General features: G+C 69.3%; 43 protein-coding genes and 6 pseudogenes (2 of these 49 cut by a window edge). 29 read left to right on the top strand and 20 right to left on the bottom strand.

All coding sequences use genetic code 11. From position 1 onward, the window contains the following. The 3 genes and pseudogenes from NON19_RS15055 to NON19_RS15065 all read left to right on the top strand — a co-directional run. A pseudogene (locus tag NON19_RS15055) lies at window positions 1-1,042 on the top strand (NAD(P)/FAD-dependent oxidoreductase); it begins 4 nt to the left of the window's first position. 689 nt (window positions 1,043-1,731) lie between these two features. Beyond that, window positions 1,732-1,926 carry a hypothetical protein gene (locus NON19_RS33420; RefSeq protein WP_308213693.1) on the top strand — a complete coding sequence of 65 codons (195 nt, stop codon included), beginning with the start codon at window positions 1,732-1,734 and terminating at the stop codon, window positions 1,924-1,926. 304 nt (window positions 1,927-2,230) lie between these two features. Further along, window positions 2,231-2,734 (top strand): hypothetical protein, encoded by a 504-nt coding sequence (locus tag NON19_RS15065; protein WP_255928265.1) that lies wholly within the window; start codon window positions 2,231-2,233, stop codon window positions 2,732-2,734. Window positions 2,735-3,022: 288 nt separating this feature from the next. Here the strand turns inward: NON19_RS15065 and NON19_RS15070 are convergent, their stop codons facing one another. From NON19_RS15070 to NON19_RS15080, 3 genes and pseudogenes are all read right to left on the bottom strand, one after another. Further along, on the bottom strand, window positions 3,023-3,682 hold the full coding sequence (locus NON19_RS15070; RefSeq protein ID WP_255928384.1) for a TIGR04282 family arsenosugar biosynthesis glycosyltransferase: 660 nt from the start codon (window positions 3,680-3,682) through the stop codon (window positions 3,023-3,025). 11 nt (window positions 3,683-3,693) lie between these two features. Beyond that, complete coding sequence (locus NON19_RS15075) at window positions 3,694-4,392, bottom strand: glycosyltransferase family 2 protein (protein WP_308213694.1); 699 nt, start codon at window positions 4,390-4,392, stop codon at window positions 3,694-3,696. A gap of 197 nt (window positions 4,393-4,589) precedes the next feature. Further along, window positions 4,590-4,986 (bottom strand): annotated as a pseudogene (locus tag NON19_RS15080) (NAD-dependent dehydratase); the annotation flags it as partial. Window positions 4,987-5,532: 546 nt separating this feature from the next. Between NON19_RS15080 and NON19_RS15085 the strand changes: the two are divergent. From NON19_RS15085 to NON19_RS15095, 3 genes are read left to right on the top strand one after another with little or no spacing between them, the layout of a single operon-like run. Next, window positions 5,533-6,726 carry a molybdopterin-dependent oxidoreductase gene (locus NON19_RS15085; protein WP_372514138.1) on the top strand — a complete coding sequence of 398 codons (1,194 nt, stop codon included), beginning with the start codon at window positions 5,533-5,535 and terminating at the stop codon, window positions 6,724-6,726. Window positions 6,727-6,728: 2 nt separating this feature from the next. Next, window positions 6,729-7,232, top strand: a complete 504-nt coding sequence (locus NON19_RS15090) for a hypothetical protein (RefSeq protein ID WP_255928268.1) — start codon at window positions 6,729-6,731, stop codon at window positions 7,230-7,232. Further along, on the top strand, window positions 7,229-7,906 hold the full coding sequence (locus tag NON19_RS15095; protein ID WP_255928270.1) for a class I SAM-dependent methyltransferase: 678 nt from the start codon (window positions 7,229-7,231) through the stop codon (window positions 7,904-7,906). The genes NON19_RS15090 and NON19_RS15095 overlap by 4 nt, the downstream gene beginning before the upstream one ends. 975 nt (window positions 7,907-8,881) lie before the next feature. Here NON19_RS15095 and NON19_RS15100 read toward each other — a convergent pair. The 4 genes and pseudogenes from NON19_RS15100 to NON19_RS15115 form a co-directional block, all read right to left on the bottom strand. Continuing rightward, window positions 8,882-9,553: a diguanylate cyclase gene (locus NON19_RS15100; RefSeq protein ID WP_255928272.1), complete on the bottom strand. Its 672-nt coding sequence runs from the start codon at window positions 9,551-9,553 to the stop codon at window positions 8,882-8,884. Between the two features lie 127 nt (window positions 9,554-9,680). Then, window positions 9,681-9,857: a hypothetical protein gene (locus tag NON19_RS15105; protein WP_255928274.1), complete on the bottom strand. Its 177-nt coding sequence runs from the start codon at window positions 9,855-9,857 to the stop codon at window positions 9,681-9,683. 535 nt (window positions 9,858-10,392) lie between these two features. Further along, window positions 10,393-10,608 (bottom strand): annotated as a pseudogene (locus NON19_RS15110) (transposase); the annotation flags it as partial. 255 nt (window positions 10,609-10,863) lie between these two features. Then, window positions 10,864-11,313: pseudogene (locus NON19_RS15115) on the bottom strand (VOC family protein). 848 nt (window positions 11,314-12,161) lie between these two features. On the opposite strand from NON19_RS15115, the gene NON19_RS15120 reads away from it, so the two are divergent. Together NON19_RS15120 and NON19_RS15125 are read left to right on the top strand one after the other, a co-directional pair. Continuing rightward, complete coding sequence (locus NON19_RS15120; RefSeq protein ID WP_255928278.1) at window positions 12,162-13,454, top strand: glycosyltransferase; 1,293 nt, start codon at window positions 12,162-12,164, stop codon at window positions 13,452-13,454. Between the two features lie 490 nt (window positions 13,455-13,944). Continuing rightward, window positions 13,945-14,520 (top strand): nitroreductase family protein, encoded by a 576-nt coding sequence (locus tag NON19_RS15125; RefSeq protein WP_255928280.1) that lies wholly within the window; start codon window positions 13,945-13,947, stop codon window positions 14,518-14,520. Between the two features lie 12 nt (window positions 14,521-14,532). Here NON19_RS15125 and NON19_RS15130 read toward each other — a convergent pair whose 3' ends face one another. Next, window positions 14,533-16,017, bottom strand: a complete 1,485-nt coding sequence (locus NON19_RS15130) for a helicase domain-containing protein (protein ID WP_380607610.1) — start codon at window positions 16,015-16,017, stop codon at window positions 14,533-14,535. Between the two features lie 157 nt (window positions 16,018-16,174). Here NON19_RS15130 and NON19_RS15135 point away from each other — a divergent pair, with 157 nt between their 5' ends. The 6 genes and pseudogenes from NON19_RS15135 to NON19_RS15160 all read left to right on the top strand — a co-directional run bounded on the left by NON19_RS15135 (window position 16,175) and on the right by NON19_RS15160 (window position 22,284). After that, entirely contained in the window at window positions 16,175-16,681 is a 507-nt protein-coding gene (locus NON19_RS15135; RefSeq protein WP_255928282.1) for an ester cyclase, read from the top strand. Window positions 16,682-16,876: 195 nt separating this feature from the next. After that, a complete protein-coding gene (locus NON19_RS15140; protein WP_255928284.1) occupies window positions 16,877-17,323 on the top strand; it encodes a hypothetical protein in 447 nt (148 codons plus the stop codon). A 790-nt stretch (window positions 17,324-18,113) separates the two neighbouring features. Then, the gene (locus NON19_RS15145) at window positions 18,114-20,267 is read left to right on the top strand and encodes an alkaline phosphatase family protein (protein ID WP_255928286.1); all 2,154 of its coding nucleotides are present in this window, start codon (window positions 18,114-18,116) and stop codon (window positions 20,265-20,267) included. Between the two features lie 156 nt (window positions 20,268-20,423). Next, window positions 20,424-21,302: an alkaline phosphatase family protein gene (locus NON19_RS15150; RefSeq protein ID WP_255928288.1), complete on the top strand. Its 879-nt coding sequence runs from the start codon at window positions 20,424-20,426 to the stop codon at window positions 21,300-21,302. A gap of 140 nt (window positions 21,303-21,442) precedes the next feature. Continuing rightward, window positions 21,443-21,568 (top strand): annotated as a pseudogene (locus NON19_RS15155) (IS5/IS1182 family transposase); the annotation flags it as partial. Between the two features lie 197 nt (window positions 21,569-21,765). Then, window positions 21,766-22,284, top strand: coding sequence for a hypothetical protein (locus tag NON19_RS15160; protein ID WP_255928290.1), 519 nt, complete (start codon window positions 21,766-21,768; stop codon window positions 22,282-22,284). Window positions 22,285-23,352: 1,068 nt separating this feature from the next. On the opposite strand, the gene NON19_RS15165 is transcribed toward NON19_RS15160, so the two are convergent. Beyond that, window positions 23,353-23,868, bottom strand: a complete 516-nt coding sequence (locus NON19_RS15165) for a hypothetical protein (protein WP_255928292.1) — start codon at window positions 23,866-23,868, stop codon at window positions 23,353-23,355. 417 nt (window positions 23,869-24,285) lie between these two features. Between NON19_RS15165 and NON19_RS15170 the strand changes: the two genes are divergently transcribed. Continuing rightward, complete coding sequence (locus tag NON19_RS15170; protein ID WP_255928294.1) at window positions 24,286-27,207, top strand: AfsR/SARP family transcriptional regulator; 2,922 nt, start codon at window positions 24,286-24,288, stop codon at window positions 27,205-27,207. A 352-nt stretch (window positions 27,208-27,559) separates the two neighbouring features. Then, window positions 27,560-28,597, top strand: coding sequence for a helix-turn-helix domain-containing protein (locus NON19_RS15175; RefSeq protein ID WP_255928296.1), 1,038 nt, complete (start codon window positions 27,560-27,562; stop codon window positions 28,595-28,597). A gap of 21 nt (window positions 28,598-28,618) precedes the next feature. Here the strand turns inward: NON19_RS15175 and NON19_RS15180 are convergent, their stop codons facing one another. Next, window positions 28,619-29,095, bottom strand: a complete 477-nt coding sequence (locus NON19_RS15180) for a hypothetical protein (protein ID WP_255928298.1) — start codon at window positions 29,093-29,095, stop codon at window positions 28,619-28,621. Window positions 29,096-29,147: 52 nt separating this feature from the next. Here NON19_RS15180 and NON19_RS15185 point away from each other — a divergent pair, with 52 nt between their 5' ends. After that, window positions 29,148-29,303, top strand: coding sequence for a hypothetical protein (locus NON19_RS15185; RefSeq protein WP_255928300.1), 156 nt, complete (start codon window positions 29,148-29,150; stop codon window positions 29,301-29,303). Between the two features lie 70 nt (window positions 29,304-29,373). On the opposite strand, the gene NON19_RS15190 is transcribed toward NON19_RS15185, so the two are convergent. The 3 genes from NON19_RS15190 to NON19_RS15200 all read right to left on the bottom strand — a co-directional run bounded on the left by NON19_RS15190 (window position 29,374) and on the right by NON19_RS15200 (window position 33,575). Next, window positions 29,374-32,199, bottom strand: coding sequence for a TIR domain-containing protein (locus NON19_RS15190; RefSeq protein WP_255928302.1), 2,826 nt, complete (start codon window positions 32,197-32,199; stop codon window positions 29,374-29,376). A gap of 57 nt (window positions 32,200-32,256) precedes the next feature. After that, on the bottom strand, window positions 32,257-32,889 hold the full coding sequence (locus NON19_RS15195; RefSeq protein WP_255928304.1) for a hypothetical protein: 633 nt from the start codon (window positions 32,887-32,889) through the stop codon (window positions 32,257-32,259). 131 nt (window positions 32,890-33,020) lie between these two features. Beyond that, window positions 33,021-33,575 (bottom strand): NUDIX domain-containing protein, encoded by a 555-nt coding sequence (locus NON19_RS15200; RefSeq protein WP_255928306.1) that lies wholly within the window; start codon window positions 33,573-33,575, stop codon window positions 33,021-33,023. Between the two features lie 314 nt (window positions 33,576-33,889). Here NON19_RS15200 and NON19_RS15205 point away from each other — a divergent pair, with 314 nt between their 5' ends. The 3 genes and pseudogenes from NON19_RS15205 to NON19_RS15215 all read left to right on the top strand — a co-directional run bounded on the left by NON19_RS15205 (window position 33,890) and on the right by NON19_RS15215 (window position 36,630). Further along, the gene (locus NON19_RS15205) at window positions 33,890-35,329 is read left to right on the top strand and encodes a glycoside hydrolase family protein (RefSeq protein WP_255928324.1); all 1,440 of its coding nucleotides are present in this window, start codon (window positions 33,890-33,892) and stop codon (window positions 35,327-35,329) included. Window positions 35,330-35,446: 117 nt separating this feature from the next. Then, window positions 35,447-35,593 (top strand): annotated as a pseudogene (locus NON19_RS15210) (helix-turn-helix domain-containing protein); the annotation flags it as partial. Between the two features lie 263 nt (window positions 35,594-35,856). Further along, complete coding sequence (locus NON19_RS15215) at window positions 35,857-36,630, top strand: Crp/Fnr family transcriptional regulator (protein ID WP_255928326.1); 774 nt, start codon at window positions 35,857-35,859, stop codon at window positions 36,628-36,630. Here NON19_RS15215 and NON19_RS15220 read toward each other — a convergent pair. Genes NON19_RS15220 through NON19_RS15240 form a run of 5 tightly spaced genes read right to left on the bottom strand, consistent with a single transcriptional unit; the run spans window position 36,584 to window position 44,173 of the window. Beyond that, window positions 36,584-37,072, bottom strand: coding sequence for a Pycsar system effector family protein (locus NON19_RS15220; protein WP_255928328.1), 489 nt, complete (start codon window positions 37,070-37,072; stop codon window positions 36,584-36,586). The genes NON19_RS15215 and NON19_RS15220 overlap by 47 nt on opposite strands. Further along, on the bottom strand, window positions 37,072-38,250 hold the full coding sequence (locus NON19_RS15225) for a hypothetical protein (RefSeq protein WP_255928330.1): 1,179 nt from the start codon (window positions 38,248-38,250) through the stop codon (window positions 37,072-37,074). The genes NON19_RS15220 and NON19_RS15225 overlap by 1 nt, the downstream gene beginning before the upstream one ends. Beyond that, on the bottom strand, window positions 38,250-40,202 hold the full coding sequence (locus tag NON19_RS15230) for a dynamin family protein (protein WP_255928332.1): 1,953 nt from the start codon (window positions 40,200-40,202) through the stop codon (window positions 38,250-38,252). Before NON19_RS15230 ends, NON19_RS15225 begins: the two co-directional genes overlap by 1 nt. Window positions 40,203-40,226: 24 nt before the next feature. Continuing rightward, window positions 40,227-42,212, bottom strand: a complete 1,986-nt coding sequence (locus NON19_RS15235; RefSeq protein ID WP_255928334.1) for a dynamin family protein — start codon at window positions 42,210-42,212, stop codon at window positions 40,227-40,229. Window positions 42,213-42,217: 5 nt separating this feature from the next. After that, complete coding sequence (locus NON19_RS15240; protein ID WP_255928336.1) at window positions 42,218-44,173, bottom strand: dynamin family protein; 1,956 nt, start codon at window positions 44,171-44,173, stop codon at window positions 42,218-42,220. A 358-nt stretch (window positions 44,174-44,531) separates the two neighbouring features. Between NON19_RS15240 and NON19_RS15245 the strand changes: the two genes are divergently transcribed. Together NON19_RS15245 and NON19_RS15250 are read left to right on the top strand one after the other, a co-directional pair. Next, a complete protein-coding gene (locus NON19_RS15245; protein WP_255928388.1) occupies window positions 44,532-45,653 on the top strand; it encodes a cytochrome P450 in 1,122 nt (373 codons plus the stop codon). 244 nt (window positions 45,654-45,897) lie between these two features. Continuing rightward, window positions 45,898-46,584 carry a ribonuclease H family protein gene (locus tag NON19_RS15250; protein ID WP_255928338.1) on the top strand — a complete coding sequence of 229 codons (687 nt, stop codon included), beginning with the start codon at window positions 45,898-45,900 and terminating at the stop codon, window positions 46,582-46,584. Between the two features lie 93 nt (window positions 46,585-46,677). Here NON19_RS15250 and NON19_RS15255 read toward each other — a convergent pair whose 3' ends face one another. Beyond that, window positions 46,678-48,279, bottom strand: a complete 1,602-nt coding sequence (locus tag NON19_RS15255; protein WP_255928340.1) for an amino acid permease — start codon at window positions 48,277-48,279, stop codon at window positions 46,678-46,680. 394 nt (window positions 48,280-48,673) lie between these two features. Here NON19_RS15255 and NON19_RS15260 point away from each other — a divergent pair, with 394 nt between their 5' ends. The 5 genes from NON19_RS15260 (at window position 48,674) to NON19_RS15280 (ending at window position 53,600) form a co-directional block, all read left to right on the top strand. Next, window positions 48,674-49,759: an S-(hydroxymethyl)mycothiol dehydrogenase gene (locus tag NON19_RS15260; protein ID WP_255928342.1), complete on the top strand. Its 1,086-nt coding sequence runs from the start codon at window positions 48,674-48,676 to the stop codon at window positions 49,757-49,759. After that, on the top strand, window positions 49,759-50,394 hold the full coding sequence (locus NON19_RS15265; RefSeq protein ID WP_255928344.1) for an MBL fold metallo-hydrolase: 636 nt from the start codon (window positions 49,759-49,761) through the stop codon (window positions 50,392-50,394). The genes NON19_RS15260 and NON19_RS15265 overlap by 1 nt, the downstream gene beginning before the upstream one ends. Before the next feature lie 305 nt (window positions 50,395-50,699). Beyond that, complete coding sequence (locus tag NON19_RS15270; protein WP_255928346.1) at window positions 50,700-51,062, top strand: bifunctional 3-phenylpropionate/cinnamic acid dioxygenase ferredoxin subunit; 363 nt, start codon at window positions 50,700-50,702, stop codon at window positions 51,060-51,062. Continuing rightward, window positions 51,059-52,237, top strand: a complete 1,179-nt coding sequence (locus tag NON19_RS15275; RefSeq protein WP_255928348.1) for an NAD(P)/FAD-dependent oxidoreductase — start codon at window positions 51,059-51,061, stop codon at window positions 52,235-52,237. Before NON19_RS15270 ends, NON19_RS15275 begins: the two co-directional genes overlap by 4 nt. Window positions 52,238-52,466: 229 nt before the next feature. Further along, window positions 52,467-53,600: an aromatic ring-hydroxylating oxygenase subunit alpha gene (locus NON19_RS15280; RefSeq protein ID WP_255928350.1), complete on the top strand. Its 1,134-nt coding sequence runs from the start codon at window positions 52,467-52,469 to the stop codon at window positions 53,598-53,600. 25 nt (window positions 53,601-53,625) lie between these two features. Here NON19_RS15280 and NON19_RS15285 read toward each other — a convergent pair whose 3' ends face one another. Next, the gene (locus NON19_RS15285; RefSeq protein ID WP_255928352.1) at window positions 53,626-54,423 is read right to left on the bottom strand and encodes an IclR family transcriptional regulator; all 798 of its coding nucleotides are present in this window, start codon (window positions 54,421-54,423) and stop codon (window positions 53,626-53,628) included. Window positions 54,424-54,585: 162 nt separating this feature from the next. Here NON19_RS15285 and betA point away from each other — a divergent pair, with 162 nt between their 5' ends. Further along, window positions 54,586-56,262, top strand: a complete 1,677-nt coding sequence (gene betA / locus NON19_RS15290) for a choline dehydrogenase (RefSeq protein ID WP_255928354.1) — start codon at window positions 54,586-54,588, stop codon at window positions 56,260-56,262. Then, window positions 56,259-57,671, top strand: the 5' portion of a protein-coding gene (locus NON19_RS15295) for an aldehyde dehydrogenase family protein (protein WP_255928356.1). Its footprint extends 54 nt past the window's final position; 1,413 of the gene's 1,467 nt are visible here — the first part of the coding sequence; it begins with the start codon at window positions 56,259-56,261; its stop codon lies beyond the right edge, outside the window. The genes betA and NON19_RS15295 overlap by 4 nt, the downstream gene beginning before the upstream one ends.

Genomic DNA, 57,671 nt, shown 5'->3' on the forward strand with positions numbered 1-57,671 from the left:
ACCTGAAACTCGGCTGCCGCGCGATCCACCTGGACCCGACAGTACGCACCGTTACGCTGGCCGACGGCGACCGGCTGGACTACGACGGCCTGATCATCGCCACCGGACTACGCCCCCGTCACCTGCCCCTCGGCCGCGACCTGGCCTGCGTGCACGTGCTGCGCACCCTCGACGACGCGCTGACGCTGCGCGTCCAGTTGCTGGCCGGGCCGCGCGTCGTGGTGATCGGCGCCGGATTCCTCGGCAGTGAGATCGCCGCCACCACACGCGGCCTCGGCCTGGATGTGACCTCGTCGACGTCGAACCCACCCCACTGGCCAGGCAACTCGGCACGCAGGTGGGCGAGTTGGTGGCAGACGTGCACCAGGAGAAGGCAGTCCGCCTGTGCACGGGCCGCAGCGTCACCGACCTGCTCGGTTGGGAGGGCCGGGTCACCGCGGTGCTACTTGACGACGACACCCTGCTCCACGCGGATGTGGTCGTGGTCGCCATCGGCTCGGTACCGGCCGTCGACTGGCTGGCCGACTCCGGGCTCCGCTCGGTGACGGGGTGCTCTGCGACAGCACCTGCCAGGTCGCACCGGGATCTACGCGGCAGGCGACGTCGCCAACTGGCCGCATCCCCTCACCGGCAACGGACCCGGCCGGAACAGCGCACCAACGCCACCCAACAAGCCATCACCGCCGCCAGAAACCTCCTGGCCGGACCCGCCGGTGCGACGCCCTACACGCCGGTCCCGTTCGGCTGGACCGACCAGTACGACGCCAGGATCCAGTTCCACGGCTGGGCCCCCGCCCACGCCCGCATCGAATACGTCGACGGCGACCCACGGGCAGGCAAGTCGTCGCGCTCTACCGCGCCAGCGACGGCCGCGTCGTCGGCCCCCTCGGCTGGAACAGCGCACGTACCCTGCGGGAATACCGCGGCCACATCACCGCGCACGCTGCCGCCTGACCGTTCGCCTTCTCCTACGGAGCGGTGGGAGACGGATGACCACCACGTCATGAAGCCGGGCGGCCGAATCCGTCGCCCGGCTTCATGATGTCAACTGTGGAGACACACGCCGAACTCGCCGGATACCACGGCAGGCGGCTACGGCGCCCTGCACTGCGATCGTGACAAAACCCAGCCCCAAGCCGCCTAACCCGCCCACCGGTTGGCCCGGCCGTACAGCCGGAACGTTGAGAAAGCTACTGCCCGCGGGCTGCTCGTTTGGCTTCCCTTTTCGCCCGTTGCCGCGCTTCTACCTCGGGGTGCCGGTCTAGCCATATCGCCCATCCCGTGATGAGCGCGCTGAGAAGTAGCAGGAGGCCGCCGACCGTAAGGGAGGTGCTCCATGGGTGGTGGCCGCCGAAGCGCCATTGGAACACGGCGGCTAATGCGAGGAAGAGCCCGGACAGGGCACTTCGTATCGATCTACCAGATATGTATTGCACCGTAGCCGCGTTGGCGGCTTGAACCGATCAAGGAGATGGAACCATGGTCAACGGACCTTCTACGGAGCAAACCACCGCCGTCGGAGTCGTGCCGTCCGGCGCGGCCAACTCGGCCCGCCGACCAACTCACCGCCCTGCGGGCCTGGTTGATCGTCCGCACTGAACAGGTGCGGCACGCTGGCGGGCACCACGCTGACGCGGAGGTGCAGCAGGCGCTGTCCGGTTGTGCGCCCGGCTACGAGTCAACGCAACTGATCGTCGATCGGCTGATCGCCAAAGTCGGCGGCCAAGGCTCTTGGGCGGCTGGCGCCTGGCGACAGAGGCGGCCCTCGGCGCCCTCGATGGCACTCACACCCCGGAGGTCCTGATCGACGCCGTCTGGCTGGCCGAGCACACCTCGACCTTCGGACACGTCATCGTCGGCGAGGTCCAGGAGTTGTCGCCGATGACCTGCCGCCTGCTGGTGCGGCGTTGCCCGACCAATCCATGACCATCGCGGGCGACACGGCACAGACCGGAGAGCTGGCGGGCACCACGACGTGGGCACAGACGCTTGGCCCCTATGTCGGTGGCCACTGGAAGCTTGAGCGGCTCAGCCAGAACTACCGAGTGCCCGCGGAGACTTCTTCGCCGCGGGTAGACCGGTGCAGCAACGCCAGCGGTGCGAAGGGCCGCGTTGTCATCGGGCAGGTCCCATCCGTAAGAACGGGGCGACGGTTCCATGCCATCCCGGGGACGACGCCCAGGTCGGCAGCTGTGAAGCAGTTTGAAGCGCTACGGGGCATCATGAGCGCATGCACATGCTGACCGCACTGGCGGAATTCGGCGTATCTGGTGCAATTGCCGGTATCCGCCCGCTAGACGCGTTCCCGAACGTGACGGACCGCCTCGGGCGGCCCGAGAAATCGGGCCGTATCTCGGACGATCGGCCCTGGCCGCAGTGGTTCGCCTACGGCGATGTGGTGGCCGAGACCTGCGCCTGCCACGTCATCAACAAGGTCTCCATCCGTACTTGGTACGACACCGTGAGAATCCCAGCAGGCCGCCCCGGGGACTTCCACACGCTCGCCCCCGCCACCACCTTTCAGGAACTGCGCTTGGCGTTCTCCGGTGCGGGTGTGAAGTGGCACCTCGTGGCGCAGGAGCACAGACTGCCGCAGTTCACCGTCGAAACCGAACCGACCGGCCTCCCGGACGTGGTGGTTCATTTCACCTTCGCCACCGGCGAAGCACCGGTCACTGATGACGCCGAGTTGCACAGTGTCTTCGCGATCGAGTCCGTCCACATGTGCCCGTGAACATCCCTGGCCCCGTACCAATGGCCAGCCCTACGGCAGCCCGGCATCGCGCCAGCAACGCAATCCACCCCAAGACCTTCAGGAAGGTCAGGCACAGCAGTCGTAGAGTCATGCGTGGCCGAGTTTCGGGCATTCACAGCTCGAGTAGGAACCGCGCAGAGCGTGCAGTTTGGTGTCCCATGATGTGACAGTCGTGGGTGCAGGTCGAATCACAGTGGGGGCGGAATCGGTAGCAGCGGCCTGCTCATCGGGGCTGCGCGGTAGCGAGACCAACGACGAATCTCCGGCTCAGGAGACCAGGCCGTGAGAGTAGCGCTTCAAGAGGGTGGCGAACCTAGATCCCGGCGCCCTGGCCGCCACCTCGGCCGCGTCGGGTGCTGTGTCCACGTCGCGCAGGATTGGCAGGTCGCGTACCCGAAGGCCCGCCCTGGTGAGGCGGTGGCGCTGGGCGGCGCCGGTGTACGCGGTGGACATCGGGATGTCTCGCAGCAGCGCTGGGTTGGGTACAGCCAGGCCGAGCGCCCAGAATCCGCCGTCCTCCGCAGGGCCGAACCACGCGTCGCACTCCCGCCACGCGCCGGGGGCCAGTACGGGGGCGAGGAGCTTCGGGGTGAGCTGTGGGGTGTCCATGCCGACCAGCAGGGCGGGGCCGTCGGCTACGGCGGCGAAGGCGGCGGCCAGCCGCTCGTCCAGGCCGCCGGATGCCTGCGGGACCACCTCGATACCGGGCGGCAGCCAGCGTCCGGGCGCGCCGTCCAGGAAGAGCACTCGGCGGCGGGCCGGGCAGCGCTGCACGGTCTCGAGGGTGTCGGCGAGCGCTGCCTCCGCCAGAGCGGCCGCCTGTACAGGGGTGAACGGCGGGGTGAGCCTGGTCTTGACGTGCCCAGGCCGCGGCTCCTTGGCGATCACCAACAGCGCGGTCAGTCCGTCCGCGCTGTCGGGCGTCATCCCGGCCGCGCTCACCGGAGTGCTCCCGCCGGGCTCCGTGGCGGCTCGCTGAGCACCGCGCGCATGTCGCGCACCGCGTACCAGGTCCCACGCCAGGTACCCGTGACCTTGGAACGGCCGGCGCGCGGGTAGTACGGCACGTCGACCTCGCGCACCCGCCATCCGGCGTCGGCGGCGCGGACGACCATCTGCAGAGGGTAGCCCGACCTGCGGTCGGTCAGGTCCAGGTCAAGCAGGGCCTCCCGGCGGGCTACCCGCATTGGGCCGAGGTCGTGCAGGCGCAAGCCGGTGCGGCGGCGGATCAGCCGGGCCAGCTCGCGGTTGGCGAGCCGGGCGTGCATCGGCCAGGCGCCGTGCGTCGTCGGCCTGCGCCGCCCGAGCACCAGGTCCGCCTCACCGTCAAAGACGGGCTGGGCGAGGGACGGCAGCAGCCCCGGGTCGAGGGAGGCATCGCAGTCGCAGAAACAGGCCAGGGGCGCGGTGGCGGCGCGCAGCCCGGCCGCGCAGGCGGCGCCGAAGCCGCGCACCGGTTGGCCGACGACGTGCGCGCCCAGCGACGCTGCGAGCTCGGCGGAGCTGTCGGTCGAGCCGTTGTCGACGACAATGGCTCGCCAGCCGGGCGGGATCCGCTCTAGCACCCAGGGAAGGGCGGCCGCTTCGTTCAGGCACGGGAGCACGACGTCCGCGAGGGGCCGATGCCTATCGGTCACGTCTTTCAGCGTACGAAGAGAAATGGGATGGCGCGCCCGGATCTCACCCGATGCGCGCCGCCGCGCCGTCTTCGATGCCCGCTGGCGCGGTTCGGATGCCGGGCGCTTCCGTCCGACGAGGCCCCCCAACGTCTCCGGCGGCTGCGGGCTCGAGGCCGTCTCCCGCACGGGCCTTACCGAGGCGCCGATGCCTGGCCGCGCAGGGCCGCCCAGCCGCCGGTGGCCCGGGCCCAGGCGGCGGTCAGGTGCTCTTGGGCGACTTTCGTCGCCGCGTAGACATTGCGTGGGTCGGGCGGAGCGTCCTGCGGCACCAGGCTGGGGTTGAGCGGATCGCCGCAGCGCGGGCAGGCGGGCTCGAACCGTCCGGTGTCCAGGTCGGCCACCAGGCGCGGGCCAGGCCGGACGGTCCCGTGGCGGGCGCAGTCGTAGGGGCCCTCGCCGTAGTAGACCATCGATCCGGCCAGGACGAGTTCGCTCACCCGCAGCCGGTCCATGACCGCGAGCAGGACGGCGGTGCCCAGGTCGTTGCACCCCCACGTAGGCGGGCGCGTAGTCGAAGTCCCGGCCCAGGCCGACCATCGCCGCCTGGTGGCACGCTGTCGGGGGGTGCTGGGCCGGGGCGTGGTCCCGCGTGCCCGGTTGCGGGAGACAGCGAGCGTGATGCTCGCCGCCGTCGGTGTTGTGGCGCTCGCCTATCTCCCGTACCTGCTGGCGGCCGGTTCCGCGAGCCGTGCGGAGCACCGGTTCGACCGTTCGGCTGGCGGCGGACACACGCATGCACGCCAGACACGGAAAGCCGACCGACCCATGCCAGTTTGTAGCTGACGACTTGACAGACACTGACGGCATGGTGGGGTTCGATCCCCCTGGGAGTTGGCCCGAGGACGGAGGCGGCAGCCGATGGACGGTGGTGGACGGGCGTCGGCCCCGGGCTCCGGCCGGCCGCAGCGCCCGAGATCGGACGAGGGGCATGCGCAGGGGCGCCTCGAACGCGTTCGCGCCGCCGCGGCGGCGCGGGTCACCAAGGGGGCCGCTCGTGCCCGGGCCCTGGTGCGGCGGGTCGAGCAGACTCCTCCGCCCCCGGGGCCGTTCCGTCCCGGCTTCTGGCGCAGTCCCCTCCGTGGGCCCTGGCTGACGTCTGTGTTCGGCCTGGTGCTGTTGATCGGCATTTCACTGATCTTCGTCACCGGGATGCTCTCCTACGCCTCCTACAACCCAGGACTCGGCCGCATCAACGACCAGACCCCGGACAAGGGCCTGTTGGGCTTCTACCTCTTCGCCTGGCCCACACGTCCTTACTGGCTGTACCGGCTGACCCAGGGCGTGCACGTGACGCTCGGCGTGGTCCTCGTGCCCGTCCTGCTGGCCAAGTTGTGGTCAGTGATCCCGAAGCTGTTCGAATGGCTGCCGGTCCGCAGCATCGCCCACGGACTGGAGCGGTTGTCCCTGCTCATGCTGGTCGGCGGAGTGATCTTCGAATTCGTCACCGGCATCATCAACATCCAGCTGTACTACGTCTTTCCCGGCTCCTTCTACACCCTGCACTTCTACGGCGCCTGGGTATTCATCGCCGCCTTCGTCGTCCACGTGGGCCTCAGACTCCGCCGGATGACCCGCGCCCTGCGCTCCCGCAGCCTGGCCGCGGAACTGCGCACCGACCTCGCCCACACACGGCCCGAACCCCCCGACCCCGACGGCCTGGTCCCGACCGCTCCCGCGCCGCCGACGATGACCCGGCGCGGCGCGCTCGCCATGGTGGGGGGCGGATCGCTGCTCCTCTTCGCAGTCACCGCGGGACAGAGCATCGGCGGCTGGCTGCGCAGCACCGCCCTTCTCGCTCCGCACAACCGTACGCCGGACAGCGGCCCGAACGGCTTCCAGATCAACAAGACGGCAGCTTCCGTCGGCGTCACCCCCGCGCACGTCGGCCCCGCCTGGCGGCTGGAGATCCACGGCCCCGGTCCGACACTCGTCTTCACCCGCGCCCAACTCCTCGCGATGCCCCAGCACACCGCCGCACTTCCGATCGCCTGCGTGGAGGGATGGTCCACCCCCAACCAGCAGTGGAGCGGCCTTCGCCTGGCCGACTTCGCCGCCCTGGCGGGCCTCCCCGCTGCCGGAAGCGTCCTGGTGCAATCCGTCCAACCACCCGGCCCCTACAGCTCGGTGGTACTGCGAGGCAACCAGATCCACGACCCACGATCGCTGCTCGCCCTGCGCGTCAACGGCGCGGACCTCTCACTCGACCACGGCTACCCAGCCCGCGTCATCGTCCCGGCCAACCCCGGCGTGAACAACACCAAGTGGGTACACCGGCTCACCTTCAGGACCTGACCATGGCACGCTTCGCCCGCTGGTACGGCTCCGGCCCCCTCCACCTGCTCGTCCTGATCGCCTCGTTCGCCGTCACCGGCTACGCCCTGGTGCGCCTGTTCGCCGTCCGCCCGCTCGAGGTCGCGATCTGGTTCGTCGGCGCGGCGATCCTCCACGACCTGATCCTGCTGCCCCTGTACTCACTCGCCGACCTGTCGGCACACGCCGTCCTGCGGCATCGCGCCACCCGCATGCCACAACCACCGTGGATCAACTACCTGCGCGTGCCCACCTTTCTCTCCGGTGTGCTCCTGCTCGTCTGGTTCCCCCTCATCTTCGCCCTGCCGACCCCCTACCCGGGGGCCACCGGGTTGTCCATGGACGTCTACCTCGGCCGGTGGCTGGCCATCACCGCCGTTCTCTTCGTCGCCTCCGCCGTGGCCTTCGCCCTCAAGCTCCGCCGCGTCCGGCGGGCCGCCCACGCCGACGAGGAACGACCTGCACCAGGTCACGACGCTGCATCGTGACGACCGACGAGGACGGCTCGCCCTGCGCTGGGGAAGACCCCTATGCGCTCGCCCTACGGGCCGGCCACGGGCCGGTGTTCCTGCGACTGGCGGACGGGTGCCGGATCCGGATGCCGGTGCATCGCTGGTACGCGCATCCCACCCGGGCCGACGAATCAGTGCTCCATCGCTGTGTCGGCCCCGTTCTCGACGTCGGCTGCGGACCGGGCCGACTGTGCAGGGCACTCCTGGGCCGCGGAGTCTTCGCACTCGGCGTCGACGTGACCCCCCGCGCGGCGGCCCATACCGCCGCTCTCGGCGGGATCGCACTGTGCCGATCGGTGTTCGACCGGCTACCGGCCGAGGGAGGCTGGCAGACCGTCCTGCTCATCGACGGCAACATCGGCATCGGCGGCGACCCCCGCGCCCTGCTGTACCGCTGTATCCAGCTCACCGCCCTGACCGGGCTTCTCCTCGTCGAGGTCGATCCCGACGATGTCGAGGAGCGCTGCACCGCCCGATTCGAAGACATCCATAGCCACGAGGGCCCGCCGTTTCCCTGGGCACGTCTGGGAGCACCAGCGCTCCACAGGATCGCCGAGGAACTTGCCCTCAGCGTCACCGACCAGTGGAGACACGGCCACCGACGCTTCCTCGCCCTTCGCCGCCAGGCCTGGGCCTCGGGCCCTCGCTGATGACCGCCTCGCCACGCAGCAGCGGGGAGACACGGTACGCCCACCGGTCGGGGCAAGTGTCGGCAACCGGCACGTGCGATGCGCCGATTGTGCTGTGCCTACCCCGGTTCGACAGCCCGGCGATCTTCGCCCGGCTCCTCGACGATCAGCGCGGCGAGGTACGCGCGGTCAGCCCAGTCGAAGCGTGGTTTGGGGTTCGTGCGGCGCAGTACCGCGACCTTGTGCCGCAGGACCAGCGTTTCGATGTCCCTGGACCCTGAGGAACGGCAGCGAAGTGCCAGTCAGCCGAGCAGCCGGGCGAAGAGCAGGTAGAGCAGACGTAGCGACACCGGTGCCGTATCGCGGCGCTCGTGTCAGTCGCTCGGGTCGGCTACTGGGCTTTCCTTGGTGTCTGTGGCGTCAGTACGCGGTTCGGTAGCCGTTCGCGGCACCAGCGCACTGCACGGGCCCCGGTCTTCGCCAGAGCTCGAAGGCTCGCGGGCAACGAGGGGTCGCCATGCGGCGGACTCACACCACGACGATCAATGTCCAGCACAGGCCGGTGAGTTTCGCGGCGGCCCGAAGACACCGGGCGCCACCGTTCTCTCTGGAGGCCTCACGGGCCGGGAACCAACAGGAGTCAGCCCGGTGCCCATGTGACCACCACGAACCCCGCCACAACACCAGTCCAGCAAACCCCTGATGGGACGAGCCGGAACCACTTACTCAAGGATTAGGAACCAGGGACCACTCGCGGGCCACGGTACTTGAGGCGTTGCAGGAGTTTCGACGCCGGGGCGACGTGGTGTTCGGCCCTCCGGGCCACAAGCAGGGCCGTGGGGTGGCGGCTCTCCGTCGGTTGACAGCGTGGTTCGTGAGTGGTCAGGCCCTCACGCGGATCGCCACGAGGGCCTGACACATCTCGCCACCGGCGACGCGCGCCGGCGGTTTGCCCGGCGGACGCGGTGGCTTCTCCGCGATCTGGCAACGGCCCGATCAACTGTGCCGTGCAGGGCCGTCCAACTCGCGGCAGCACTCGGGCGTCACCCGTCGGGCCCGCAGGCAGCGCAGCAGTTCCTCGCCGTACGGCAGCGCTACGAACGTGACGACCGCGGCTCCCACCCCGGCCAGGTACCGCGCTGGCAGTGGATTGTCCTTGGGCAGCAGTTTCCAGCCGTCGGCCCGCGTTCCGCCGCACACCATCGAGCGTGCCTGGTCCCAGTGCAGGCAGGTGGCGAACGCCGCCGCGGTGAGCGGCAGAACCTCCAGGAAGCTGTGGATGTGCTGCTCCAGCGGTCGCACCTCGCGTTCTCCCGTGGCGACGGTGACGTCCCACATCGCGGTGGCACCGTGGGCCACCGCGGCTGCGCCCATCACCGAGAGCACCAGCGGGTTGATGCGCGCCAACAGTCCCAGCGCGACGGGCGTCCCCGTCTCGGCCATCATCAACAGGTGGATGAGCGACTCGCGGGTCCCACTCGTCTTCTCGATCCGGGTACGCCGGTGCATCACCCAGTCGGCCACGCCGGGGACGAACCACAGCGGCAGCACGCCGTAGAGCAGGAACCTGCGGTTGGCACTCTCCACGTCGGTGGCGGACGGCGGGATCCGCAGCGCGGGCCGCCCGCGCCAGGACCGCCACCTTCGGACAGCGGAGTTTCGCGGCATGAACAAGGCTCTTCCTCGCTCTCCGGTAGCTGTTTCGGAACCCTGGTTCGATCCGTCTTCTCCGGCACTGTTACCACGGAGCTCCCGTTTAAAAAGTTCTCGATGGGCAGGCATTGACGTAGAGCACCTAGGAAGCACGCGCCGGACCGCGGAAGGAGCTTTGCCCACTCAGCCGCTCCTTCAACACGGTGCTCTGATGACGCAGCGTCAGAATCGCCACGCTCTTGTCGCGGTCGCGCATCGGCAGCAGCCGTAGCATCGTGAACGCGTTGGTCACACTCAGGTACGCCAGGCGCAGCAGCACGACCGATCACCATGCCGAGGTGATCGCCCGCCTCCCTAGAGCGCCAACCTGGTGACGCGGTCGACATCCCCCGAATCATTACTCACCGGCTCTCACCAGGGCGGATGAGGTCATCGGCAAGGGCAACGGCAAGGCCACGAGGGCCTTGCGCCGTCGGTCGAGCATGACGCACGCCCCATCACTCGAGCCAACAGCCCTGAAACGCCGAGTAGTTGAAAAAAGACGACTAGAACCGCGTCCACGCACGCGAAGCGGACGGCGGGTACGCCGCACCGCACCTGCGCCGCACTGCGCACCGCACGCTGCGCCTGGTGCGGTCCGGAGATCAATCTGAGGGGTCGGCCCTCTGCCGTTCCCGGCCCAGTCAGGGGGGCGGCAGGTACGCCGTGGATCGGCGAGTACGCCACTTGCGGGCTGCGGGCAGGAGCTCTTCTAACAGGTCATCTCATTTGGCGAGTCGGCGGTAGCAGATGAGGGAGGGTGCAGGCGATGCTGGTGAAGGCGAGGAAGTGCTCGGGTTTGCGTTCGTATGGACACCAGCCTTGGCGGTCAGCAGGCGCTCACGGTGGCCGTTGCGCCACGTCGTGCGCTGCTCGCCGTGTTCGCCCGGGACGGCGCCGATGGCCTCGGTGGCCTCCGCTTCGCTGAGTTCATGCAGGATGCGCTCGCAGAGCATCCTGATCGTCTCAACTGCGTCGGCCCTACGTAATGACTGCAACAGCCGCATCAGGTCTAACTGGGAAAGGGCCATCGTGCACTCGCTCCTCCGGTTGAACTGCCCGTTCACCGAGGAGACTCGCGCGATGGCTGCCTTCGCTCAGGAAGCAGTCACCGCCGACTGATGTACGCCCCGGCCGGACACCCGCGCGTTCGCCGAATGGTCTAGCAGCGATCCCCTCTCATGGCCCACGGGCGCCAAGCCGCCGAACAGCGGGGGTATCAAGCGCGTCCGCGCCGGTACACCGCTCTGCGGGACCGGACCGAAGGAGGGGATGTTCGCGGCCCCTTAGCCGAGGCAGAACTCGCTGCCTCGATGCCCGGCATCGGGATGCACGCGTCATCCTCATTGCCGTCATACAGCGTTCGCATGTGTACCGCACCGAGCGGGACCAGCCGTGCGCACTCGGCCTCAAGTGCGGCGAGGCGCTCCTCACCGAGGCGCTCTTCACTCAGGAGTCCCGTGCCGACCCCTACGCCAAGATGCAGCCGGTTCTTGGCGGCCTTCTCTTCGGGGACACACTGGAAGTACACCCGCGGACCCACCCCTGAAGGGTCAATGCAGGAAAGCCACGCGTCCTGCTGCTCCGGTGGCTGCGAGCGCTTGAAATCACCGCACGTGGCAAACCGCTCCGGTGGCGGCGGTACGGCATAACCCGACACCCTCGCACCAGAAACGGGCGGGGCGCCCAGGTTCTGCGCCGTCGAAGGTGACTTGGAACGTCTTGATCGACATCATCGAGCCACCGTATTGGCGCGTTTTCTTCAGCGAAACCCCTAGGTGCCATTGCCGCGCAGGGCGAGCTCAGCCGTTGGCCCCTTAATTCATAACAGGCTGTCCGCCAGTTTCTGCCAGATGCGCTGCCGCCTACCATGCCGCAAGGATGAGCGCGCGGCCGACTCGTGTCGGCGTCCCATCCCGCTTCTTTCAACTCGTGGTAGAACCACTCGATGCCACGTCAAAAGTGTCCCGCAGCCGGTGGCTGACGCCTTGGGACGTGACCGAAACTCGCGGGTCGAGTGCCGGACGGTGATAGTTTCTGACCTTCGACTCGGTGGCGCCCTGGTGGTGCCTTGATACAGCCGCACTGAATAGAGGGAGACGATGTCTTCGTGTAGCGACACCGCCACCCGCCTGCTGCCCGCAGCCCACGGCGACGTCGACAAACTCACAGCGTTCGGCGACTCGCGAAGCACCACGAGCGAACCGGAGCGACCGCACCGCGAAGGCGAAACGCCTACCTGGGCTCATCAGGCTGCCCCTCGCCAAGGCACGGTCAGCGTCGGTGACCGCACGAGCCGAGGAGCCGGGTCGGGGGCCGTCGGCAGCCGGAGCCGTTGCAGGTGCCACGAACGTCGAGCGCATCGTCCGTGGCACATGCAATGGCTCCGGCCAAGCACCGAAGTGTTGGCGCGCGCCGTCGACCGTGCGCGGAGACGCCCGTCCGGCGCGGTGGTCGTAGTCGACCGATACCGCAGCGCAGATTTCACCGCGGTCGTCAATCCAGGAAGCGGGCACGCTCAGTGACTTCATCAGGCCGTCCTATACTATTTGCTTGCGACTTTCAGACGGGTCAGCTCAATTCGTTGCTCGCCATAGTGGCGGAACTGTCACGCCGTGGTGTGCCCGACTTGTGGTTCGTGGCAAGTTCGAGATATCAAGCTGATATTGAGGCGGCGGCAACCAACTCTAAGATCAACTTCCTTCCCCTTGACGAACCTGGAGAACGGCGGGTCGAAGTTGTTGATGGCGAGCTCTTGGCTCTGCTGCAACGCGGGCAGATGAGGACCGACGGCCTCGTGGAATTTACCCGACGGCACATCGACTTTACACGCAGTGTCGACGGGTACCAACGGACGCTCGATATCATCGATTCGCTGGATCCGGCCTGTATGGTTATCGATGTTCTCACCTACCCGGCGATCGACGCGGCGATGACCCGCGGCACGCCGTTCGCGCTCACGGTGCCCGCGATGCCGAGCACGGCCGCCAGGACTCCGTGGGATTACCCGAGCCCGATGTCGGACCTGCCGAGGCGCATGAGCATCATCCAGTTCGCCTCGAACGTTCTCTTCAAACTGCGAACCGCGATGGCCGTCGCCACGCAAACGCCGATCATCGAGTTCACCAAGAAACGTAAGGCGATGGGTATCAAGAACCCCGGCGGCGCACCGGCCAACTACGTCGACGCGGCAACGCTCGTGCTCACATCGTCCGTTTTTGGGGTTGAGTACGAGTTCCCTGTGCCGCCTCAGGTCAATTTGGTCGGAGCGTTCGTGTCGGAAGCCTCAATCGGTCGGCTCGAGGACTCGAGCCTGTCGCAATGGCTTGACGACAACGCGTCGGTCATTTATATGGGTTTCGGCACTATGATGCAGTTGTCGCCCAGTCAAATCTCGGCACTTCTTGGCCTGATCGAGCAACTCGGTCCGAAACACAAATTCCTGTGGAAGGTCTCAGCGGCTCAACAGAAGCTGCTACCCGCCGCTTCGGAGCTGCCCAGTAATCTTCGTATCGAAAACTGGGTTCCCTCGCAGCTCGATGTGCTCGCCCATCCGCACGTGCGAGCGTTCGTCACTCATGGTGGGTCCAACGGCTTCCATGAGTCGATCTACTTCGGCAAGCCTGTACTGGTCATGCCGGCGTGGCTCGATTGCTATGGGATCGCTCGGCGTGCTGTCGACAGTGGCGTTGGGTTGGCTGTCCGTCGGCCGGCCGACGTGACGAGCGAAGAACTGGTCGGCATGCTCACCCGACTGCTGACCGAGGACGCGTTCAAGGAGCGCGCCGAATACTGGTCCGCACGTGTGCGAGAGGCAGGTGGAGCCAGCCGTGCCGCTGACCTAGTGCTGAAAATGGCCACGCCATCCCACCAGTGATTCGTGCAGCCGGAAGGTCGAACTCCTCTCGACGACGAGCGTGGTCGAGGCCTGGGTGCGCATGCACAGAGCCCACACCAGCAAGAACAGCGTGCCGCGCGACAGTACGATCTCGGGGGATGCACAAGGACTTGGCGCTCCGGTCGCGTTCGGTGTGTCCTTCAGGAACAGCTAGCCCATCGCCAGCGTGACGATGCGGACAGGCACGTTGATGTAGTTGATGTAGAGGCATGACTCCCAGCTGAGCGATGGTGGCGCCGCGGCACGAAGCCAAGGTCGCAGAGGCCTCCGGCGGTTGGCCATGAACGTCGGACTGGCCACCCCGATTTCGGGCAGGCCGACCTGCGCCTGGACGCACCGCTGCGGGCCGGGAGCACCCGCCGTTGTGTGAACCGTGTGAACCGGCAACGGCTTTGCGACGTACCTGGGACACGTCCGATCCAGGCAGCGGCCCCTCAACGACTCGGTAACGGAGGCTGAAGTGGACGTCATGACGGCGATACTGACTCGTCGCAGTGAACAGGTGCTTCGCGAACCCGCCCCCGGTGACGCGGAGTTCACCTACCTGCTCCAGGGCGCGAGTACCGCGCCCGACCACGGCAGGCTCCGGCCGTGGCGTTGGGTCCTGCTACGAGGGGAGGACCGCGACACCCTTGGGACCTGCCTCGCCGCCGAGGCCGCGGCGCAAGCCGACGACATCCCCGGCGAGACGCTCAGGGAGAAGTGCCGACGGGCGCCGCTGGTCGCAGCGCTGGTCTTCACACCGTGTCCGGAGCACAAAGTCCCCGAGTGGGAGCAGCTGGCAGCGACCAGTTGCATGGTCCACGCCCTGATGCTGCTACTACACGCGCGCAACTACGGCAGCATCTGGCGCACCGGACGGCTCAGCTCCAGCCCGGCAGCCCGCAGGCTGCTGGGTCTGGCGGACCCCGAACGGCTGCTGGGCTCCCTGGACATCGGAACACCCGAGGCGACGGCCCTCCACAGTCGCCGCCCTCTGGGCGATGTAGCTCACCACGTCACGCGGTTCAGTGCGATCCGCTCGCGAGTGGCCGACCCCGTCTGATGCGGTCACCCATCAAGAGGTCTGGTGTCCTGGCTCCATGGCGTGCATGCCCAGCGGTGGTGCGGGATGGGGCTTTCGATGGCGGTGACGCGACCTTCGCTGAGCAGCAGGGGTCGGGTGCTGCGAGCTGGCGCGCGCCTCTGGAATGTGCGGACCCGGTAACCAACCCAGCGAGTTCCTCCGCGGTGTCTGGATGCCGGTGGTGAGGAGCTTCAGTCCGGCGTCGGTAAGCAAGGCGTCGAAGGCCGCGGTCAACTTCAAGCCCCGGTCGTGGGTGGGGAGTTGGGCCCTGCTGCTGGCGTCCTCTAAGCGTTCTCGGCGGGTGCGGTAGGCGCCGCCACCGCCTTGTACCTGGTCGAGGAGGGCGTGGAGTTCGGAGCGGGGGATGCGCAGGGTCGTCCTGCCGGCGGTGACGGTGAGTTCCGCCTCGCCGCCCTCGTAGGAGGGGGGCGTGGTGAGGTCGTCGATGGCCTCGGGGCGGTGTTCGTTCTCGACGCGCCGTCGCAGGACGGCCGCCATACGATCGTCGGACTTGACCAGCCGTGCCCGCGGGGTGTCCTCGCCGAGGATCTCGCCGTCCCACAGGCGAGTTAGCTGTACGGCGTTGACGTTGCGGACGCCGAGGGCGGGCAGGACCTGTCCGACGTAGTCGAGGAACCTCTGGTGGGGGGCGATGACGAGCACATCCTGAGCTGGGAAGTGCTTGTTGTGGACGAGCCAGGTCACCCGGTGCAGGCCGACGGCAGACTTGCCGGTGCCGGGGCCGCCTTGCACGATGAGGATGTCGGAGGGCGAATCGGTGACCAGGGCCATCTGATCCCGCCGGATGGTCTCGACGATGTCCCGCATCCTGCCGCCGCGCGAGCGCTGGAGTTCGCGCAGCAGGAAGTCGTCGGGCCCAACGGCCTCTTTCTTCCGCCGCTGGCTGGCCATCTGTGCGGGGGTGGGCACCGGCGCGCGTCTTCCTCCCCGCTGCCGTGGGACGGTCGCTGGGGGCGCAGTCTCGGTCGCAGGCTGACCGGCGGCCTTCGAAGCCGGTTGTGGCGCGGAGATGGTGGTGGCGATCTCGTCGAAGTAGTCCTGGACGGTCCGCTGTGTGCAGCGCAGCTTCCGTCGTAAGAGCACCTCGCCCGGGGCGGTGGGCAGTGCCTCGGCCCACTTCTTCGCCTGCGGGCTGGTCCAGAGAAGGACCACAGGGTCGCCGGTCGTGGCGTCGCGGACGCCACGGCGGCCGATGTACCAGGTCTCCGGCTCGTCGCCGGGCTTCTCCTGTACGTCGACCCGGCTGATGACCAGCGATTCCTTGCCGAGGCCGCCGTAGGCATCGGCCCGCCTCTCGCCGTCGATCCGGTTGGCGACGCTGTCCTTGCCGCTTGCGGAGGCCAAGGCGAGCGAATTGCTCGTCAGTTCGGCCAGCCTCGCGGCGTAGCAGTCGTAGGCGCGGTCCACTGCCTTCTGTTCGATGGCGATGATGTGCTCGCGCGTGGTGGTGCCCATGTACATCCCCTCCCTTGCGGCGCCCCGAGGACGCCGCGCCGGGCATCTCCCCATGCCCGGGCAGAAGGACTATCAGAGACCTGCTGGTAACAAGGGGTAAAGCGGTCAGCATCTGAACCAGTTCACCGACTTCGGTGCGCCAGGTGCGGACCTGGTCGTGGGTGGGCGCCTGACCGGTTGGCTCACCGACTTCCAGGTCTCGGTCGGCCACTACGCCAAGAACATCGTGGAGCCGTGGAAGGACCTGGAGATGCACGAGGACGTGGTGGTGGAGGGCGCTGACGCCGTCACGATCCGCTTCCGTGTCGAGGCCACACACATCGGCGAGTTCCTCGGCGTCGAGCCCACCGGCCGTCGGATTTCCTTCGACGCCATCCGCATCGTGAAGGCGCGCGACGGCAAGGTCACCAGGGGGTGGGCGCAACTGGACCTGCGGGGTGCCCACCGGCAACTGACGGACGGACGAACACGGAACACGGAACGCGGGACACGGAATGCGGGAACAGCCACGGGGCCGAGGCGCGAAGCGGTCGGCCCGCGACCGAGCTGGGGCAGGCGCTCCGGCCCCACCAGGCCCCGGGACCCGTCTGTTTCGTCGGCGGACCTCCAGATGCCCCATCTGCGCTGGGCCGAAGAGGGCGGGGTCCGCGAGACGAGTGTGTGACGCATGCCTGCGGGTGGAGAAGTTGAACGGTCACATTCTGGCAACAGGCTGCACACTGTCTCCCTGACGCTGCCACAGTTCCCTCACCTCGCCTCGACGCAAATAGGGGGAGCCGTGCGCCGTACCGTTCCGGCTGTCGTCCTACTCGCAGTCTGCGTACCCCTCGCCGCCTGCTCTGGTACGACGGTCGCATCCTTGCCCGTGCCGACCGTCACAGTGACGCGCTCCGCACCCGTCTCGATGTCACCAAGTCCGATGGTTGCGTCCGCCACTTCGTCTGCTTCTCCGACGGCCGCTGTCCCGGCCGCCACGACGCCAGCGCCGCCGCTTGCGCCGCGACCACACCTGACGAATGCCTCGGCCGTCGTCTCGCAGTACTACCAGGACATCACCGATCACAACTATGCGGCCGCGTGGGCGCTCGGCGGCTCCAACATCGCCGGGACGACCTACGACCGATGGGTAGCCGGATTCGGCACCACGGAGAGCATCACACTGGGCAGTGTGAGTGGCTTCGGATCATCCCAGGTGCAAGCGGCGCTGTACGCCACTCAGACCGACGGCACCGTCAAGGTGTACGACGGCACATATGTCGTGTCCGACGGCGTCCTCGTCGGCGCGTCGATCCGCCAGGTGAATTAGGGCCCGATGAACTCGACGAAACATGTGGGGCGTTCACTCCGGGGAAGTTGAGTCGTCACCGTCCCGCAACGACGGCCCCCGATCGGTACACGGCTGCCACAGTTGCCCCACTTCATCTCCATCAAGGGCGGCGCTGTGACCGCACCGGCCGTGGCAAAGGCGAACCCGTTGTCGTCGTCGGCGGATAAGTCCCCGCCCACCCGGGACGTCCTTGTCTGGATGAAAGTCCCCGGCGTACCCGACAGCGCACAGGAGTTGGGGGACTTCCAGGCGGCGGTGCCCCCGCAGAATCGTGTCGGCGTGACCAGACGTTGCCGTCGCAGTGCCCTGGGCGGCGGTCGGATCAGCGCGGCGAGGTACGCGTGGTCGGCCCAGTCGAAGCGTGGTTTGGGGTTCGTGCGGCGCAGTGCCGCGACCTCGTGCCGCAGGACCAACTGCGGCTCGATGTCCCTGGACGCTGAGGAACGGCAGAGGAGTGCCAATCAGCCGAGCAGCCGGGCGAAGACAACGTAGACAGACGTAGCGGCACAGTCCGAGATCCTTCCCGGAGCGTGGTGCTCTCTCCATAGCCGCTGATCACTGGGCCAGGCCGAGTTCTGGAACCCGACAGGGTTCTCAGTGTGATCGGTGGTAACTGGCCCGCGGTCCACGCTTCTTCGGATGTTCAGAAGGCGGGATCTGGTCCGTTTCCCCACTTCTCGTGATGCTTGACGACCGTTGCGTCGTGCTTCCTCCGGACAGCGCGAACCCCCACCGCACGCGTCAGAGTTCCTTCCGTCATGGAGGTTCGATGAAGCGTCTGCTCGCAGCGATCGCCGCGCTTACCGCGGCGTTGCTGTTCCTTCCGACGACCGGCGCCGCCACAGCGGCCGCGTCGTCCTTCCCACAGTACGACCACGTCTTCATGCTGGTCGACGAGAACCACAACTACCAGCAGATCATCGGCAACCCGGCTGCGCCCGAGATCAACGCTCTGGCTGCCGACTACGGTTCGGCCACCCGCTACACCGGCGTCGGCGACCCGAGCGAGCCCAACTACGTTGCCATGCTCGGCGGCAGCACCTTCGGTATCAGCAGCGACGACCCGTATTTCTTCCCCGGCCACACGGTCAACCAGCCCAACCTGATGTCCCAGCTCGAAGCAGCCGGGAAGACCTGGAAGGGCTACTACCAGGGCATGCCGTACGCCGGTTACCGCGGCTACTGCTTCCCCGCGAAGTGCAACGGCATTCCGGACAGCGACACCCAGTACGTGGCCAAGCACAACGGCGTTGACAACTTCGCCAACATGCAAACGCCCGCGGAGTTCGCCAAGCAGAATCCGCTCTCACAGCTGAGCACCGACCTGGCCTCCGGACAGGTGCCGAACTTCTCCTACATCATCCCGGACGAGTGCAACGACATGCACGGCGCTCCGCCGTGGTGTGTGGACTCTGGCAAGCCCGGGGACGTGGACGACAACTGGCTCGTCGCCAACGGCGACAAGTTCGTGGGCAACACGGTCAACCAGATCACCTCCTCGCCCGTGTGGCAGTCCGGGAACAACGCCATCGTGGTCACCTTCGACGAGGGCAACACGGCGAACGACAAGGTCGTCAACGCCGTCATCACCAACCACGGCCCCCGCGGTGTGCAGGACAGCACCTCCTACAACCACTACAGCCTGCTCGCCAGCCTGGAGGACGCCTTCGGACTCGGCTGCCTGCAAAACTCCTGCGGCGCCACCCCGATGACCCCGCTCTTCCAGACCACCGGCTCGACGACCAGACCCACCCTGCCCGCGCCCTACACCCCGCCGAACAACGGTAACGACGCCATCTCGCCGACGGGCAGCCCGGTCAAGGGCACCGGTACGACGCTGACCTGTCCGGCCAGCGGCTGGAGCCAGGTGCCTAGCCCCAACGTCGGCAATTTGGACAACAACCTCGACGCGGTCTCGGCCGCATCGGCCACCGACGCCTGGGCGGTCGGCGACTACTACAACTCCAACAACCCCAACGTACTGACCAACCAGGCCGAACACTGGAACGGTTCGAACTGGACCGAGTATCCGCTGCCCAACGTCGGATCCAACGAGAACAGCCTGCTGGGCGTCTCCGAACTGCCGACCGGCAGCACCTGGGCGGTCGGCTACTACATCGACGCCGACTGGACCCAGCACACCCTCGTCGAGCACTACAACGGCAGCACGTGGTCCGTCGTCTCCAGCCAGAACCCGGGCAGCGAACGGAACATCCTCTACGGCGTCGCCGCGCTCTCGGACAACGACGTGTGGGCGATCGGCGCCCAGCAGGACGCGAACGGCGTCATGCACCCGCTGACCGAGCACTACAACGGCAGCACCTGGTCCGTCGTCCCGTCGGTGGACCCGAACGGCGGCGGCAGCCTGCTCTACGCCATCAAGGCCGTCTCCAGCGGCAGTGTCTACGCGGTCGGCCAGAGCGGCGCCGCCTTCCCCAGCCAGGCGCTGGTAGAGCATTGGGACGGCAGCAAGTGGTCGCAGCTCAACTCGCCGACTGACTCCGCGGATAGCCTGACCACCCTGGGTGTCACCGGCTCGGACTCCGCGCTGAGCATCGTCGGCGACCGGGAGAACAGCACCGCCCCCTACACCACGGAGGTCGCCTCCGGCGCCCCGTCCAGCCTGTCCCTGGTCAACAGTCCCAACAACGGCACCGGCGAGAACGACCTGTTCTCCGCCACCACCGCCGCCGACGGCTCGACCTACGCGGCTGGCTGGTACATCGACCCCTCCTCCGGCAACCACGAGACGCTGATCGAGCACGGCGTCGGCGGCCAGTGGTCAATCGACACCACCCCCAACCCCGGCACCGGCGACAACGGCTTCGCCGGTATGACCGCCATCCCCGGCGGCGGCCTGTGGGCCGTCGGCGTCACCGCCAACAACGGCAACTACTCCACCCTCATCGCCCACCACTGCTGACCCCAACAGCCTGCCCTGCCCCGCGCGGTACCGCGCGGGGCAGGGCAGGGCAGCGGGGTGCAGCGGTCGTGAGCAGTTGAGGTACACCGCTCAGCACCGCGCACAGCCCTCGTACGTCACTGACGGACATTGGATCCAAACAGACGGAGGTCAACCGTGCCCAGCACCACCAGTTCACGAGTCCGCCGCTCCCTGATCGCCCTCGCGTCCACCCTTGGCCTCGCAGCCGCGTGGACCGGCGTCGGCGCAGCCCCGGCCCACGCCGCAGCCGGGCTGCCGACACCCAGCCACATCGTCGTCGTGGTCGAGGAGAACCACTCCTACGGCCAGATCATCGGCAGCAAGAACGCCCCATACATCAACTCTCTCGCGAAGGGCGGCGCGAACCTGACGCAGATGTACGCCGAGACCCACCCCAGCCAGCCGAACTACTACGACCTGTTCTCCGGGGCGACGCAGGGCATCACTGATGACTCCTGCATCACGCCGGGCTTCAGCTCCGCGGCGAACCTCGGCTCGGAACTGATCGCGGCGGGCAAGCCGTGGGTGAGCTACAACGAGTCGCTGCCCTACCAGGGCGACACCGTCTGCACCAGCGGCGCCACATACGCACAGAAACACAACCCCTGGTTCGGCTTCAGCAACGTGCCGTACTCCACCGCCGACACCTTCACGCAGTTCCCGACCGACTACACCACCCTGCCGCCGGTCACGTTCATCACCCCGAACCTGGATGACGACATGCACGACGGCACGGTCAAGCAGGGCGACAGCTGGCTGCAGACCAACCTCGGCGCCTACGCGACCTGGGCCAAGTCCAACAACAGTCTGCTCGTGGTGACTTGGGACGAGGACGACGGCACCTCGGGCAACCACGTCGCAACCGTCCTGTACGGGCAGCCGGTCACATCTGGTAGCAGCTCGTCTGCCACGTACAACCACTTCAGTCTGCTGCGCACTATCGAGGACATGGAGGGCCTGCCCTACGCCGGCAGTTCCGCCACCGCCTCCGACATCACCGGGATCTGGAACTAGTAGCTCTCCATGGCACCAAGGCGGGGCTCGCGAGAACGAACCGCGGTCCCCGCCCATGCCGACCGGATGACGATCGCGAACGTGCGGGCTCACGCCGTGGATCGCCCGCAAGGGCATCGAGTCCTCGACCCGGCTGCACGGCCTGGCTGGGCGGCTGTCGTCGCCTGGACCGTCGCTACGAACGCAAGGCCGAGCACTTCCTGGTCTTCGCAGCGCTGGCCCGCACCTTCATCTGCTGTCGCCGCCTAACAGCGCCGAAGCCGTAAACCGCTTTTCCCGCCAGTAGTGATGGGAGAAACTCTCCACGGGACAACGAGATCGCCGGTCATCGCGCATGCCGCACCGGCGCTGGCGGAGGAAGGTCATGGCGAGACCCGCGGTCGGGGCGGCTTTACGCCGCTGTGCAGAATGCGGCGGATACGAGTACAGCGGCGCGCCGGCGTGTACCTCCTGCCGCGAACTGGTGGACGGCATCGTGGAAGAGCAGTGGTCTGTCTTCCTGCGCCACTGGGACGTCAGCCGCGACCAGGAAGTCGCGCTTGCCGAGATGGTGACGGCCGAACCTGACCGTCATGACTGGCGGGTGGTGGACGCCGCGTTTGACAGACTGGTCTGCTCCGAATGCGGTGACCGGCTCAGCCGCGGCCCTGTCGCCTGCTCCGCCTGCGACCTGGCCCACGGCTTCCGCTATGCCGCGATTGAGACAGACCGGCCAGGTGTCCGGCTCGGTAATGAACACGCCATCCGGGTCAACGTCTCGGTCGTGCGTCGGCCGCAGGTCACCTCCGACAACGAAGTCCTTGTCCGGCGCCTGTTGCTACCAGTGCTCCTGGTGGGGCACCTACCGAGCATCGAAGAGGCCCAGCGGATGAGCGCTCTGGTCAAGAGGAGCCCCCAGGCACAGAAGCACATCCTCATTGAGCAGGCCATCGAGGAAATAGCCCGGCATCAACGACGCGCCAAGCGTCGCTCTTCCAAATGAGATGGCCTCTACGCACTGCCCCTCCTCCGAGCACGCGGCGATCGCATGGGGCAAGCCGACGCCCTATACCGCATGGGGGACCGCTTTGCGACTGACCGGCGACAACTCGGCGCGGCACATGTCCTGCCGAACACGCGGCCGAACACCGACAGCGGTGGCCGTACTCTGCTCCCAACGTGTCGGGTACGGCGCCGACCCCCGTGTAAGCCCGCACCGTCCCCGCACACACCGTCAGCCGGGAAGGAAGCTGACAGAGCACTTGCCCTCGAAGTCACGGGTATGGAACCCGTAAGGGTTGGGGGGCAGGACAGCCGAGCCGAAACCACAGGTAACAGTCGCCGTGTCAGCCGAGAAGTTCACGAACGTCGTCCTCCCCGACACGTTCACAATTCCGCCCGGAGGCGTGACACACTCGGTGCCCGAGGCACCAAGAACGCTGACGCCCTGACACGACTCGGCCTGCGCCGGAACGGCAGCACCCGCAATCAATCCTCCGGCCCCCAGCATCAAGGCCGCCACACCGCCGGCCACATGCTTCCGGCACCTCATCCCACGGCTGTTCATCGACCATCATTTCCTCTCGCTCGGCAGGCAACGCCTTGCAACGGAACTCACCCACGGCGCCAAGGGCACGAATCCAAACCCCGGCCCACATGAGGACGACTGGACCGAGCCCTGCCCGGCCATCAAGGAAAGCCACCCCGCATGAGCGCGGCACTCTGCGGGCTGACGCGGAACTCCTGCTCAACGGGGCCGGACAACGCATGCTGACGGAACTGAGCGGAGTCGGCCTGCCAGACAATCAGCGAAGAACCAGGTCAGGACGAGCGCCCCTGCGCAGATTCACTGGCCGCCGACACCACCAAGGACAGCGGGCGCTTCTCGGCGACGTCGGCCTTGTGCGCGGCACCCCGACGCAGGCGGCGCAATGGGAACGCCACGAACGCGCCCGGCAGGCTACCCGGCAACCGAACCCGGAGAGAGTGGGCGGGCAGCCGAACCCGGAGGGAGAGAGTGGGCGGCCACCGGTCTTGTGCCTCGGACCGGCAGCCGCTCGGCCCTGATGGGCTAGTGCGCTCCGATGGTGGTCCTCGGGCTCTGTACGTCACCGTAGTAGTGGCCGTTCAGCCAGAACCCGGTGGAGACCACGTAGGTGCCCGCCGGCGCATCCCAGTATTCGCTGTACCCGTTGCCCCCTCCACCCGTTCCCGCCTTGGTGGAGCCCTGGCCGGTGGAGATCCCGGAACCGCAGCCGAAGTCGTGAGCCCAGCGGCCTGTGTTGACGTCGATCGCGTGCGCGCAGTACCACACGCCGGTGCCGGAGTAATTCTGGAACGGGATCGTGGCGGAGATGGTGTATCCGTTGTCCTCGACCCAGTAACAGGAGTCGATCGAGATGTTGTCGGTGACGTATGCGTAGTTGCCTGTAGTCCATGACCGGCACGCGTATGCGCTGTACGCCGGGCGGACGACGTGGCTGCCGGACGACGGGGTGGCCGCATGCGCGCCGGACGCCGTGAGCAGGCTGCCGGCCAGGGAGGCCGCAACGGCCGCCGAGACGGTGAGTGCCTTCTTGAGACTCATAAGTGCCTTCCAATGTCGACGATTTCGCGTAGTGCGCGAGACGAATGAGCATGAGCCTCGTTCCTCATCCGGCGCTTTCCTGCGTCGGTGACGAATTTCGGCTCAGATCGACCGTGCTGCCTCGGCTGGGGTGGCCGCTTGGCCGGTGAGAAACCGCGGTCCTACCAACCCCTCGGTCAGCCATGGGCCTGGGCCACTCCGGCAGAGGTACAGCGGCGACGGCCATCGTCGCCGCCACCACTACTGCCTTGACCGAACGTTTCCTTGCTGTTCCTTCCGTTGCTCGGGAACGGCTGCGTGCCCCACGGTGACGCTATGGACACGGGTCCGTCGCCCGTCCTAGATTCGTCCTAGTGCGAGGTCAGCCGGGGGAATCGGCGCTGGTCTTCACGTGCCGGGGGGAACATGAGATTCGGCGTGCTGGGGCCGTTACACGCCCAGATCACCGGACGCGCGGTCCGGTTCGACGGACCGCGGCAGGCCAAGATGCTGGCTGCGCTCCTGATCGACGCCAACAACATCGTCGCCATGGATCGGCTCGTCGCCGTGATGTGGGACGGGAAAGCGCCCAACACCGCGGTGCGGCAGGTCCAGGACGCTGTCTCCGGGCTGCGCCGCAACCTCGTGGCGTGCGGAGCGCCCGGCTCCTTGATCAGCACGCGGCGTGGCGGCTACCAGATCCACCTGGCCCCGGATCAGCTCGACCTGCTGGAGTTCGACCACGAGCGGTACCTCGCCGAACGGCACACGGCCCCGTTCGAGACAGCTGTCGCGTTGCGGCGGGCGCTGGCCTGCTGGCGCGGTAACGCCCTGGTCGACATCTCCAGCCGGGTCCTGGAGATCGATGCGGCACGGCTGAACGAGAAACGCGCGGCCACGCAGAAACAGTGCCTGAGCATCGAACTCGACCTGGGGCGCCATCGGGAGGTCATCGACGAACTGACTGCCCTGCTCGGCGAGCACCCCTACGACGAGCAAGTCGCCGAACACCTGATAGTCGCCCTCTACCGGTGTCGGCGACAAGGCGAGGCGCTGCAGGTGTACGAGCGGCTGCGCCGGACGCTGGCCGACGAACTCGGCGTCGATCCCACCGCGCCGCTCCAGGCCTTGCATCAGCGCATCCTGACCGCCGATCCCGCCCTGGCGGCTCCGGTCCCGGCAAGCGGTCCCTCGGACACACCACCGGAAAGTCCCGACGCGGCGGCCACCGGGCTGGCAATGGCGATGCCGGTGCGTCAACTGCCGTTCGATGTACCCGACTTCGTGGGCCGGGCGCAGGCACTGGCCGAGGTCGCCGGACTGCTCGACGGGTCGGCGCCGAACCGGGCTCCGGTGGCCGTCATCGTGGGCGGCCCGGGTGTCGGCAAGTCCTGCCTGGTGACACACGCCGCACGGCTGGCGAGCGCCAGCTTCCCCGACGGTCAGCTCTACCTCAACCTCGCCGCGACATCGGACGAGCCGCGGGACCCGGCGCTGATGCTGGCCGAGGTGCTGCGCGCGCTCTCGATCGCCGGCAGCGCGATACCGAACGGCCTGTCCGAACGCGCCGCGCTCTACCGGTCGTTACTGGCGGACCGCCGCATGCTGGTGGTGCTGGACGATGCCGGTCACGCCGACCAAGTGCTGCCGTTGCTGCCCGGGGCCGACGGTTGCGCCGTGTTGATCACCAGCCGCACTCTGCTGACGCAACTTCCCGGCGCCCGGCACATCGACCTGGACGTGCTCAGCCCGGCCGAGGCGCGGGAGTTGTTCACCGGTATCGTCGGGCAGCGGCGGGTCGAGCGGGAACCGGCGGAGGCCGACGCCATCCTCGACTGCTGCGGCAACCTGCCGCTGGCGATCCGGATCGCCAGCGCCAAGCTCACCGGCCGCCCGGCCTGGTCGCTGCGGGTGCTGCGGGAACGGATCGAGGATGAGTCCCGGCGGCTGGCCGAGCTGAGGATCGGGGACCTCAGCGTACGAGCCAGCGTCGAACTGAGCTTACGGCTGCTTCCGGCCGACGCGGTACGCGCGCTGAGCCTGCTGGGTCTGCTCGGCGCCTACACTCTGCCCGGCTGGGTGGTCGGCCCTCTGCTGGACCGCTCGGACGCCGAGGAGGTGCTGGACACCCTCGTCGACGCCAGCCTGGTGCGGCTCACCGCCACCGACGCCATCGGCCAGCCGCGCTACCGGCTGCACGACCTGATCAGGACCTGTGCCGTGGAGATCGCCGCCTCGCTGCCGACGACGGATAAGCGGGACGCGATCATCCGGGTGCTGTCCACCTGGCTCGATCTGGCCGAGCGCGGCACCGATCGGCTGCCCGCCGGGCTGCTGGCCGCCGCGCCCGGTTCGGCGCCGCGCCGGTCGCTGCCCGACGCGGTCGTGGACCGGCTGCTGGCCGACCCGGTCGGCTGGTTCGACGCGGAACGCGACACCCTGCTCGGCGCGGTGAAACTGGCCGTGGACTGGGGACTGGACGAGTTAGCCTGGGAACTGGCGGCCAGCCCGGTGACTTACTACGACCACCGGTGCCTGTATCAGGACTGGGAGCACGGCCACCGGCTCGCGTTGGACGCGACCGAGGCCGCTGGCAACGTGCGCGGCTCATCGGTGCTACTGCGCGGTCTTGGCCAACTGCACATCTACCGAGACGAATTCGACGGCGCGACCCGTGCCCTGGAGTCCTCCGTCGAGTTGTGCCAGGACGGCGGGGACAAGCGCGGCGAGGCGTTGTCGGTGGCGATGCTGGGCACGGTCAGCCGGGTGCAGGACCGTGACAACGAAGCCGTCGAACGTTTCGAGCAGGCGCTGGCCATCGCGGTCGGTGAGGGCGACCGGCACCTCGAAGCGCAGCTGTCCTGTTCGATGGCCGTGATGAGGCTCATGCAGGGCGAACTCGACGAGGCGGAGTCCTGGTTCGGCGAGGCCTTGCGCCAGGCCAGGGCGCTCGACGACGGGCATCGGGTAGCGGTCGTGCTGCGGCGGTTCAGCCGACTGCACGATCAGCGCGGTGATCCGGACGAGGCGCTGCTCTGCCTGCGGCAGGCGTTGGCCACCTTCGAGGAACTGGCCGACGAGCGGTGCGCCGCGTACACGCTGCTGGAAGTCGGCCGGGTGTACGCCGGTCAGCACGACCGGGACCGGGCGACCCCGGCGTTGGAGCGCGCGGCGGATTTGTTCCACCGGCACGGCGACCGTCAGGACGAGGCCGCGTGCTGGCAACTGATCGGCGACTTGGACGCCGCCGCCGGCGTCCACGACCTGGCGCGCCAGCACCGCGGGCGGGCGCTGCGGCTGTGGCAGACGATCGGCGACATCAACCAGACGAAAGCTCCAGCGCGACCATCGTCGCCCTGACCCAACTGACGCTGCGCGTGCCGGAACAACGCCCATATGACAGAGCCGGACAGCCGTCTTCGCTGCGGCCCCGTCCCGCGCCCGCGCCTGGGTTGTCTCGACCGCTTCTCGGCAGCAGGCGCAGGGCGGCGAAGGCCTTCATCATCGTCAGGTAGGCCAAGCGGAGCAGCACGATTGCCCATCATGCCGCGGTGACCGCGCTCGCGCGGGCGTATCCATCCGTCCAGCCATGGCCTGGTGTGCAGGCACCGGAAAAACCCCTTCCCGCCTGCATGGAGGAGGTATTCGGCAAGGGCGACCTTGCGGGCCCGGGGTTGAGCCTCAACCTGCTTTAGGTCCCATAGTGGGTGCCGTGGACGACAACGAGCTGTACCCCATCGGAGATGTGGCGCGCCGCACCGGCCTGAGTGTCAGTGCCATCAGGTTCTACGCCGACGCCGGGATCGTCGCTCCGGCCGCCCGCACGGGCGCCAGGTACCGGCTCTACGACGTTCAGGCCATCGCCAGGCTCGAATTCGTCCGAACTCTCCGCGAACTGGGCGCCAGCCTGGAGGACATCCGTCAGCTACTGGCCGGTGAGACGACGCTCCGCGACCTCGCCGCGGCACATCTGGCGCTCGTCGAGCGCCAGGCGCTTCGCCTCCGGGCCAGGCGGGCCGTCCTGCGGACCATCGTGAAACAACACACCCCGGCCGAACAGGTGAGTCTCATGCACAAGCTTGTGTCCATGTCCGACGACGACCGCGACCGGCTCATCGACGAGTTCTGGTACGAGATCAGCGACGGCCTCGACGTCCACCCCGCCTTCGTCGATCGGTTACGGAGCATGCGACCGAATCTGCCTGCGGAGCCCACCACGGAACAACTGGAAGCCTGGATCGAGTTGGCCGACCTGGTGCAGGACGACGCCTTTCGCCACTCGGTCCGCGAGTACCTCCACGACACCTACTCCACCGCCCAAGGGCGCCTCATGACCACGCCGCCGGTGCCGGACTCGATCGAGAAGGGGGCGACGATTATGCGGGACGCCCAGGCGGCATACCAGGCCGGGCTACCCGCGGACTCTCCGCAGGCCCAGGACATCGCCCGCCGCTACGTGGCCTCTCTCGTCGAGCTCACCGGGAGACAAGACACCACCGAGTTCCGGCGCCAGGTGGCCGCCAACCTCCTGGTCGCGAAAGACCTCCACCGGCAGGCACTCCAGCGGCGTGCCGCACACATCGCGGCCCGGTTCACCGACACCCACGGCAGGTACCTGTCGCTGGTAGCCACCATCAACGGGGCGACGCGCGAGGACAACGTGAGTGTCCCGGTGCCCTATGAATGGATGGCTACAGCTCTCAACGCTCCCGGCTGCCGCAGCGAGCCCTCAACGGGACTGCACCCGTAGCGAGTGGGGGCTCGGCGCTCGCTACGACGTGATGTCCGGTGTGCCGGGCACGAGTTGACCGGCGTGTAGGGTCCACGTGGTCACCGCGCTGCCCGACGGGCAGCACGTACTGTCGTTCGACCGGTACCAGTGCTCGTCGGCCACCACCTTGCCGGGGAGGAGGTGGACGTCCGCCAGCAGCGTGGTGTGCACCCCGTCCGAAGGCCGTTCCTGCGGGGTGACAGCGCCGAGCACCACGAGGCGGCCCTGGTGCGAGGTGAAGACGATTGCGGCGAAGGCGAGTTGGCCAGCGGCGGTATCCCCTCCGTTGTCGCACTCCACGATGAGTGCGGCCTCCGGGCGGCCGTCGCCGTCGACGTCTCCGTACACGACGTCCGACTGCGACACCTGCACCCGTCCGAAACTGCCGGAGGCCGCGGTTGCCGTGCGACCGCTGAAGGCGACCAACCCGGGTATGTCACAGAACGCACCGGGAATCCGGACCGAGTTCCAGTCCACCTGGTGGAGGTCCGTCGGTGCCGGTCCCAGGTCGGTCGGCTCGGCTGTCGGCGTGGCAGACTCCGGTTGGTTCGGCGCCGCGGTGGCGGGCGCCGAGGACGGCTGGCTGATCCGCGGGGCGACCGAGGGGGCGCACCCCGCCACGGGCAACGCCAGGCAGACGGCCGTGACGCACCAGCGTAAGCACGGCATGGACTTCCGCACTTGAAGACTCCTTTCCGTAGGGTAGCGGAGCAACGCGGCCCGGTGACTGGTCGGTGACGTGGTCCGGGCAGCGGTCACCGGGCGCATGGTGGGTCGTAGGCCATCTGCGGCAGGTACTGTCGCCATTGGTCCGGGCTGATCACGGGCGACTGGGCGCACAGGCGTTGGAGGATGTCCGCGGTCCGGATGTCCCATATCTGCACCTTGCTCGCACCCGCAGCGGCCAGTTCGGCGCCGTTCGGGCTGAACGCCAGCGACGCCGCGACGTAGCTGTCCCCGGCTGCGAGCTTCGCCAGCACTGCCGGGTGGGTCGGGTCGCTCATGTCCCACAGCAGCATGCTTCCGTCCGCGCCGCCACTGGCCGCGAGGGGTGCCCGGGGGTCGTACGCGATGCCGCCGACCTCTCCCACGTGGCCCGTGGGCGCCGCGAGTTGTCTTGGGTGGTCCACCTCGCGGACATCCCACGTGGCCACTGTCCCGCCCGTGCTCCCGGTGATGAGTGTGCGTCCGTCCGAGCTGAAGGCCAGGGCGGTGACCATGCTGCGAGCGGGTTTGAACGACGCCCGCAGCACGGGTTCGGCGGCCGAGCCGACGTCCCACAACTGCACCGCGCCGGCGTGGTCGCGGGTGGCGAGGATCCTTCCGTCACGCCGGAACGCCACGTCCTGCCCCCTGGACGTGGCGTCCTTCAAGGTGGCCAGCCGGGTCGGACGGTGGCGGTCGCGTACGTCCCACAACTGCACCGAGGTGCCTCCCACGGCGAGCAGCGAGCCTGCTGGGTTGAAGACCACCGACGCCGCGTAGGCACTCACCTGGTTGCCTGGTGTCAGGTCGTGCGGGTGTGCCGGGTCACGCACGTCCCACATCACCACCGGGCTGCCCGTGGCGATCGTGCCGCCATCCGGGCTGAACGAGACGGCTTGGCCGCCTTGGCCGAACATGCCGAGGGTCGTCAGGGAGCGCGGCCGTTGCCCTGAGGTGTCCCATAACGTCGTCGGAAACCCGGTGGCCAGGATGTCGCCGGTGCGGCTGAACGCGGGTACCGACGACGCGACCGAGGCGAGAGCGGTCTGCGCGGAGGACAGCGAGGGCCCGTCGACGTTCCACAGCCTCACCGAGCCGTTGTCCCCGCCGTCGGGGGCGCTCGGTGTCCCGTCTGTCGAAGCCGACGCGAGGGTCCTGTCGTCGCGGCTGAACGCCAACTGCGCTATCGGCGAGGTATGACCGGTCAGCCGGGCTCCGGGGGCTGGATGCAGAGGGTCCGAGGCGCTCCACAGTTGGATGTCTCCGCCGCTGGAGCCCACCGCGAGCGTCGCCCCGTCATGGGAGAAGGCGAGCGAGCAGACACTCAGCGGCTGGCCGCTGATGGACGCGTCCTGCCTGGCGTGGGCCGGATCGGTGACGTCCCACAGCCGCACCGCGTCGTCCTGCCCGCCGACCGCGAGCAGATGGCCGTCCGGGCTGAAGGCCAGCGCGTCGGGGGAGCCGGTCAACCGCGCGACGATGGCGGGGCGGCGCGGCTCGGACAGGTCCCACAGCCCTACGCTGTCGCGCTCGCCGCCCATCGCCAGCAGCCGCCCGTCGGGGCTGATCGACAGCCCGTCAACGGACTGCGCGGACTGGGCGAACACGGCGATCCTGCGCGGCGTTCGCGGATGCGAGACGTCGAAGACCTCGGCAAGGGCGTCGTCCAGGCCCACCACCAGCGAGCGGGAGTCGGGGGTGAACGCCAGGCAGCGCACGCTTGAGCCACCGGTGTTCGCCGAAACGAGCAGCGTGGGCCGCGCCGCGGACGTCACGTCATAGAGCCGGAGGTCGCCCGCCCGGTCACCCACGGCCAGCAGGCGGTCGTCGGGGCTGAATGCGAGACCAGGTGCGACACCGCGCGGGGCGGTCAGCCGTGCCAGCACCCGTGAGTCGGTGGAGTCGTAGAGCGTGACGCCGCGGCCGACAGCGGCGGCCAGCAGGTCTCGATGCGGGCTGAACGCCGCGCCGACGGGCACACCACCGGTTGCGATCACCCTGGGGATGGCGGCGCTGCCGAGGAGCGCGCCCATGGCCTGGCCACTGGGGTCCAGACGGTAGGCCTCGACGAGTAGTTGTTTCGCCAGCCCGGGTTGGGTGTCCTCCACCTCCTGCGCGCTGGCCACGAGTTGCCGTGAACTGGCCTGCAACTCCCGGTGGACGGCGGCGCCACGCTGCACCAGGGCGGTGACGCCGCCGGTGACGGCTGCCAGCAGCAACACGGTGAGCGCGGCGACGGTTCCGCGGACCCACCGCATGGTGCGGCGGCGCTGCCGGACGTGCTCACCGATCAGTTCCTCCTTGCTCATTCCGCGGATGGGGGCGGCGAAGTCCGCCACGCACTCGACCATCCGCGGATCGGCCCGGTCGACCTGTTCGGGCGCGTGCAGCCAGCGCAGGTCCACCCAGCGCGGCTGGTGGCCGAAGGCCCCGGACAGTTCCTTCTCCGGCAGCGCGTCGGTGGACTCCCAGTCGAACGTACCCAACTCCTCGTCCCACGCGAGACGCCCGTCGGTCCACGCGATGAGGATCTTGTCGGCGCTCCGGTGCTCCAGCCACCACTGGATCTCCTTACGCACCCACACCGACCTGGCGGCCTGGGGCGACGCCATGACGATGAGCCACCGGGCCTGTGCGAGCGCTCTTTCGATATCAGGCCAGAGCCCGGGGCTCGCGCTGAGGTTGGTCACGTCGCGGAATATCCGCAGCGTCCGCCAGCGGTACCAGGGACGGGCCATCGACTGCAACTCCGACTGGAACGCGGCGGCCACCGCGTTGTCCCAGGAGTGGCTGTAGGAGATGAAGGCGTCGTAGTGCTGTTCGGTGTCGGGCTCGCTCTTCACGGCCTCCTCTGACCGGGCTGCAGGATCCTTCATCTGCGCGGCGTTCCTTGTCTCGCGGGCCCGCCGCGGCACCGGGTGTGCCACTGCCGCCTAACCGATCACGGTTGCCGCGTCCAGTACGCCCGCGAGCCGGGCGAAGCTGCGCGCGTAGCCGCCCAAGTGCTGCTGCACGAGGCGCAGTTCGGCACGACAGTCGGCGTTCTGCGGCCACAGCGACTCCGACCGGCCGGGATGAGCCTGCTCGTAGGCGTGCAGGCGCGGATGCCACGCGGACAGGAAGGGGCGCAGTTCGTGGTTGAGCATCGTGATGGCCAACTGCTCCACGGTGTGTCCGCCCAAGGTTCCGGTGGAGGGACGGCTCGCCTTCAGGGTCTCGCGAGTGGTGGAGAACAGCCCGTGTAGGGAGGTCAACGCCTCCCTGACGATGCCGTCGCCGTCCTCCAGCGGCTGGGTGGAGACCCGCGTCGCCGTCTCCACGAACAGGTGCCAGGCCACCCGCCGGGCGTCATCGTTGACGACGAAGGTGAACTCGCTCAACTGCGGTACGGTCACCTTGATTTCCGAAAGCCGCGCGGTGCTGCGGTAGTAGCGCAGCACGAGCATGGCGAGCGCACCGGCGACGCCACCCACGATCGCGAACAGTGCGCGGCCGGACAGGCAGGTGATGCCGAAGACGGCGAGCCCCGCGAGAGAACCGGCGGCAACGGACGTGACGAGCCGCACGGACCGGCCGTATGCCAGCCCCCTCACCGTCTGCTGCCAGGCCACCGCGCCCCCCAAGGTCTGGTCGTCCCCCGCTTGCCTGCTCCGAGTCGAATCTACTTGCGGATCAGGCCGTTCGCAGGGAAATCACCTCATCCGCACCGTCCGGCGATGGGTGTCACCGAGGCGAGAACGAGTGCGGCGCTCGCCGCGCATCCGATGCGCCCGTCCCGTGCGGCAAGCGCCGCCTCGGCGGAAGGCACTCGGCGCAGGCGCAGATCGGCCTCACCAGGGTCGCCGCCCGTCGGCGGACCGGGGATCAACTCCCGTGCAACCCACAGGTGGACCCGCAGCGGGCTCAGCCCGGGGAGCGGGTGGAGACTGCCGTGCGAGGTCCAACGCCCGCCGTGGAATCCGGTCTCCTCGCACAACTCCCGCTCGGCGGCGGCACGATGGTCCGCGTCCGCGGGATCGACCGAACCTCCCGGGAGCTGCCATGTGGTCCCGACCAAGTAGTGGCACTGCTCGATGAGGAGCAGATCGTCACCCGCGAAGGCGGCCACCCGCACGAGGTCGGGCGCCCCCACCCAGTCGTAGGTGTCCGCCTGCCCGTCTGGGCGGAGGACCTCGTCCCGCCACACCGACAGACGCGGCGTCCGGCACAGCACGTCCCGGCTGCGCCGCGTCCACGGTTCCCTGCGCTGCATGTCTGCACGGTAGTGCACGCGACGCCACCACCGTCGACCACGGTTGCCGCGGTCCGCACGACCACTGACCGACCGCACCAGAGGCATACGGCGCGAGTTGGTGACCAGGGCGTACGGAGAGTGGGGCCGCCACCCTCGCCGTATGCGGCGGACGGTGGGGTGCGCGGTCCGGGCCAACACGGCTGCGCTTAGCTTACGTTGGGCTTGCCAAGGCGTTTTGCCCTTGGACGGTACGAAGTTGAGGATGTACGCCTGAGACGTTCACGGGTGCTTGCTGGGAGCCAACCCGCTTAGTCCACGAAACGAGAGAAGGCATGCTGCGAACCGCCGTGAGATCCATCGTCGCCGCCGCGGCCGTGCTGGCCATGGCCCTGCCTGCGGCCACCCGCGCATCGGCGGGCCCACCCACGTTGCGAACTGACTCCTACCGGTCGAGCAGCGGCCCGGTCGTCGGAGGTTCGGCGTACGACTACGCGCCGAGCATCATGCAGGACGGCGACTACAAGATGTGGTGGTGCGGCCAGACGGCCGGTGGAAAGGTGCCGGGCGACGACATCCTGTACGCGGAGTCGCCCAGCCTGGACGGCCCGTTCCACGCCCGGGGCAGTTCGGCGCCACACCAGATCGTGTTCGACGGAACCGGCACCGGCAGCTTCGACAACAAGCACACCTGCGATCCATCGGTCGTACGGGTCGGCGGCACCTACTACATGTACTACGGCGCCGAGCGGCAAGACGGCGAACCCACCACAATCGGTGTCGCCTCCAGCCCCGATGGCATCAATTGGACCAGGCTCAACAACGACCAGCCCATCATCACCCCGGCCAACCAGCAGGACACGCACAACAGTTACGGCGCTGGCCAGCCGAGCGTCGTCCACCTCGACGGCGAGTTCTACCTGATGTTCACCGACACCACCGGCGCCGGGGCAGCGCCGAACGGAGCTGGCCAGTTCGTCTGGCGCTCTCCGGATCCGACCTTCCAGTCACACGTCGAGGTGTTCACCGTCTCGGGATGGCAGGCGAAGACGGCCGCCAACTCGCGTAGCCTCTCCGTCGCCAACGCGGTTTCCGCGGACTGGCAGTACTCCGACGCCCTGCACGCCTTCATCATCGCCCATGACAACGCCGCAGGTCAGACCACGTTGACCTTTTTGGATCCGAACAACCTCGCCAAGCACGCCTACGCCGATGTGGCCATCCCCGGCCAGTGGTCGGAGGGCCCCGGCATCGTCTCCCGGCCGGACAAGCACTCCGTGGTCTCGGGAAGCGGTGACTGCGGGCGGATCCCCGTTGATGTGATCCGTTCCACCACGACGTTTCCACCGCAACAGTTGGCGCACATCGGCATCGACCTGCGCAGCGGCCGCAGTTGTGCGTCGATGCCTCCCGCGCAGATCGCCGCGATGTACGAGGGCTACGGCCTGCAGTCAAACGGGTTGCCAGCCGCCGTCGTGGTGAACGGCCGACGGCTGCAGATCCAGAACGCCTCCGTCTACACGGACCTCACCCGCAACCGCATCAGCGTCCCGCCGTCCATCTACTACGCCGTGCCGTACGGCGCGTCGTTGCACGACAGGGAGAAGGTGGTCGGGGCCCCCGGACTTCCGGGGGCATTCCAACTCGACGGCGGCGCATTGTGGCCGGTGAGCTGCCTGCGACTGGTGACCGACAACCACTCTTCGATCACCATGGTGGGCCAGGGTACGTGGCTGTCGCACCCGCGCGGGCCCGACCTGGACTGCCTCGATTAGGCGTTCTGTCCACGGAGGTTGGTGACGGCGCTCTCGACTGAGGGATCTCGAAATGGCTGAGGGCCTTCTGACTCGGTGCGGATTGCCACATCCGCACCGGAGACCGGACAGGCCCTCATGCCGCACCGCAACGCACCGCTGACCGAGACCGGACGCCTGCGCCTGGCCCGCTGCGTCGTGGAGGACGGTTGGCCTCCGCGACGAACTGCGGAACGGTTCCAGGTTTCCGTGACCACCGCCCAGCGGTGGGCCAGTCGCTACCGGGCGTTCTGCCATCAGGGGGCGTTCGCCTGCGAGTGAAGGAAGGCGGCCCAGGCTGTGGCCGAGCGATCCGGTGCGGGTGTCTACGCCGCTGAAGCGGTGACTCCGCGGCCAACTCATACCACAGCCTGGCGAGTAACCCGCACCATTGCCAGCGGCGGGACCAACACCGCGGTTTCCCGGCGCAGCGCGGCGGTGTGTATCCATACTGGGCTCCGACGCCTCTCCAGGTGGCCCGCGCACCAGCGTCGCGAAGGGGGATCCCCATGACCACGGCCCTGCACAGACCATCCCGCATACCGGCGCCGAGTGATCCCTGGCCAGCGTCCAGCGTGTTGGGCGCCCTCAGCCCCGGCGCCCGGGAACGGTTCATCACGCTCGGTCGGCTGGTTCACTTCCACGGTGGTGAACGGCTTTTGCGCGAGGGGGAGTTGGGCACCGAGGTGTATCTGCTGCTCAAGGGCTGGTTCAAGGTACTGGCCGTGATGGACGACGCCCGCGAGGCCCTGCTCGCCGTACGAGCCGGCGGCGACATCGTCGGCGAACTGGCCTGTTTCGACGCACAGCCCCGTTCGGCGACCGTCCTTGCGGTTGGGCCGGGCGCCGCCCGGCTGATCAGCCGTCAGGAGTTCCTGGGCTTCCTGGGGGCCGAGGACGAGGTGACGCAGGCCGTCATGCGCGCGGTTGGCGGGAAGCTGCGCTGGGCGACACGCCGCCGCCAGGACTTCGGCGGCAGCGGCGTGCAGACCCGGGTCGCCCGCGTCCTGGCCGAGTTGGCCCGCTCCTACGGCCGCCAAGACGGCTCTTCCATCGCCATCAGCGTGTCCCTCAGCCAGCCGGAGTTGGCCACGCTGGTCGGTTCCTCCGAGCCCAGTGTGCATCGAGTGCTCCGCTCCTTGCGCCAGCGGCGAATCATCGAGACCGGGTACCGCCGGATCCTCATCCGGGACGTACCCGGGCTCGGCCGGATCGCCGGCGCCGACCTGACCGCGCTCATCTCAACGTCTCCGCCAGCACCAGCCACGCTCCCGCCGCGATGACGGTCGCCGCGACCCAGATGACAGCGCGTGCGGTGTAGGAGTTCTTCAGCTCCGCGATCCGGGCGATGGCGTGCGCGGTGGCCCAGGCGTCGTGAACCAGCCGGTCCGGCCGCGTGTCCAGGTGGTCGGAGGCGTCCAGCGAAAAGTGGTTGGGCGCGCCCGGGTTGGCCGCGCGCGGACGGATCACCTGGATGAGCAGGTAACCGGACACCACGAAGGTCACGGCGTACGCGAGGCCCACCATCCAGAACAGGACGGCGCTGGGGCAGGTGGGCGCCGGGGCGCCCGCCTGCCCGACCTGGGTGGCCACGACCGCCGCGAGTCCGATGTGCACGGTCACCAGGGTCCCGGCCTTCGCGTCGGCCTGCTGTGTCACCTGCTGGAACGAGGCCATGGCGGCCATTGCCCCCACCAGTTCCTCGGCTGGCTGCCGTTCGCTCATCAGCCGTGGCCCTGGAAGTGCACGGCATGGTGGCCCCCGTCGCCAGGCTCCCCATGCCCGTCCTGCCCGTCCCACCGCACGCTCGCGTCGGTCTGCCCGTCCGGAGCGTGGACGGCGTCGTACGGGGTGGCGTGATGGTACGGGTCCTGCGCGTCGTGGTGGTACGGATCGCCGTGATGCCGGTCCTCAAGGACGGATCCAGCATGGGCGTCGTGGTGCCCGTCGCTCGGATGGTGGCCGTCCGCGTGCTGCGCGTGGTGCTCAGCCTCTGTGTGGTGAACGGCCGCATGGTGGCCGCCGTGCTGCCCGTCGCCCACGTGGTGCGTGTCCGAACCGGGGTGGGGACCGCCGACGTGCGGGTCGTGCGCGTCCGGCCGGGCGTACACCACCCCCGTGTCGTCGAAGTCGGCGGACACCGCCCCGGTCGGCGTGCCCTGCTGGGCTCCAGGCAGCAGCCACTCCCGCAGTACCGCGCTGTGTGCGAGCGCGGTGGCAGCCAGGTGGGCCGCGCCCAGGGCGGGCACGACGAACTCCTTCGTGGCCGTCCTGGCGCGGGAGTGCCCCCAGATCACCGGTTCCGGCCCGAGATCGGCGGCCGGGGCGGACCGGGGAGCGTGCAGCCATGCGGTGGCCGAGAAGTCCTTCGCCGGTGTGACGATCTCGGCGCGGTGGAACTGGGTGGCGGACAACCCGTGGGACTGCGGGACCACCGCGTCCCGGTACAGGTCGTCCGGCACGGCGAGCGCAAGGTCGCAGTCGGCGTTGCGCTCCAGCTCCTGGCGGACCGCCTCGGACTCCACCAGGCGGCTGACCAGTACCACGCAGCCGCCGACGTAGCCCCGGTCCGCGCGCGACAGCGAGCCCTGGCCGAGCGCGGCCCGCATCCGTAGCCGACCGAAGGCCCCCGGCGTCTGGTTGACCTGGTAGAGCCCGTCGCGCAGGCCGAGGACCAGCGCGGGCACCGCCCGTACGATGTCGACGCGGGCCGGGAAGACCACCAACTGGCCGTCGCCCTGCAACTGTTGTTGCACCCGGACCCGCATCACGCGGGCCCGGCGCAGGGCGTGCTCCACGACCAGACGGAGCCGGTACTGGGCGTCCGTCTGCTCGTCGTAGGTGTGGCGGCTGTAGTGGCGCAGGTCCACGGCCAGCAGCAGCCGCCTGCTGTAGCGGGCCATCACATCATCGCCAGCTCGTCCACGATGTCGCCGATGCTCTCACCGGTCCGGCGCAACTCGTCCTCCAGCTGCTTGAGTTCGGACCGGCGCTGTTCGACGGCCTCGACGCCCTGCTCACGGGCGGTGCGGGCGCTGTCCACGGCGCGGGTGAGCTCGGTCATGCGATCGTCGAGTCCGCTGGACACCGCCGTGGCGAACGGCTCCATGGTGGCGTCGGCGAACGCCTGGGCGGCCTCGCGGGCCTGCGTGGGCGCCTCCATGGTGATCCGCGTGGCCATCTCCCGGCCGATGGCCTCGCGCATCCGCTGCTCCAGCCTGCTGCCGGACTGACCGCCCTGCCACACCCCGTGGATGACGGTGGCGGCGATCAGCGTCGGCAGGCCGAACGGCGTGAGCAGCCACGCGAGCGCGATGACGACGGCCATCGGCATGGTGCGCAGCGCCTCCCGGGCGCCGAAACGGGCGCCCACCATGCCGCCCGCCACGCCTCCGAAGACGAAGCCGCCGACACCGGCGAGGAACCGCTGGAGTGGCGCCTCCTCCTGGGACTCACCGATGGAGGCGGCGTCCTGCGGGTCGACCAGTTGAACCCGCAGTTGGTCCAACCGCGCCTCGAAGCTCGCCAGTTCGCCGTCGAGCTGTCCGGCGATCCGCCCCAGGTCCTGGTGGACCACCGGCTCCAGCGAGGTCCTCACCCACTCGGCGACCTTCTCCTCGACCCTCTTGGCGATGCCTTCGGCGATCTCCCTGGCCACCTTCTCGGCCCGTTCCTTCACCTTGATCGGGTTCATGCCCAGCTTGGTGGTGATCTGCACCTCGGCGGCGAACACCGGTACGCGGTCGGCGAGGGTGGCGAGGTAGCCGCCCAGCAGGGTCTCCACCCGGTCCTGGAGCATCCTGGTCTGGTTGCGGGTGTCGGAGGTGATCTGCCGGGCCTGCTCCCGTAGCGCGCGCAGCGGCTCCTGGGCCGCCTGCCAGCGGCTTTCGAGGTCCTCGGTACGGGTGTCGAGCAGTGCCAGCTCGTACGGGACGCTGCGGGCCAGGTCACTTGTGACACCGCGCAACGCGCGGGCGGGGGAGAGCAGTTTGACCTTGTGCCGCTCCGTGGACAGGTAGTGCTCCAGGGCCTCTTCGAGCTCGGCCACGCCGGACCGCCGGAAACCCTCGGCGTCCCCCGCCTCCCTGGCGCGCAGCGCGCTCCGGCCGTCAACGAAGTGGAACCGGTCGCGGTCGCGGTCGTCGCCGCGCAGATCGGTGATGCGACGCCGTGCGGAGTGCGTCACGTCATCGCGATCCCGTGGGTCGATCGCGTCGAAGTAGGTGAAGACGAAGAAGGGGTCATGGGCGTCGAGGTAGGAGGTGAGGAAGGAGGACTCGCTGATGCTCATGGGGGCGATGGCGTGCTGCAGGAAGATCACCGCGTCGGCCTTGACAAGGTGGGCGAGGGTGATCTCGTCGCGCGTGGCGTGTTCGTTGAGGCCCGGCGAGTCGATGAGCACCACGTTGTGCCGACACAGTTCCAGCGGCCAGAACACCTCGGCCTTGACGTACGGGTTGCGCTCGTCGCGGGCCTGGTTGTTGACGGTGATGAGGTCGGTCAGCCGGGCCGGGTCCACGCTCTCCGGGGCGGCGGCGTCCTCCCGCCACAGCTGTGCCGAGCGGGTGTCGCCGTAGCGGACCTCGGTGATGACCGCGGTGGCGGGCGTGGCCTTGACCGGCAACACCTGCGCGCCGAGCAGGGCGTTGACGAACGTGGACTTGCCGCGCTTGAAGTCGCCGACCACCATCACGTGGAAGGCGTCGTTGTCCAGCCGCTCCAGCAGGGTGGTGACGGTCCCCGCGGCCCCCTCGTTGCCGATCCTGGAGGCTATCTCGCCCACCTGGCGTCCGATGCCGGTCAGCCGGGAGCGCTGTCCTGCGGCGGCCTCGTAGCCGCCCTGTTCCGTGCTCATGGTCTGGGTCTCCTGTCTGTTCCCTCAGCTGTGCATGGCGGTGCGGATGCGGGTGGCCAGGCTCGCGGCGGAGCGCGCCAGGTCCTCCCAGTCGGTGCCGGGCCGCTCGGCCGAAGCCGCGGCCGGATCGGCTGCTTGCTGCCAGGCCCGGCGCGAGCGGTCCAGCCGCTCGAACAACTCGCCGTGCACTTCGGCGATCACCTCCGCGGTCTGCCGCTGGAACGCGGCGATGCTCTCGCCCACAACCCGTACCAGCACCGCGTGGACCTCACGGCGCTGCTCCTCGGTGGCGGAGCGGATGGACGCCTCGGCGATCAGGCCGCCGAGGATGCTGAAACCCGCGCCGTAGATCATGGGCATGGACGCCGAACGGGCGGCCGCGACCAGGTAGCCGACGATGGCCCCGCCCTGTGCTCCGAGCCTGTTCAGCAGCCGGGTCCGGCCCAGGTCGGAGATCTCGCCGGAGATCAACGGCTCCGCGGTCAGACGCAGCTCGCTGGGGGCGGAACCCGCCGGGGCGTCCGGCAGCAGCGCGGCGATCTCGCGGTCCAGCCAGCGGGCGTCGTCGGCCAGCGCGGGCAGCGCGATGGTGCGCTCGCACTCCCCGGCAATCAACGCCAGTTCGCGGCGCAGCCGGACGGGGAGGTCGCGTTGCCACCACAGGCGCGGGTCCTGGGCCCGTTCCAGTTCCCAGCGCAGCCGCTCGACGAGGTCGTCGCGACGTTTGTGGATCTCGTCCCGCGCCGTTGCGCCTACCGAGAGTTGACGATGGGTCAGGTCGATGCGGAGCTGTTCCCAGCGGCGTTCGCCGGCTTCGGCTGCCGACCGGGCGGCCGCCCGGCGCTCCTCGATCTCGGTCTCGGACAGCCGCCCGGCGGCAAGGGCGGTCGCTGCGAAGCGGCTCAACGCCGCGCATTGATCGGCGACTTGGGCGGCGATCCGCCGGTCCCGCCACAGGCCGCGCTGGTCGGTGGCCGCGAACTCCTCGACGGCCGCGCGCACCACGGACGGTCCGGCGGCTCCGGGGGCCGGTGCGGGCAGGACCCGGATGGCGGACAGATCGGCCAGCCGCTCCTGGATGTCGAGCATGGCCGCTTCGCGTTCGGCCGGTTCAAGCAGGTCGAGCATGGTGACCACGACCGCCGCGAAGACCACGTGCCGGCACAGCACCTCCCCTTCCAGCAGGTGGCGCTCGGTGACGCCCATCGGCGACAGCGCGGAGACCACGAACAGCGCCGCGTCGCTGCCAGCCAGAGCCTTCCTGACCTGTTCGAACTGTTCCGCGCTGCCGGAGTTGACTCCGGGGGTGTCCAGGAGTTCCGCGCCCAGCGACCGGAGCCACTCGCCGGCCGCCGTGAGGGTCACGACAGGAGCGCCGGGTGTGGGGGCGCCGGACCCGGCGGGGTCGGCCGTACCGGGCCGGTCGGTGGTCCCCGCGACGGTGTCCGGCTCGTCCGGAGCGAAGGCGAGACCGTGCCAGGCGTCCGGGGCGTCGGGCCGCCGGGTCTCGCGGCGGCCGTCCGGCCACTCCACGGTGAGCGCGTCCTCGGCACCGGCACGCACGGCGACCTGGGTCCGCGTGACCGGCAAAGGCCCGGTCGGCAGCAGGTCCCGGCCCAGCAGCGTGTTGAGCAGCGTGGACTTGCCCCGGTTGAACTCCCCGACGACCGCGATGCGGAAGGTCGGCCGACCGCGCCCGGCCGACAGCTCGTCGAGGACGGTGACCACCTCCTCCAACCCGGCCCGCTCGGCGAGCGCGCGCGCCTCGCGCAGCCACCCGGATGTCTCGGCGGTGACGTCCGGAACGTGGTCGACCAGGGGCACGGCGCAGGACCCTGCGGGGACGCCCGCGGCGGGCGGTATCGCCGCAGCGTCGGCTGCGGAGGCGTCTTCGCCCGGAACGGCGCCTGCCGGGTCGGGCGGGGGCGCGGCCGCGCCATGGCGCTCGGGGGGCGCGGCGGCGTCCGCGCGGTCCGATGCCACTGTTGGGGTGTCCTGTTCGGCGTCCACGGCTGTCACTCCTTTGCTGAAGCCGCGATGCGGCTGGTGTTGTGGCGCAGCGAGGCGACGTGGGTGCGGCGGCGGCGCGCCTCGACCGCGATCCGCTCGGTGTCGGCGATCTCCTCTGCGAGGGCGGCCTGCCGACGGGCGTTGGCGGCGTTGAGCCGGGCGATCTCCTCACTCCACTCCGTGAGGTACTGGGCGCGCAGCCCGGCAATGCTCTCGGCGAGTTCCGCGGCCACCTGGCCCACGGATTCGGTGACGGACGCGGCCACGGTCTGCCGGGCCTCGGCGACGATCGGCCGGGCCTGGGCGAGGAACTGCTCGCGCGCCGTGTCCGGGCCGCGCTTGCCGATGATCGCGCCCAGGACTCCGCCGACGAGCGTGCCGACCCCGGGCAGCACCATGCTGCCGGCCAGCGCTCCGGCCGCCGCCCCGCCGCCGGTGCGCCAGGTGTCGCTGGTGACCAGCCGCGCGCCCAGCTGGGCCAGCGCCTGGTCGGTGGTGGACAGGTCCGGGGCGGGCAGCGCCGCCGCGGACAGCACGGCGGGCGCCACGGTCCGCTGCTCGCCGGCCAGCCCGGCCAACGCGCTGTACTGCGAGCCGAATTCCCGTGCGAGCTCCTCCGCGCCAACGGTCAGCAGCCGGTCCGCACGGGCCGCGGCGCACTCCACGGTGCGCTCTGCCTCCCGGCGCAGCCGCTCGCGCACCATCCGGGAGACGGCGGTGGCGGCCTCGTTCGGCCGTGCGATCCGGTCACCGGCGACGGCGTCGGTGACCTCGCCTTCCAGCGAGGTGAGCGCGGCGTCGAGTTCGAGCAGCAGGGACGCCCGATCGAGGCCGCGGTCGGCACGTTGCAGCGCGCCTGCCGCCCACGCGTCGAGGAACGCGGGCAGGTCGGGCAGCGACAGGCGGCCCAACTCCTCTTGCACGGTGCCGAGTTGGGACCGCTGGTCGGCGGCCGTCTCCTCGACCGCGGCCAGCAGTGCGGACAGCAGCCCCAGAACGGTGGCCGCCACGGCGGACCGCCGCCGCTCGGCGGCCAGGCTGGCGATGCGCGCCTCCACCTCCAAGAACCGCTCCACGGCGGCGTCCGCGCCGGATGCGTTCCGCGCGGCGCCGCCCGCCCCGACGCGCGTGGCGGCGCCGACGGTCAGCGCGCCCAGCACGCGGCCCGGCGCGCAGGGCAGCACGACGGGATCGGCGACGCCGAGGCCGCGCAGCCGCTCCTCGACGAGCCCGAGGACCTCACCGAGCCCCTCGGCGTCCAACAGGTCCGTCTTGGTGAGGACGAAGGCACACCGGTCGAGGTGGTCGTGGAGCGGACCGACCAGGAAGTCGACGAGCGTCATCGACATCGCGGCCGGCGCGGGAACGACGACCAACGCCAGGTCGGCCTGCCCCACCGCGGCCTCGGCCAGTTCGCGGTGGCCGCGGTCCAGCACGGAGAACCCCGGGGTGTCGAGCAGCACGACGTCCTCACCCAGCAGCCGGGCGGGCTGCCACACCTCCAGCCGCAGCACCTCGTCGGCCAGAGAGGTCGTCAGCACCCTTCGCAGGACCTCCTCAAGGGTGGCCGAGACCCCGGGCGCGGACGGCCCGGCCCACTGGGCAAACGACCCCGAGCGCCAGGTGACCTCGTCCCGGTCGGCCAGGGTCACCACGATCTTCTCGGCGCCCTCGCCCCGGCGCAGCACCGTGGTGGTGCGTGTCGTCACGTCGTTCGACGACGGCAGCAGCCGACGCCGCAGGAACGCGTTCAGCAGCGTGCTCTTGCCGCTGGACGCTTCCCCGAACACTGCTATCCGCAGCTGCGGGTCGTCGCCCCGGGCCTGCACTGTGCGGAGCTGCTTCCCGAGCTCCGCCCTGCGTCCGGACGGCAGTCGACGGTCGCCGAGTACCGCGTCGATCCACTCCAGGTGCCCGGCGACCGCCGGTCCCCCCACATCCACCGCTCCGTGAGCTGTCACCCCGTCAGCGTAGGAAGGACCGGGCGTTCGGTATCTCATCAGATGATGGGATCCGCCTGCTTTTTTGTGATCCACTCGGATTTTGGTCAGCCCAGCCGCCGCCCACGCCGCCACCGCGATCGGCCAAGCCGCAACCTGCGCCATCACCACCACCCGCTAAGCCGTCGGAGGGAAACGCGGTACGAAACGGTCTTCATGGGCGTGGGCGGGGTGAGCGGTCGAGCTAACCATGGAAGTGGTGTTTGGTCCGGGGTGATCGCTACCGTTACGGGGTGCTCGGGTGGACGACATCGCTGCTGTGAGCTGTCCGTTTGACTTCCGGGAAGGGCTGGAGTTCGATCCACTGCTCCGGCGACTCATGTGCGCCGGTCCGGTCACCCGCATCCGCATGCCCTACGGTGACGCCGCCTGGCTGGTCACGGACTTCGAGGGCGTACGGCAGGTGACCACCGACCACAGGTTCAGCCGCGCCGCCATCATCGGTCGCGACTACCCCCGGATGACCCCGGAACCCATCGTCTCCCCGGAATCCATCAACGTGATGGACCCCCCGCACAGCAGCAGACTGCGCAGACTCGCCTCGCAGGCATTCAGCAAACCGCACGTGGGCCGGATGCGCCCCGCTGTGGAACGCATCGTGGACACGCTCCTGAACGAGATGATCGACCACGGTGCCCCGGCCGACCTGGTGCGACACCTTGCGGAACCGCTGCCGCAACGCACCATCTGCGAGTTGCTGTCCATCGCACCGGGCGACTGGCCCATGCTGCAGCACCACGTGCACGAGATGCTGTCCACCGGTCCCGACACCGGCCATGCCGCCGCCGAGGCCAAAACACACCTACGCTCCTACTTCGAGGAACTCACCGCACGCCGACGACGCGCTCCGGGTGACGACCTGATCGGCAACCTGGCCGCCGCCCGCGACGGTGACGACGCCTTTGACGACCGCGAACTGGCCGTGATGGCACTGACGTTGATGATGAGCGGCCATGACACCGCCACCTGCCAGCTCAGCAACATCGCCTACCTGCTGCTCACCGACCCCGACCGGTGGGCACTGCTACGCCGCCGCCCCGAACTGCTGCCCGGTGCGCTGGAGGAACTGCTGCGCTTCATCCCGTTCCGCACTGGAGTGGGAATTCCGCGCGTCGCCATACAGGATGTGGAGGTGTTCGGCGTCACCGTCCGAGCCGGTGACTTCGTGCACGTCTCCTATCTGACGGCCAACCGGGATCCGTCCCGGTTCCGCGATCCCGACGCCCTCGATCTGGAGCGTCCGCCGAGCCCCAACATGGCCTTCGGCTGGGGCGGCCACCACTGCATCGCCGTCCCCCTGGCCATGGCCGAACTGCAGGCCGCCATCGGCGCGTTGATCACCCGGTTTCCCCGGCTTCGGCTGGCCGTGCCACCCGAGGACCTCCAGTGGAACGCCGGAACCATCCGGCGCTTCCCCTGCCGACTGCCGGTGAGTTGGTAGACCGGGGGGCCGTGAGTGTGCCACGCGAGCGCTCGCCGAGGACGATTGCGGGTGACGAATGATCATCCACCACCTGTGCGGGCGGCACGTTGGTACTCGTGACGGGTTCCGTCGAGCCGGTCTCGTCGCTGGACCGCCAGGTTCGCTGTGATGTTGATCGGTTCGGGTAAGGGCTAAGCGGAGCGGCCTGCTTGAGTGTTCGGTGCGGTGGTCCGGGCCTTTTCGGCCCTGGCATGATCGGTGCATGGTCGAACGAGTCATCGCAGCTTGCGACGGAGCAGCCAAAGGCAACCCGGGGCCAGCAGCCTGGGCTTACGTGGTCGCGGACGCTGCCGGGGTGCCGCAGCGCTGGCAGGCCGGCGCACTTGGGCACAGCACCAACAACGTGGGTGAGCTGACGGCGTTGCGGCAGTTGCTGGCCGCGACGGATCCCGCCGTACCGCTGGAGGTCCGCCTCGACAGCACCTACACCCGTGACGCGGTGACGAAGTGGCTGGTGGCGTGGAAGCGCAACGGCTGGAAGACCGCCGCTGGCAAGCCGGTGGCCAACCGCGAGTTGATCCAGCGCATCGACGCGCTGCTGGAGGGACGGGACGTCACCTTCGTGTACGTTCCCGCCCACCGGGTGAACGGCGATCCGCTGAACGCCATCGCGGACAAGGCCGCCAGCGACGCCGCCCGCACCCAGGAGGCGGCGGGCGGGACCGCTGCCGACCTCCCCGTGCCCGAACCGGCTTCGAGCTCCGCATCGCGTGGCGGCCGCCCCGCCGCCGGGTCCGCGGCGAAGCGGAGCTCCTCGGGCGGTTCGCGGACCCTGTCCGCGCGCTACGCCGGGACGTGCCCGTGCGCTCGCCCCTACGCCAAGGGCGACAAGATCACCAAGGTGGGCAACAGCTGGGGACACCCGCAGTGCGCGGGCGCCCACGCCTGAACGCGGCCGGGCGGGGAGTGCTCCCGGCCGCGCGGCGCACCATTGGTCGTACGGCCACCGCGACGCCAAGCGCCCGGCGGCCGGGAGGTGTTGTCAGCTCTGTCCGGGGGCGGGCACCAGCTCCTCGGGTGCCGTACCACCGCGCGGTGCCGACGTGCTGGCGGTGTGACGGTGGGTCAGATACAGTCCGGCGCCCACGGCGAGGATGACGGCGGTGAAGACGACGGCACCCCACTGGAAGTACCAGTGGTCGTTTCCGTAGACCTCCTTGCGCGGCCAGGCGAGGTTGACGGTCATGGCGGCCCCGTAGAGCACGGCGAAGACGTTGACCGGGGTGCCCCAGCGGCCCAGGTTGAAGTACGGGCCGTGGTCCGGGCGCGGCCACTGACCGCGCAGGCGGCGCAGCAGCATCGGGCCGGTGACCATCAGGTACGGGATGTAGAAGAGGATGATGGCGACCGAGGTGAGGATGTAGAACACCCGCTGGTTGCCGATGTTGACCAGGAGCAGGGCGATGGTCAGCACGCCGGTGAGGACAGCGGGCACGACGGGTGTCCGGGAGCGCGGGGAGACCCTGGCGATGGCCTTTCCGAAGGGCAGCCGGTCGTCGCGGGCCATCGCGAAGATCAGCCGGATGGCGGCGGTCTGCACGGCCAGGCAGCAGACCGTGATGGCGATCGCCGAGCAGATGAGGAAGACGTTGCCGAGGCCGTTGCCGAGGGTGGACTTGATCAGGTAGGGCATGCCGAGGGTGCCGAGTTCCTTGGCGCTGATGTTGCCGACCGCCATCATGCCGATCAGCATCAGCAATCCGCCCGCGAGGAACGCGGCCGTCAGTGCCCGCAGGATCGCCTTCGGCGCGTGCCGCCGGGGCTCCCTGGTCTCCTCGGCGAGCGAGCCCGCGGTGTCGAAGCCGTAGAAGACGTAGGCGCTCATGATGGAGGCGATCAGGAACGCGCCGAGGTAGCCCAGGGACTGGCCCGCGCCGGTGCCCTGGGTATGGGTGACCACCTGCGGGCCGCGCTTGATGTGGATGGCCAGCAGGACGATGAGCAGCGTCACCCCGATGAGCTCAACCGCGACGCCGAAGTTGTTGATCTTCGCCATCAGCCGTACGCCGACGATGTTGACGACGGTGGTGAAGACCACCAGGCCGAGGGCGAGCAGGATGGCGTTCTTGGCGCCGTTGGGGGTGGTGGTCAGCCCGGCGTCCGCGGAACCGCCCACGATCTGGAAGGCAAGCGACACCTGGGGGAGGATGACCTGGTAGGCGACGGCCACGGCGGCGGCGGTGACCACGGCGCCGATCGCCATGATCCAGCCCGCGAACCAGGAAGTGGCGGGCCGGGCGATGTTCTTCGACCACTGGTAGACGCCGCCCGCGAGCGGGAACTGTCCGGCCATCTCGGCGAAGCACAGTGCGACGGCGCCCTGGCCGATGAAGACCAGCGGCCAGGTCCAGATGAAGGCGGGACCGCCGGAGGCGAAGCCGAAGCCGAAGAGCTGGAAGACCCCGGTCATGATCGAGATGTAACTGAAGCCCGCGGCGAAGCTGGAGAAGGAGCCGAGGGAGCGCTCCAGCTCCTGGCGGTAGCCGAAGCGCGCGAGGTCGCCGCTGTCGTCGCCTGGCGGCCCTTCGGCGGACACGGTGGCTGCACTGGCGGTGGTCGGTCCGGTGTTTCCTGGGTTGCTCATGGCGGCTCCAGGGCAGGGAACGAGTGATGTACGGGGTGGGCGGGGGCGTCGATCGTGCGGGCTGCCGGGCGTGCGGCGCATCACCTTCTGCCAGGCGGAGGCCGCCATGCCTCCTTGCGGTGGCGGCCGTCTCGGGCGTGGTTGCGCTATTCGAAACGTTTTCCTTCATGGCCAACGAATGCCGACCAGCATGGGAGCCGCTCGTGACGCCGTCAAGGCTTCGGTGGCGATCCGGTGCCCGGTGGGAGATTCCGTTGGCTTGGCCGTTTCCCGGCTCTTGACCGCCGACCCGGCACACCCTGATGCTCCCTGTTGCGGGACTTGAGATGTGTACCGCGATCTGCAACAGCACACACGGCGCATCGCCGTGATTCGTTAGGGACGAGGAGTAGCCATGGCTCACCAGGTCCGTGCCGTCGTCGCCCGGGAGAAATCCGCCCCCGTCTCGCTGGAAACGATCGTGGTGCCCGACCCTGGACCGGGTGAGGCGCTGGTCGACGTGGCGGCGTGCGGTGTCTGCCACACCGATCTGCACTACCGGGAAGGCGGCATCAACGACGAATTCCCCTTCCTCCTGGGGCACGAGGCGGCGGGCCGGGTCGAGGCCGTCGGCGACGGCGTCACCGCCGTCGCGCCTGGCGACTTCGTGGTCCTCAACTGGCGGGCGGTGTGCGGCCAGTGCCGGGCCTGCCGCCGGGGCAAGCCGTGGTACTGCTTCGCCACCCACAACGCGGTCCAGCGCATGACGCTGCTCGACGGCACACCGCTGTCTCCCGCGCTGGGCATCGGCGCCTTCGCGGAGAAGACCCTGGTCGCCGCGGGCCAGTGCACCAAGGTCGACCCGGCGGCTCCGGCCGCCGCGGCGGGGCTGCTCGGCTGCGGGGTCATGGCCGGATTCGGCGCCGCCGTGCACACCGGCGGCGTCGCTCGCGGCGACTCGGTGGCCGTCATCGGATGCGGCGGTGTGGGCATGGCGGCCATCGCCGGGGCGCGGCTGGCCGGTGCCACCACGATCATCGCCGTCGACCTCGACCGGCGGAAGCTGGAGCGGGCCCAGGGCATGGGTGCCACCCACACCGTCGACGCCTCCGCGTCCGATGTCGTGGAAGAGGTGCGCCGGTTGACGGGCGGGTTCGGCGCGGATGTGGTCGTGGACGCCGTCGGCCGCCCGGAGACCTTCCGGCAGGCGTTCTATGCCCGCGACCTGGCGGGTACGGCCGTACTCGTGGGCGTCCCCACCCCCGAGATGAACCTGGAGCTGCCGCTGCTCGACGTCTTCGGGCGCGGAGGTGCGGTGAAGTCCAGTTGGTATGGAGACTGCCTGCCGTCCCGCGACTTCCCGGCACTGGTCGACCTCTATCTGCAAGGACGCCTCGATCTCGACGCCTTCGTCTCCGAGAAGATCGGTCTGGAGGACGTGGAGCGGGCCTTCGACACCATGCGCCAGGGCGATGTGTTGCGCTCGGTGGTGGTGCTGTGATGGCCGGTGCGCCGCGCGTCGAACACCTCGTGACCAGTGGGACCTTCAGCCTGGACGGCGGCACGTGGGAGGTGGAGAACAACGTGTGGCTGATCGGTGACGACGACGAGGTCCTGGTCATCGACGCCGCACACGACGCCGAGGCGGTGCTGGCCGCCGTGGGCGACCGCCAGCTCACCGCCGTCGTGTGCACCCACGCCCACAACGACCATGTGAATGCCGCCGCCGACGTGGCGGACCGCTCGGGCGCCCCCATCCTCCTCCACCCCGAAGACGAGGTGCTGTGGAAGATGACGTACCCGCACCGGCGCCCGGACGGGGAGTTGGCCGACGGTGGCCTCCTCGATGTGGCGGGGGTGCGCCTGCTGGTGATGCACACCCCCGGCCACGCGCCGGGTGCCGTGTGCCTGTATGCGCCCAATCTGGGGGCCTTGTTCAGCGGCGACACCCTCTTCGCCGACGGGCCCGGGGCGACCGGGCGGTCGTTCAGCGACTTCGGCACGATCATCGCCTCGATCCGGGACCGGCTGCTGACCCTGCCCGGCTACACGACGGTGCACCCCGGCCACGGTGCGTCGACCACCATCGCGGCGGAGGCTCCGCACCTGCCCGAATGGGTCGCCCGCGGCTGGTAGTACGGCGGGTTCAACTCCCGTTGTCCGCAAGGCGCGACACCCTCGGCGGGGCGGACTCGGCGCCCTCCGCGGGAGGGGTCCGCCACTGTTTTTCGGGTGGTCTCGCCCCCCGATCGCGACGGTCTCGGCACGCCTTGCGGGCGGGGCCGCGGCGCCCGTCGCGACATGCTCAACGCCCCTGTCGTACCGGGGGTGAACGCCCCCTCGCGGCGGCTCGAATCGCACCTTGACAGCGTCCAGGGCCGCCCCCACACTGACGACGTTGCGTAAATCGCAATTCGTTTCGCTATACGCACCGAGGTGTCATGATGATTCCCGTGTGCCGCCTCGCGGATCTGCCGCGAGGCGAGGCCTACCGGCTCGAAACCGACCCCCCCGTCGCGGTGTTCCACACCGATGATGGCGAGGTCCTCGCCATCGACGACACCTGCACCCACCAGGACGCTTCGCTCGCGGACGGCTGGGTGGAAGGGTGCGAGGTCGAATGCCCGCTGCACGCCTCCAAGTTCAATCTGCGGACGGGCGCCGTCGACGCCCCGCCCGCGCGGCTACCGGTGCGCACGCACCAGGTCGTCCTGGAAGACGGCGTGATCTACCTGCTGTTGTCCGACGCTCCGCCCAATCTGCCGCCGTGCGCGGTGGCCCGTGCGGGCGGAGGCTTCGCGTGAAGGCCGTGGCCGTGGTCGGCGCATCCCTCGCCGGGCTGTCGGCCGCCCGCTCGCTGCGTCAACTCGGCTACGACGGAAGACTGTTGATCATCGGGGCCGAACCGCATCGCCCCTACGACCGGCCGCCGCTGTCGAAGGAGTTCCTCGCCGGAGACATCGACGAGGCCGCTCTCACCCTTGAGGCCGATGGCGAGGACCTCGGTGCCGAGTGGCTGCTCGGCACGGCGGCCGTCGGCCTGGACCGCCGGGAGCGCACGATACGGCTCGGGGACGGCCGCACCGTCCGGACCGACGGCGTGGTGCTCGCCACCGGGGCCGGGGCACGCACCCTGCCGGAATGCGAGAGCCTGGCAGGGGTGCATGTGCTGCGCACCCTGGAGGACGCCCGCGCCCTGCGTGAAGACCTCGCGCGGGGCGGCAGGTTGGTGGTCATCGGCGGCGGTTTCATCGGCGCGGAGGTCGCCGCCACGGCGCACGGTCTCGGACTTGAGGTGACGGTGGTCGAGGCGGCGCCGACACCGCTCGCCGGGCCGCTCGGGCAGACCATGGGCCAGGTGGTCTGCGAACTCCACGCGGACCATGGTGTGCGGCTGCTGTGCGGGGTCGGCGTCCAGGGGATCAGCGGCGGACGGCGAGTGGACGAGGTGCTGCTCGCGGACGGCCGCCGGCTCCCCGCGGACACGGTGGTCGTCGGGGTGGGTGCGCGGCCGTGCGTCGAGTGGCTGGCCGGATCCGGTGTGGCGCTGCGCGACGGCGTGGAGTGCGACGCCTACGGCGCCACGAGCGTGCCCGGGGTCGTCGCGGTCGGTGACTGCGCGGCCTGGTACGACCCGACGGCCGGGTGCCATCGGCGAGTTGAGCACTGGACCGGCGCACGGGAGCGGCCCGCGGTGGCCGTGACCACCTTGCTCCACGGGGGAGCGGCCGCACCGCAGCTCCCCAAGCCGCCGTACTTCTGGTCGGACCAGTACGGTCTGCGGATCCAGTTCGCCGGGCACGCCGCCGGGGCCGAAAGCGTCACCGTGGAGGAAGGGGCGGTTGCCGACCGCAGCTTCCTCGCGGTCTACCGGCGGGCGGGACGACCGGTGGCCGTACTCGCACTGAACCAGACCCGGCTGTTCACCCGATGGCGTCGGCGACTTGCCACCGCCTTGCCGGCCGCCTGCTCCTCGTAACGCCCGTACGCGGGCCACCCGCGGGCACCCGGGGCGCGGCGGCACACCGGGTGCCGTACGCCCACGGAGGGATGACCGCACGCGGGGCAGCGAACCCCCGCGGGGTGGCGCCCGCACGCGAGGCAACGCACATACGTGAGCGAGCGCTCACCACAGCACGGTCCGGTTCCCGCTCGTCCACCGGCGAGTGACGCCCCTGATCCACGACGTCTCCCGCGAGGAGTGCACTGTGCCCACGACCAGCCTGCCCGAAAGCCTGATCGCCACCCTGCCCGGCGGCTACTACACCTCGCCCGAGACCTTCGCGGCGGAACAGGAGCACATCTTCGAGTCGATGTGGTTCTGTGCGGCCCGTTCCTCGGACCTCGGCAAGCCGGGCGCTTACCGGACCGTGACCGTGGGGCGGGAGAGCGTGCTGCTGACCCGCGCACGGGACAACTCGGTGCGTGCGTTCTTCAACGTGTGCCGCCACCGGGGAGCCCGGCTGTGCACCCAGGAGTCCGGGGAGGTCAGCCGGGCCTTCCAGTGCCCGTACCACGCGTGGACCTACGACCTGCAGGGCAAGTTGGTCGCGGCGCCCAACCTGACCAAGATGCCGGACATCGACCGCACCGCGTACGGTCTGGCCAAGGTGGCCGTGACCGAGTGGCTGGGCTATGTCTGGATCTGCCTGGCCGACGACCCGCCGTCCTTCGAGGAGCAGGTCGTCGGCGAGATCGTGGCACGCCTCGGCGACGTCGGGGCGATCGAGCGGTACGCCGTCGCCGACCTCGCCGTGGGCAGGCGGATCGTCTACGACGTGCGGGCGAACTGGAAGCTCATCGTCGAGAACTTCATGGAGTGCTACCACTGCGCCACGATCCACCCCGAACTCACCGACGTGCTACCGGAGTTCGCGAACGGCTACGCGGCCCAGTACTTCGTCGGACACGGCGCCGAGTTCGGCGCGGACGTGAAGGGCTTCACCGTCGACGGCTCCGACGGACTCGACCGCATCCCCACGGTCGCCGAGGACCAGGACCGCCGGTACTACGCCATCACCGTCAAGCCGCAGGTCTTCGTCAACCTGGTGCCCGACCACGTCATCTTCCACCGTATGTATCCGCTGGCCGTCGACCGCACGGTCGTCGAGTGCGACTGGCTCTACCTCAAGGAGGTGGTGGACGCCGGCCGGGACCTGAGCCGCTCGGTGGAACTCTTCGACCGGGTCAACCGGCAGGACTTCGCCGCGTGCGAGCGCTGCCAGCCCGCGATGAGTTCGCGCCTGTACGCGGGCGGCGGCGTGCTGGTGCCGAGCGAACACCACATCGGAGCGTTCCATGACTGGGTGCACGACCGGCTCGCCGACCGGCTGCCCCGGTAGCCCCGGTGGCGCCGGTTGCCGGGGCTCAGCCCAGGTAGCCCAGCCGGTGACTGATCTCGTCGGCTCCGCTGACGAGGATCGGCGCGAGCTCGCGCATGCGCTCCTCGGTGAACCGGTAGCCGGGCCCCGAGGCGCTGACCGCGGCGACCACCTTGCCGTCCCGGCCCCTGACCGGCGCGGCCATGGCGTTGAGGCCGATCTCGAACTCCCCCTGCGTCATGGAGTATCCGCGCTCGCGGACCTCGGCCAGGTCCTTCTCCAGCCGGGTCTTGGAGGTCAGCGTGTCGGGCGTCAGCTTCTCCAGCCCCGCCGCGGCCAGCAGCTCCGCGCGGCGCTTCGCCGGGAGCTGCGCCAGCAGGACCTTGCCGCTGGAGGTGGCGTGCAGCGGGGTCAGCTGGCCGACCCAGTTGTGTGCGGTGACCGCTCCCGGTCCGCGCACCTGGTAGAGGTTGATCGCGTAGTGCGACTCCAGCACCGCGATGTTGACCGTCTCGCCCAGTTCCTCGGCGAGCCGCTCGCAGACCGGGCGGCTGTGCTGGGTGATGTCCGTCCGGTCGGTGACCGCACCGGCCAGGCGCACGATGCCGAAGCCGAGCCGGTACTTGCCGCGTTCCCCCGCCTGCTCGACCAGCCCGCGCGCCTCCAGTGCTCCGAGCAGGCGGAACGCCGTGGACTTGTGGACGTCGATCTCCGCCGCCACCTCACTGACGCCCGCCTCACCGCGCTGGGCGAGGATCTCCAGCACGCTGACGGCACGGTCGACCGACTGGACACCGCCAGCCGCCTGACCCGCGGAATCCGCGACTGCACTGTGGTTGCTCATAGCGAAACTATAAGCGGTCTCAACAACAGCGCGTGGCAAGGATGCATCAGGGAGTATCCCCGGGACCATCGACCAAGGTTGCGCGTGCTGCAACCTGGTGCGCAAGGCGCTACTCGCACTAGCATGCCCGCGAATCGACGAAACGACTGAGACGAGGCAGCCATGGCCCTCCAGAGTTACGACTTCGTCATCGTCGGCGGCGGATCGGCCGGCAGCGCGCTCGCCAATCGGCTCTCCGCGGATCCGGGCAACCGCGTGCTCGTGCTGGAAGCCGGCAGGTCCGACTACCCCTGGGATGTGTTCATCCACATGCCCGCGGCGCTGACCTTCCCGATCGGCAGCCGCTTCTACGACTGGAAGTACGAGTCCGAGCCCGAGCCGCACATGGGTGGCCGCCGCATCTACCACGCCCGGGGCAAGGTGCTGGGCGGGTCGAGCAGCATCAACGGGATGATCTTCCAGCGCGGCAACCCCATGGACTACGAGCGCTGGGGCGCCGACCCGGGCATGCAGACCTGGGACTACGCGCACTGCCTGCCGTACTTCAGGCGGATGGAGAACTGCCTCGCGGCCGAGCAGGGCGATCAGTTCCGCGGCCACACCGGACCGCTGGTGCTGGAGCGCGGCCCGGCCGTCAACCCGCTGTTCACCGCCTTCCTCGACGCCGTGCAGGAGGCGGGGTTCCCGCTCACCGACGACGTCAACGGCTACCGGCAGGAAGGCTTCGCCGCGTTCGACCGCAACGTGCACCGGGGACGGCGGCTGTCCGCGGCCCGCGCCTATCTGCACCCGGTGATGAACCGCCCCAACCTGGAGGTCAGGACCCGGGCGCTGGTGACCCGCGTGCTGTTCGAGGGCAACCGCGCGGTGGGCGTGGAGTACCGGCGCGGTCGCGGCGCACCCCGGCAGGTGCGGGCCGGCGAGGTGATCCTGAGCGGCGGCGCGATCAACTCCCCACAACTGCTGCAGCTCTCCGGCGTCGGCAACGCCGACGAACTGCGCCCGCTGGGAGTTGAGGTCGTCCACCACCTGCCCGGGGTCGGCGAGAACCTCCAGGATCATCTGGAGGTGTATGTGCAGTACGGCTGCAAGCAGCCGGTATCGATGCAGCCCTACCTGAAGTGGCGGTACCGGCCCTGGATCGGCTTCCAGTGGCTGTTCCTGCGCAAGGGGCCGGGGGCGACCAACCACTTCGAGGCCGGAGGGTTCGCGCGCAGCAACGAGGACGTGGACTACCCCAACCTGATGTTCCACTTCCTGCCCATCGCGGTGCGTTACGACGGCTCCGCGCCCGCCGGCGGCCATGGCTACCAGGTGCACATCGGCCCGATGTACTCCGATGCCAGGGGCTCGGTGAAGATCAGGAGCAGGGATCCGCGCGACAAGCCCGCCCTGCGCTTCAACTACCTGTCCACCGATCAGGACCGCCGCGAGTGGGTCGAGGCGATCCGCACCGCGCGCGACATCCTGGGCCAGCCCGCGCTCGACCCCTACAACGCCGGGGAGATCTCACCCGGGCCCGGGGTGAACACCGACGAGGAGATTCTGGACTGGGTGCGCAGGGAGGGGGAGACCGCGCTGCATCCCTCGTGCACCTGCAAGATGGGCACCGACGAGATGTCGGTGGTCGACCCGCGGAGCATGCGGGTCCACGGACTCGACGGTCTGCGCGTGGTCGACGCCTCGGTGATGCCGTACATCACCAACGGCAACATCTACGCCCCGGTGATGATGACGGCGGAGAAGTCGGCCGACCTCATCCTGGGCAACCAGCCGCTGCCGCCCGCCGAGGAGGAGTTCTACCGCCACCGCCACGCCACTCAGGAGCAGGACGCGTGACCCTCTACATCGACGGCGAGTGGCGGGACGCCGCGGCGGGCGGCACGCGGGAGATCCGCTGTCCCGCCGACGGCGCGCTCGTGGCGACCGTGGCCGAGGGGACTTCGGCCGACACCGAGGCCGCGATCGCCGCCGCCCGCCGGGCCTTCGACGAAGGCCCCTGGCCGCGCACCCCGGAACGCGAACGCGGTGCGCTGCTGCTGCGCACCGCGGAGGTGATCGAGCGCGACGCCGAGGAGTTCGCCCGCGCCGAATCGCTTGACACCGGCAAGCGCCTGGTGGAGAGCGAGTACGACATCGCCGACATCGCGGCGTGCTTGCGCTACTTCGGCGGGATCGCCGGAACCAGCGCCGGCCGGGTCGTCGACACCGGGCGCCCGGACGCCATCAGCCGGGTGGTGTACGAGCCGGTCGGGGTCTGCGGACTGATCACGCCGTGGAACTACCCGCTGCTGCAAGCCTCGTGGAAGGTGGCCCCGGCCCTGCTCGCGGGCAACACCTTCGTGCTGAAGCCCAGCGAGCTGACCCCGTCCACCGCGATGCTGCTGATGAGTGCGCTGGCGGAGGCGGGACTGCCGCCCGGGGTGGCGAACCTCGTGCTCGGCACCGGCCCGCGGGTGGGCGCGCCGCTCGCGGAGCATCCTGCCGTCGACATGGTCTCGTTCACCGGCGGACTGGCGACCGGCAGACGGATCATGGCGGCGGCCTCCGCCACCGTGAAGAAGGTCGCCCTCGAACTCGGCGGCAAGAACCCCAACGTGGTCTTCGCCGACGCGGACTTCGAGGCGGCGGTGGACTTCGCGCTCACGGCCGTCTTCCTGCACTCAGGGCAGGTCTGCTCGGCCGGTGCGCGGCTGGTCGTCGAGGACGCCGTGCACGACGCCTTCGTGGACGAGGTGGTCCGCAGAGCCCGGCGCATACGGCTGGGCGGCCCGTTCGAACCCGAGGCGGACACCGGCCCGTTGATCTCCGCCGAGCACCGCTCGAAGGTCGAGCACTACGTGGCGACCGCCGTGGCGGAGGGCGCCGTGCTGCGCTGCGGCGGACGGCGCCCCGACGACCCGGCCCTCGAACGGGGCTTCTACTACCCGCCGACGGTGCTGGACGAATGCCACCAGGGCATGGGGGCGGTGCACGAGGAGTCGTTCGGCCCGGTGCTCACCGTCGAGCGGTTCCACGACGAGGACGACGCGGTGCGGATAGCCAACGACACCAGGTACGGGCTGGCAGGCGCGGTGTGGACGCAGGACGCGGGCAAGGCTCAGCGGGTGGCAGGCCGACTGCGGCACGGCACGGTGTGGATCAACGACTACCACCCTTACGTTCCGCAGGCGGAGTGGGGCGGCTTCGGCCACTCGGGAGTCGGCCGCGAACTCGGCCCCACCGGCCTGGAGGAGTACCGCGAGGCC

It is taken from the genome of Streptantibioticus rubrisoli, from assembly GCF_024436055.1.
Taxonomy (GTDB): domain Bacteria; phylum Actinomycetota; class Actinomycetes; order Streptomycetales; family Streptomycetaceae; genus Streptantibioticus_A; species Streptantibioticus_A rubrisoli.

Bases quoted from the DNA above. Each gene is read 5' to 3' on its own strand.
- NON19_RS15065 (WP_255928265.1), top strand. From the start codon at position 2,231: ATGCACATGCTGACCGCACTGGCGGAATTCGGCGTATCTGGTGCAATT.
- NON19_RS15070 (WP_255928384.1), bottom strand. From the start codon at position 3,682: ATGACGCCCGACAGCGCGGACGGACTGACCGCGCTGTTGGTGATCGCC.
- NON19_RS15090 (WP_255928268.1), top strand. From the start codon at position 6,729: ATGGCACGCTTCGCCCGCTGGTACGGCTCCGGCCCCCTCCACCTGCTC.
- NON19_RS15100 (WP_255928272.1), bottom strand. From the start codon at position 9,553: ATGCCGCGAAACTCCGCTGTCCGAAGGTGGCGGTCCTGGCGCGGGCGG.
- NON19_RS15125 (WP_255928280.1), top strand. From the start codon at position 13,945: ATGACGGCGATACTGACTCGTCGCAGTGAACAGGTGCTTCGCGAACCC.
- NON19_RS15130 (WP_380607610.1), bottom strand. From the start codon at position 16,017: ATGGGCACCACCACGCGCGAGCACATCATCGCCATCGAACAGAAGGCA.
- NON19_RS15145 (WP_255928286.1), top strand. From the start codon at position 18,114: ATGAAGCGTCTGCTCGCAGCGATCGCCGCGCTTACCGCGGCGTTGCTG.
- NON19_RS15165 (WP_255928292.1), bottom strand. From the start codon at position 23,868: ATGAGTCTCAAGAAGGCACTCACCGTCTCGGCGGCCGTTGCGGCCTCC.
- NON19_RS15190 (WP_255928302.1), bottom strand. From the start codon at position 32,199: ATGAAGGATCCTGCAGCCCGGTCAGAGGAGGCCGTGAAGAGCGAGCCC.
- NON19_RS15200 (WP_255928306.1), bottom strand. From the start codon at position 33,575: ATGCAGCGCAGGGAACCGTGGACGCGGCGCAGCCGGGACGTGCTGTGC.
- NON19_RS15205 (WP_255928324.1), top strand. From the start codon at position 33,890: ATGCTGCGAACCGCCGTGAGATCCATCGTCGCCGCCGCGGCCGTGCTG.
- NON19_RS15215 (WP_255928326.1), top strand. From the start codon at position 35,857: ATGACCACGGCCCTGCACAGACCATCCCGCATACCGGCGCCGAGTGAT.
- NON19_RS15220 (WP_255928328.1), bottom strand. From the start codon at position 37,072: ATGAGCGAACGGCAGCCAGCCGAGGAACTGGTGGGGGCAATGGCCGCC.
- NON19_RS15225 (WP_255928330.1), bottom strand. From the start codon at position 38,250: ATGGCCCGCTACAGCAGGCGGCTGCTGCTGGCCGTGGACCTGCGCCAC.
- NON19_RS15230 (WP_255928332.1), bottom strand. From the start codon at position 40,202: ATGAGCACGGAACAGGGCGGCTACGAGGCCGCCGCAGGACAGCGCTCC.
- NON19_RS15245 (WP_255928388.1), top strand. From the start codon at position 44,532: ATGTGCGCCGGTCCGGTCACCCGCATCCGCATGCCCTACGGTGACGCC.
- NON19_RS15250 (WP_255928338.1), top strand. From the start codon at position 45,898: ATGGTCGAACGAGTCATCGCAGCTTGCGACGGAGCAGCCAAAGGCAAC.
- NON19_RS15255 (WP_255928340.1), bottom strand. From the start codon at position 48,279: ATGAGCAACCCAGGAAACACCGGACCGACCACCGCCAGTGCAGCCACC.
- NON19_RS15260 (WP_255928342.1), top strand. From the start codon at position 48,674: ATGGCTCACCAGGTCCGTGCCGTCGTCGCCCGGGAGAAATCCGCCCCC.
- NON19_RS15265 (WP_255928344.1), top strand. From the start codon at position 49,759: ATGGCCGGTGCGCCGCGCGTCGAACACCTCGTGACCAGTGGGACCTTC.
- NON19_RS15270 (WP_255928346.1), top strand. From the start codon at position 50,700: ATGATGATTCCCGTGTGCCGCCTCGCGGATCTGCCGCGAGGCGAGGCC.
- NON19_RS15285 (WP_255928352.1), bottom strand. From the start codon at position 54,423: ATGAGCAACCACAGTGCAGTCGCGGATTCCGCGGGTCAGGCGGCTGGC.
- betA (WP_255928354.1), top strand. From the start codon at position 54,586: ATGGCCCTCCAGAGTTACGACTTCGTCATCGTCGGCGGCGGATCGGCC.